Origin of the sequence: Halomonas smyrnensis AAD6 (assembly GCF_000265245.1) — a bacterium.
GTDB classification, from domain to species: domain Bacteria; phylum Pseudomonadota; class Gammaproteobacteria; order Pseudomonadales; family Halomonadaceae; genus Halomonas; species Halomonas smyrnensis.
In genome coordinates, this window is the sequence record NZ_AJKS02000009.1 from 1 (window position 1) to 57340 (window position 57340).

The following is a 57340-nucleotide window of genomic DNA, read 5'->3' on the forward strand; positions in this document are numbered from 1 at the left end:
ACTGCCGATGTCGCCCAGCGCCACGCCGACCACGCCACCGCCGGCATCCGCCCCGTCGGCGCCGAACACGTCGGCGGTGCCGTCGGTCAGCACGTTGCCGCTGACGTCCTGCTCACCCTCGTCGGCGCTGTTGGTGTCGGCGTTGGCCGTCGGCACATCGTCCACGATGTCGATGGTGATGGTGCCGGTCTCGATGTTGCCGTTGGCGTCTTCCACCTGGTAGGTGAAGCTCTCCTTGCCGACTTCCGTGCTCGGCGCCTCGCCATCCGCACTGGTGTACGGCGTGGTCAACGTATAGGTGTAGGTGCCGTCGTCATTGAGCTGGATCTGGCCGTAGCTGCCGACAGCATCGCTCACCAGGCTGTAGGTCAGCGTGCCCACCCCGCCGGTGGCGGTGACGCTGTCGCTGCCGGTCTCGGCCGTGCTGCCCGGCAGACTCCCGGTCACCTGGCTCGGTGCCAGGTCATTGTCGTCCTGGGTAGTATCCAGCGCGGCCTCGTCCACCGTGACGTCGCTATCGTTCGGCGCACTCAGGCCGCTGTCGGCCACGTCGATGGTCAGCGTGCTGTAGGCCAGGTCACCGTCACCGTCCTTGATGGTGTAGGTGAACACGTCCTGCGCCCCAACGGGGATGGTGATGTTGGCCTTGGCGTCGTAGTCGTAGCTGCCATCGGCGTTCAGCGTCAGGTAGCCGTAGGTGCCTTCCAGGGAGTAGCCCTGAMTCCCCACGTCACCCAGCGTCGCGGGATCGTCGAGTGCACTGCCGATGTCGCCCAGCGCCACGCCGACCACGCCACCGCCGGCATCCGCCCCGTCGGCGCCGAACACGTCGGCGGTGCCGTCGGTCAGCACGTTGCCGCTGACGTCCTGCTCACCCTCGTCGGCGCTGTTGGTGTCGGCGTTGGCCACCGGCCCATCGTCATTGACGTCAATGGTCAGCGTCGCGGGATCGGAGACGTCACCATCGTCGTCGGTGAAGCGTACATCGAACTGTTCCTGCACCTGATCGTTGGTGCCGACGGCATTGCTGACATCATGGTCCAGGGTGTTATCGCTCAGCACATACTGCCAGCTGCCGTCGGTGTCGACGGTCACGATGCCGTAGGTGCCCTGCACCTCGGTGCCATCCTCCTCGATCGCGATCCATTCGCCATTGACGTCCTTGACCTCGATCAGCGCCAGCTGGTCGTTACCGGTATCGATCTCCGGCGTACCGCTGATCGTCGTGGTGCCGCCACCACTGCCATCGGGCAGCGCTGATTCCCAAACCATGTTGCCTTCGGCACGAATGCCGAGCGTCACGACCTGGGGGGTGGAATCCTCGGCGATGGTCAGGTTCACCGTCGCCGTGTCGGTATCGCCATCGGCGTCGGTGATGGTGTAGGTGAAGCTGTCGGCGCCTTCGGCGCCGGGATTGGCCTGATAGGTGAAGGTGCCATCGCCGTTGTACGTTACCGTGCCCTTGCCGGGTTGCGAGGCTACGCCGACGCCGCTCTGCAGATCCACACCGTCGGCCCCGGCGGTGTCATTGGCGAAGACATCGATGTCGACGCTGCCATCCTCGGGCACCTCGTCGGTCACGGTATCGTCGACGGCCACCGGGCCGTCGTCATTGACGTCGATGGTCAGGGTCGCTTCCGGCGAGACGTCACCGTCGTCGTCAGTGACTCGTACCGCGAAGGCATCCTGCACCTGGTCGGCCGCGCCGGTCTGATCGACGCCGTCATGGTCCAGGGTGTTGTCGTCCAGCGTGTACGTCCAACTGCCGTCGGTATTCACCGTCAGCGTGCCGTAGGCACCCTGCACGTTCGTGCCATTGGCAGAGATCGGGATCCAGACGCCACTGGCATCCTGCACTTCGATCAGGTCGAGTGCATCCACGCCGGTATCGATCTGGAAGGCGCCGCTGGCCGTCAGGCTGCCGCCACCGCTGCCATCAGACAGTGCAGACTCCCAGACCACATCGCCATCGCCGTTGAGATCCTGGGTATCGACCGTCGGCGAGTCGTCCTCCTCGGCGACGAGGGCCGGGTCGAACTCGACCTGGTTCGGCCCCTCGAGTGAATTGGCGCCGTAGTTGAAGGCCAGCGGGCTGACGTTTTCGCTGATGCGCAGCAGACGCACGAAGCCGTGACCGCTGTCGCCGCCGCCCGCACCACCGGCACCGCCGGCCGCAGTGGCATCGAGCCCTTCGAGCAGATCACCCTCGCCCTCGTCGATGGCCGCCAGCAACGCGGCGATATCCCCATCCTGGGCGCTGGCCTCCTCGCTGGCCGTCGCCTGATCCGGCGCAAGGTCCGGCGTCATCACGACCTCTTCACTACCGGCGATGACGGCCGGCTCGAGACCATCGCCGAAATCCAGCACGGCTCGCCCACCATCGGACGTGACCAGGGTCTCTCCTTCCTGAAGCGCGTCGCCGACGCTGAGCTCACGGAGGTTGCCGTCGGCGTCGCGCGCCCAGGCCTGGCCGGTAATGGATACCACGGTGGCGATGGTCATCATTCATTTCCCCTGAGGAGTCACATCAACCGGCATTTGCCGCGAATACGCCGGTGGCTAATGACATCACACTAGGTCAGGGGGCAGGCCCCCGGTATTGGACCGAAGGACAGGTAACAGAAAGTAACGAGGCAGGACTGAACACCCGCCAGGGCAGGGCTCAAGTCACGCTCTGTTCCTGATGGGACAGCTTGAGCACGAGCTGCATGCGGTCGCGCACCTCGAGCTTGCGGAACACGGCACCGAGATGCGCCTTGACGGTGCGCTCGGTGATCCCCAGCAGACGGGCCACCGCCTTGTTGCTGTTGCCCTCCGCCACGGCCACCGCCACGGCACGCTCACGCTGGGTCAGGCGGTCGAGCATCTCTTCGCGTAGCCTCTCTTCCCCGCCGAGCGCGCGATAGGCTCCTCCCACCACCTGGGCCATGAGCTCGGGCCCCACCCAGATGCCCTGATGGGCCGTGACCAGGGCCATCTGGCTCAGCAGCTCGGGAGGGGACAGCGCATGAGCATAGCCCCGCGCACCGGCCTCGAGGGCCTGGGTCGCCTCGCGCGAGTCCGGCGCATAGCTCAACACACTGACGATCGCCCCCTGCTGCGCCCCCTGCTGCGCCAGCTGCCGCACCAGCACCGGCCAGGTGTCTCCCTGTATGACCACCCAGGCCTGGACCTCGGCCGATGCCATCTCCAGGGCGAAGGACTCGTCGACACAGCGCGCATCAGGAAAGGCCTCGCGCCAGCGCGGCATCAGGGCGCTCTCACGACATACGAAGATCTGCTTCATCAACGTTCTCCCAGCGCGTTCTGCCAGCCTCTCAACACCGGCTTGAGCAGATACTGCATCACCGTGCGCTTGCCGGTCAGGATGTCCACCTGCGCGGTCATCCCCGGTATCACGTCCAGTTCCTGGTGCTCGCTGCCGCCTTCCAGGGTACGGACCCGCACCAGATAGAAGGTATCACCCTCGTCATCGGTGATGGTATCGGGGCTGATGTGGACCAGCTCGGCCTCGAGCCCCCCATAGATGGCGAAGTCGTAGGCCGTCAGCTTGATGGTGGCCGGCTGCCCGGGCCTCAGGAAGGCGATATCCTGCGGCGCGATACGCGCCTCGACCAGCAGGGCATCCGCGGTGGGCACGATCTCGACCACTTCCTGTCCCGGCTGCACCACGCCACCGAGGGTATTGAGGGTCAGGCGCTGGACGATGCCATCCACCGGCGAGCGAATCTCCGCCAGCCTCACGCGATCCTGCAGGCCGGCACTGGATTCATCCAACGCCGCCAGCTCCGCCATGGTCCGGGACAACTCCCCGCGCCACTCGTTGCGCTTCTCGAGCGTGACCTCGCGCAGCTTCGACTGAGCTTCCTCGATGGAGGACTCCAGGCGCTCGACCTGAGCCGCGGCCTGGTCGCGTTGCCCCCGGGCGCGCGTGACCTCACGCTGAAGCCGGAGCACCTCGACCTCGGAGACCGCTCCGGACTCCAGCAGCGGTCGGGTCAGGTTCAGTTCGCGCCCGGCCATGCCCAGCTCCCGTGCGGCCGTGTCGCGCCGAGACCGGGCTTCATCCAGCTCCGCACGCCGCTGGGACAGTTGCTCCTCGAGGATGCTCTTCTGTTCTTCCAGCGCCTCGAGGTTGTTGCGGTACTGCTCACGCTCCTGGGCGACGATGTCAGGCGCCTCCTCGAGCAGTTCCCGCGATGGCGTGAAGGGCTCATCGGTGACCAAGGCGCGCAGGCGTTCCACTCGCGCCTCGAGCGATTCGGCCTTGGCGCGGTTCTCGCGGAAGTTGGCCACGAAACGCGTCGGATCGATGCGCATCAGCAGCTGCCCCTGGGATACCGATTCGCCCTCTTCGACCAGGATCTCCTGGACGACGCCGCCATCGAAGGACTGGACCTTCTGCAGCTGGCTGGAGGGAATCACCCGCCCGGCGCCTCGGGTCACCTCATCCAGCGGCGCGAAGGCCGCCCACACGATCAGGGCCACCACGGCCAGCACCACGGTATAAAGCATCAGGCGAGCGCGCAGCGGCTCCTGCTGGAGCCTGGCCCAGTCGGCATCGCTGGCCCAGTCGCGATCCAGGTGCGCGGACGTGACCCGCCGCGAGAACAGCCGGTCGACGAAGGGACGAAACGGCTTGCCGCCGGTCTCGGAAAAGCGGCCGACGGCCTCGAAGCCACGCTGCTCGGAGGTACGGGCGTCTTCCGTCATGCGCCGGCCCTCCCGATCTGACCCTTGCGCAGGGCCTCGATCACCTTGTCCCTGGGACCGTCGGCCACCACCTTGCCGGCATCGATGACCACGATGCGGTCCACCAGTGACAACAAGGACGTGCGGTGAGTCACGATCAGCATCGTCTTGCCCGCTCCCACTTCCTTCAATCTTGCCTTGAGCGCCTCTTCGGAGGAGTGATCCATGGCGCTGGTGGGCTCGTCGAGCAGCAGGACGCGAGGGTCGTGCACCAGCGCCCGGGCGATGGCCACCTGCTGACGTTGCCCGCCGGACAGGCGCTGGCCGCGCTCGCCCACGTCGAGATCGATGCCATCAGGGTGGCCGTCGACCAGCCCGGAGAGGCCACTGAGATGAATCACCCGCAGCAGCGACTCGTCGTCGACACCATCGCTGCCGGCGCCGGCCAGGATGTTTTCGCGCAGCGAGCCATGAAAGAGCGTGACGTCCTGGGGCACATAGCCGAAATGACGACGCAGCTGGACGGGGTCGTACTGACGCACGTCAACGCCATCCAGCCGTACCGCGCCGGCATCTGGTTCGTAGAGCCCCAGCAGCAGCTTGTGCAGCGTGGTCTTGCCGCAACCCACTCGCCCGAGCACGCCGACCTTCTCGCCGGCCTCGAGGTTCAGCGAGACCTCCCGCAGCGCATCTCGCTGCTCGTCGGGGTAGCGGAAGCCGACCTTGTCGAAGCGCAGCTCGCCTTTCACCACGGGGCGATCGATGTACGGTCGATCCTCGTGGCGCTCCACCGGCAGCGCCATCACCCCATCCAGCGAGCGCAGGGCCGTGGAGGCCTGATGATACTGGGCCAGCAGCGCGGCGGCCTGGCTGATCGGCGCCATGGCCCGCGATGACAGCAGGTAGGCAGCGATCAACCCGCCCTGGGTCAGCTCGCCAGCGATGATCAGATAGACCCCCGTGATGACGACCGCCACCGCCACGCTGTGCTGCGTCCACAGCGCCACGCTGCTCACCGAGGAGCTGATCAGGCGCAGCTGGGCGGTAGTCCGCGAGAGAAAGGCGGAGGCCCGCTCCCAGATGCCCTGCGCCCGGCTCTCCCCGCGCAGCGCCTTCAGGGTCTCGAGCTGCGAGATCGACTCGACCAGCGTGGCATTGCGCTGCGCGCTGGCCCGCCAGGTGGTCTCGGACAGCTCGTGCAGCTTGCCCTGCGCCGCCAGCGCATAAAGCAGCACGAAGACGATGCCCACCAGCACCGGAATCACCAGGGGCGGACCGATCAGGGCGATGATGGCGGCGAACAGCAGCACGAACGGTAGATCGACCAGCCCGACCACCGTGGCCGAACCGATGAAGGCGCGCACCGATTCGAAGGACTGCAGCATGGCCGCGAAGGAACCGGTGGAAGACGGCCGCGCGGCCATCTTGAGACCGAGCACCTGCGACATCAGCGACGACGAGAGCTTGACGTCGGCCCGGCTCGCGGCCAGGTCCACGAAGGCGCCGCGCATCAGCCGAAGCGCCAGATCGAAGCACAGCACCACGAAGACGCCGATCGCCAGCACCCACAGCGACTCGGTGGCGTGATTGGGCACCACGCGATCATAGATGTTAAGCACGAACAGCGGCATGGCCAGGGCGAAGAGGTTGATCACCACCGACCCGGCGATCACATCGCGATAGAGCCGGCGGTTATCGCGGATGACGCCCCAGAACCAGTGTCGGTCGCGCTTGCGCTCGACCTCGGGGCCGCGTGCATCGAAGCGAAAGCGGGGCCTGACATAGATGGCCTGGCCACTGTAGCTGGCCTGCAGGCCGTCCAGGTCAACCTCGGTTGCCGCCTCGCCGAGCTCAGGGAAGATCACCCGGGCACGGCGCGCCTTGAGATCCAGCGCCAGCAGCACGCAGGCGCGTCCCGGCTCGAGCAGCAGCACGGCGGGAAACAGCGCGGGATTGAGTTGCACCAGACGCGAACGGACGATCCGCGCCGACAGCCCGGCACGAGCGGCGGCACGCGGAAAGACGCCCGGCGTCAGGCGCCCTTCATGCAGCGGCAGGCCCGCCGTCAAGGCATCGGCACTGACGTCGTGTTCGTGGGCCAGCGCAATGTTCTGCAGGCATTCGAGCAGCTCGTCCCGAACGGCAGACCTGGCCCCGCTGCCATCATCGAGCGCTTCACGTTGTGTCAATTCTCACCCCTGCGTCGAAACGATAGAGCGACGTCGGTCGAGCCGGGCCCGACCGACACCCACCTCATGCTCTAAGGCCGATAGGCGGCCATGTCGAGATTCTCGCCGGCACGCTCCAGGGTGACCTCCACGCGGCGGTTCTGCCGACGGCCATCCACGGTGTCGTTGGACGCCACCGGCCGGCGTGAGCCGAAGCCCTCGGTCTGGATCAGCGAGGCATCCACGCCCTGCGTGACCAGATAATCACCGACGCTCCGGGCACGACGCCGAGACAGCGGGTCGTTGATGGCGTCATTGCCAGTGGCATCGGCATGACCGGCGATGTAGACACGCACCAGGTCGTTGCGGCCGCGGATCTGCTCGGCGAGCCGACGCAGCTCATCGCGCGATGCCATGCTCAGTTCGGCGCTGTTGATCTCGAACAGGGCGTCCGCCGAGAGCGTGACGTCCGGCGCGCGGGTCGGCGGCGCCGTGATGCCGCCGGTGAAGTCGGCCAGGGTGAAGCCGGTGGGCCCCGACGTCGGACAGATGGTCTCGGGATCGAGGGAGACCCCATCGCTGCCGAGCTCGGCCAGGGTCGGCATGTCGTCGCGACGCACCTCCAGGGTCTGCATCAGCTGCCCCATGGCAGCCAGGGTGCGGGCATCGGCCAGGTCGACGTCATAGCGGGCATTGGTATAGGCGCGGCTGGCCTCGAAGTATTCGTTCTCGGTATCCAGCACGTCCAGCAGGCTGCGCTGGCCGATGTCGAACTGCTGCTGGTAGGCGCCACGCACGCGGTCGGTAGAGAGCCGATGCTGATTGAGATACTCGAGCTGCTCGCGCAGCCGCTGGGTGTCGTTGTAGGCGATCTGGGTGGTCTGGCGCACGTCGACGCAGGCCTTCTCGCGCAGGTTGATGGCCTGCTCGACCCGCTCGCTGGCGGCACGGAAACTGGCCAGGTCGCTGCCACCGCGGTACAGGTTCATGCTCGCCACCAGTTCGATGCTGCTGCGGTCCTGTCGCTCGTCGACGTCGTCGAGGGAGCCGCTGTCACTGTCCTTGTAGGTGCCGCTGCGGGCGACCAGGTCGAGCGTCGGATGGAAGGCGGCGCGCTCGCCGCTCCTTGCCGCCCGAGAGGCCGCGATGTTCTCGATCGCGGCATGAAACTCCGGATTGCCCTGGAAGGCCAGATCCAGCGCCGATGCCACGTCTGCGGGCAGTCGACCGGCGAAGTCCGGCGCCGGCGCCAGCGAGGCCGCCGGCAGGCCGCCGACGATACGCTGGAAGCGAGCCGTCACGTCATGCAGGTTGGAGGCCTCGGTCATCAGGTTGGATTCGGCCAGCGCCAGGCGTCCGCTGATCTGCTCGAGATCGACCCCACGCCCCGCCCCGGAGAGCGTGCGCTCCTCGATCTGATTGAAGACCTCCAGGTGCTTGGCGTAATTTTCCTGAGCCAGGCGGACCAGTGCCCGGTAGCGCTGCACGTCCAGATAGGCCCGCACCGCCTCGAGGGAGACTTCCTCGCTGGCCCCCAGCAGCTCGTAGTAGCGCACCAGCTCGGCGCGATCGAGACGCTCCACCTCGCTGCTGGTGGCGAAGCCGTCATAGATCATCTGGGTCAGGGCCACCTCGGCGTAGTCGGTATCGTAGCTGCCACGACCATCGTGCTCGCGATCCTCCTGCCCCACTCCGGCATTGATATCCACGCTGGGCAGGTAATTCCCCCAGGCGGCACGACGATCCTGGCCCGACGCCTGCAACTCACGCCAGGCCGCCCGCACCTCGGGATTGGTGCTGATCGCCTGCTGCACGACGCGCTGCAGATCACTGGAACCCGGCGACATTAGCCCTGCCGGCAAGGACTGGGCGACGGCCGAGGCGATGGGCAGCAGGGCGAGGCCTGCCCCCACGGCAAGGCCGCGGACGATGCGGGCTCGCGCGACGCGCGAAGACAATCCGACACTAGTGCGTTTCATGACAGTTCCCACCCCTTGCTGAGCCGGCATCGATAACGCGCGGCTACTGTTCGTTATTGTGCCGACTGATGTCCTACCTGATCAGGCGGTCGCCGGCCATGGCGATCTTGATCCTTTCTTCGGCTGCAGGGCAATCAGGCGAAAAGATCAGCCACTGCGATGAACGTATTACCACAATCTCTGTAACATATAGTAACCAAAAAACCGTGATGCGCTAGTAGGTCGCCATGGTGTTTCTGTATGAATTTTGCCAACCGCCATGTAATCCATGACTTACAAGGAGTCGGTGTACCGGCCGCTCTCGCTGGCAAGCCCAAACGTGCTATCGTCAGCGCCATCAGTCACACGGCCCGCCCAAGGAGAATCGGCATGTCGTCATCGGAGATCCAGAAGACTCGTGTCATCAATGAGCTACGCAGCTTCATCAAGAAGCTGCTGCAGGACCCCAAGATCCTGGAGCAGTCGCTGACGATCGCCCGGGAACGTCTCGGCGAGGGCGACCAGACCCAGGTCATGGCCCAGATCGCCAACGAGATTTCCGACACCACCAGCGTGCACATCCCGGAAGATCCCAAGGAACACTCCGAGGCCGACCGCCTGTTCCTGGAACTGCTCAAGGAAGTGGTGCGGGAGGAACAGGCCCTCTACTGAGCCTCTACCCGCCCCCGGTCGGGGGCGGCCATTCGCTGCACCGCCTCCCTCGACCTGCGCGCGCTCCCGCTCGCTGGTACAATGCGCGCCCTTTTGCCACGCCCCGCTTCAACGCCGCCTCGCATGCTCTATCTCCTCAAGCTTCACCCCGAGATCACCATCAAGTCCCGTTCGGTCCGTCAGCAGATGACGCGCTGCCTGACGGCCAATATCCGCAATACCCTGCGCCGCCTGGATGAGCGCGTGCGGGTCAAGGACCAGTGGGACGCCATCCGCGTGCGCCTGCCGGAGGGTCTCGACGCAGACACCACGTCCGCCCTCGAGGACAGCCTGACCCGCATCCCCGGCATCCAGCAGGTGCTGGCCACCGAAGAACGCCGGTTCGACTCGCTGGAGCAGGCCGCCGACCATATCGTGCCACTGTGGGGCCCGCTGATCGCCGGTCGCAGCTTCCGGGTCCAGGCCAAGCGGCGCGGGGAACACGATTTCACCTCGGCGGACATGGAGCGTTATCTCGGCGGTCGCCTGCTGGAAGCCACCCCCAATGCCCGCGTCGACCTCAAGCATCCCGAGGTGGTCGTGCCGGTGGAGCTCGCCGACCAGCGCCTGCAGGTGATCCGCGCCCGCTGGAAGGGGCTCGGCGGCTATCCCCTGGGCGTACAGGGCCAGGCCCTGGCGCTGATGTCCGGCGGCTTCGATTCGCCGGTGGCGGCCTGGAAGATGATCCGCCGCGGCGTGAAGACCCACTTCCTGTTCTTCAATCTGGGCGGTCCGGCCCACGAGGCCGGCGTGCGCGAGGTCAGCCACCACCTGTGGGAGCGCTATGGCGTCTCCCACAAGGTGAAGTTCATCTCGGTGCCCTTCGACGGCGTGGTGGGCGAGATCCTGCGCACCATCCCGGATGGCCTGATGGGGGTGGTACTCAAGCGCCTGATGATCCGCGCCGCCAATCGCATGGCCCAGCGGCTGCGCATCCCGGCGCTGGTCACCGGCGAGGCCATCGCCCAGGTCTCCAGCCAGACCCTGGCCAACCTGGCGGTGATCGACGACGTCAGCGAACGCCCGATCCTGCGCCCGGTACTCACCGACGACAAGCAGGACATCATCGACCGGGCCCGGCAGATAGACACCGCCCGCATCGCCGAATCGATGCCCGAATACTGCGGCGTGATCTCGCGGCGCCCGCATAACAAAGCACCGCTGGACGACGTGCTGGCCGCCGAGCGCGCATTCGATGACCGGGTACTGGACGACGCCATCGAGGCCGCCATCATCAAGCGCATCGATGAGGTGCTGGAACGCGAAACGGCGCCGGCCGAGGTCGCGATGGTGCAGACGCCCGAGGAGCTCGCCTCGCTCGACACGCCCTGCATCATCGACATTCGCCGCGCCGACGAGCGCGAGGCCGCGCCCCTGGCGCTGCCCGAGGCCGTCGCTCGGGTGCCGCTGATCGAGATTCCCTTCTACGAGCTGCAGGACCGGGCCCCCGAGCTCGATGCGGGCCGGCACTATCTGCTGTACTGCGACCAGGGCGTGATGAGCCGCATGCAGGCGCTTCACCTCGCCGACCGCGGCCTGCATCACTTCGGCGTCTATCAGGACCGTCCCGACGCCTGAGGCCCCGGTTTCCGCGGGCGTTAGCCCTATTTTCCTAGTCGTCGATGGAGCAATCTCCTACCCGAGACTCAGGCAGCCCCCGCGGTGTCCCACTATAGTGAGGACACTTCACTCCGTGGGTTGCCTGATATGGATATGGGTTCCAATCCGCCGTCCAGACGTCACCCGCTCGCTCGCCTTGCCGATAGCCTCGAAGCGCTCGAGGCATCCGCGGGGCCGGACGAATGGCGAGACGACATACTGGCACTGGTCGAGCGACTGTTCGGTCATGCCCCGATCATGATCGACGGGTTCGATGAACAGGGGCACTGTATCCTCTGGAACCATCAGTGCGAACGGGTCTTCGGCTGGACGGCCGATGAGGTAATGAAACACCCCGACCCCCTGGCACTGTTCTATCCCGATCCGGCGGAATACCAGGCGGTCGTGGCCGGCCTGTCGTCCAGTGACGGCTCGCAGTTTCAGGAGTGGACACCGACGACCCGTGAAGGACAACGGCTCACCACCCTGTGGGCCAACGTCGCCCTGCCATGCGGCGGCATGATCTGCATCGGCCACGACATCACCGAACAGCGCCAGGCGGAGAACCAGCGGCGTCTCGCCGCCAGCGTCTTCGCCTCAAGCTCCGACGCCATCATGATCACCGATGCCGAACGGCGCATCTGCGACACCAACGCCGCCTTCACGCGCATCACCGGCTATGCCAGGCAAGACGTGCTGGGCCTGACCCCCGCCATGCTGGGCACCGCTCAGCACAACCCGGAAACCTACGAGGCGATCTGCCGCCACCTGGACACGGAAGGCTGCTGGAAGGGCGAGATCCTCGGCTACCGGCGCAACGGCGAGGCCTACCCGCTGATGCTCTCTGCCTCGGTGGTACGCGACGACCAGGGCCGGGCACTCCACTACGTCGCCACCTTCTCCGACATCACCCACCTCAAGCGCCACCAGGACGAACTGCATCACCTGGCACGACACGACGTGCTGACCGAGCTGCCCAATCGCCGCCACTTCGCCGAGCACCTCACGGACGCGCTGCCACGGGCCCGTCGTGACGACACGCTGCTGGCGGTGTGCTTCCTCGATCTGGACGGTTTCAAGCCGATCAATGACCGGCTGGGCCATGCGGCTGGCGATCAGGTGCTGATCACGATCAGCCAGCGGCTTCGCGAGGCCATTCGCGCCGGCGATGTGCTCGCCCGGCTGGGCGGCGACGAGTTCGCCCTGCTGCTGACCGACCTGGAAGACCGCGAGGAGTGCCTGCGGATCGTCGAGCGAGTCCGCTACCTCATCGCCAGGCCCATCCCCCTGGACGACGCACTGGTACGCATCTCCACCAGCATCGGCATCACCCTGTTCCCACAGGACAATGCGGAGGCGGGCATCCTGCTGCGTCACGCCGATCAGGCCATGTATTGCGCCAAGCGCGGTGGCAAGAACCGCTATGCCCTGTTCGACCCCGAAGAGCGCGAGGATTCGTTACCCGGCCGTCGACGCCTGGATCGCCTCGAGCAGGCCTTACGCGACGACGAGTTTCGGCTTCACTATCAGCCCAGGGTCGATCTGCACAGCGGTGAGGTCTGTGGCCTCGAGGCCCTGATTCGCTGGGAGCATCCCGAGCATGGCCTCCTGGCCCCCGATGAGTTCCTGCCCCAACTGCTCGGCAGTCGTCTCGAGGCGCCCCTCGGCGAATGGGTGATCGAACGGGTCCTGCATCAGCTCGCGGACTGGCAGCACCAGGGGCTCGCCCTGCGCATCAGCTTCAATGCCAGCGCCAACGACCTGGCCCTGCCCGAGTTCTGCGATCGGCTGACGGCGGCCCTGGCGCGCTACCCCGGGCTGGACCGGCGCCTGCTGGAGGTCGAGTTCCAGGAAAGCGCCGCGGTGGCGGATATCGATGCCATCACCCATACGCTCCAGCATTGCCGCCACTCGGGCCTGCGCATCGCCCTGGACGACTTCGGCACCGGCTACTCGTCGCTCGCTCATCTGCGCGAGCTGCCCATCGACACCCTCAAGATCGACAAGCGCTTCGTCGGTGCCATCCTGGAGGACGAGCGCGACGCCGCCCTGGTCCAGGGCATCATCCAGATCGGCGCACGGCTCGGGCTCGACGTGATCGCCGAAGGCGCCGAGTCGCCCGCACACTGCCAGCGGCTGCTCGCACTGGGCGCCTCACAGGCCCAGGGCTACGCCATCGCCCACCCCATGCCCGCCGAACGCATCCCGCCTTGGCTCGCGAGCCGGGCCAAGGGGCCTCACTGACCGCCCCGCTCGCGTTCGTCGCGCACGCCGCGCGGGGCGGCGACGCCCCATTCGCCGACCGCCCGAGGCACGGCCCGGGCCCGAGCCGGGAAGGGCCCGGGCGGATGCAGCCAGCGAGGAAAATGCTACAATCCGGAGCCTGATTTCACGGATATCCGCATGACGGCCTCGACTTCGCCCAGGCGTCGAGTCGGCCGCCGTGCTCCACGTCTACGGGAACCTCTGAGCCACCATGTCGAACACCGCCCCGCGCAAGATCCTGGTCACCAGCGCCCTGCCCTACGCCAACGGCGCCATCCACCTGGGCCACCTGCTGGAATACATCCAGACCGACATCTGGGTGCGCTTCCAGAAGAGTCGCGGCCATGACTGCCACTACGTCTGCGCCGACGATGCCCACGGTACCGCCATCATGCTGCGCGCCGAGCAGGAGGGCATCACCTCCCAGGCGCTGATCGATCGCGTCAGCCAGGAGCATCAGACCGACTTCTCGCGCTTCGGGGTCGCGTTCGACAACTATCACTCGACCCACTCCGAGGAAAATCGCCACTTCAGCGAGCTGATCTACACTCGCCTGCGCGACCAGGGCCACATCGCCACCCGCGACATCGAGCAGATGTACGATCCGGAAAAGGGCCTGTTCCTGGCCGACCGCTTCATCAAGGGCACCTGCCCGAAGTGCAAGGCCGAGGATCAGTACGGCGACAACTGCGAGGCCTGCGGTGCCACCTACACCCCGGCCGAGCTGATCGACCCGGTCTCGGCGATCTCCGGCGCCACCCCGGAAGTCCGCAGCTCCACGCACTACTTCTTCAAGCTGCCCGACTTCGCGGCCTTCCTGCAGGGCTGGATCAACGACGACCACGTCCAACCGCAGATCCGCAACAAGCTGATGGAGTGGTTCGAGTCAGGCTTCAACGAGTGGGACATCTCCCGCGATGCCCCCTACTTCGGCTTCGAGATCCCCGATGCCCCGGGCAAGTACTTCTATGTCTGGCTGGATGCCCCGATCGGCTACCTGGCCAGCTTCAAGAACCTCTGCGAGCGCGAGGGCCTCGACTTCGATGCCTACTGGCGCGAGGACTCCGACGCCGAGGTCTATCACTTCATCGGCAAGGACATCGTCTACTTCCACGCCCTGTTCTGGCCGGCCATGCTGCACGGCGCCGGCATGCGCACGCCGACCGCGGTGAACTGCCACGGCTTCGTCACCGTCAATGGCGCCAAGATGTCCAAGTCGCGCGGCACCTTCATCAAGGCCGCGACCTATGCCGAGCACCTGAACCCCGAGTACCTGCGCTACTACTTCGCCGCCAAGCTGACCGCCGGCGTCGATGACCTGGACCTCAACCTCGAGGACTTCGCCCAGCGCGTGAACTCGGACCTGGTCGGCAAGGTCGTCAACATCGCCAGCCGCTGCGCCGGTTTCGTCAAGAAGCTCGGCGGCGGCAAGCTCTCGGCCCACTGCGCCGAGCCCCAGCGCGTCGCCCGCTTCGTCGCCGCCGGCGACGAGATCGCCGAGTCCTTCGAGGCCCGCGAGTTCGGCCGCGCCATGCGCAAGGTGATGGAACTCGCCGACGAGGCCAATACCTACATCGCCGAGGCCGAGCCCTGGGTGCTGGCCAAGCAGGAAGGCCGCGAGCAGGAAGTGCTCGATATCTGCTCGGTGGGCATCAACCTGTTCCGCCAGCTGATGGTCTACCTGGCCCCGGTGCTGCCCGAGATGGCCGAAGGCGCCCGCGCCTTCCTGAAGCTCGATGCCCTGGACTGGGACAGCCGACAGGAACTGCTGGTCGATCATGAGATCGCCAAGTTCAAGCCGCTGATGACCCGGGTCGAACGTGACCGCATCGACGCCATGATCGAAGCGTCCAAGGAGGATCTGGTGGAAGAACAGAAGCTCAAGGAAACCCCCAAGGGTCCGCTGGCCGACAACCCCATCGCCGAGACGATCGACTTCGGCGACTTCGCCAAGGTCGACCTGCGCATCGCGCGCATCGCCAAGGCGGAATACGTCGAAGGCGCCGACAAGCTGCTGCAGCTGACCCTGGACCTGGGCGGCGAGACCCGCAACGTCTTCGCCGGCATCCGCAAGGCCTACGCCCCGGAGGCCCTGGAGGGCCACCTGACGGTGATGGTCGCCAACCTCGCGCCGCGCAAGATGCGCTTCGGCGTCTCCGAAGGCATGGTACTGGCCGCCGGCGACGACGACGGCATCTACCTGCTGGAGCCTCACTCCGGCGCCCAGCCCGGCCAGCGCGTGAGCTGATCCGGGCATGACGCAGCCCGCCCTGATCGAGGCCGTCGACGCCGCCTTGCCGCAGACCCAGTGCGGCAAGTGCGGCCACGACGGCTGCCGTCCCTACGCCGAGGCCATCGCGGAAGGCGAGGCGATCAACCGCTGTCCGCCCGGCGGCCAGGCCACCGTGGTGCGGCTGGCCGAACTGACCGGCCGCGCCGAGGTGCCGCTGGAGCAGCCCGCCCAGTCGCCGCTGGTGGCGCGGATTCGCGAGGCCGAGTGCATCGGCTGCACCAAGTGCATCCAGGCCTGCCCGGTGGACGCCATCCTCGGCGCCGCCAAGCACATGCACACGGTGATCGAGGCCGAGTGCACCGGCTGCGAACTCTGCGTGGCCCCCTGCCCGGTCGACTGCATCGACCTGCTGCCGCATCCGGACTGGCAGGCAGCCGACAGCGAGGCCGAGCAGGACGCCTACCTGGCCCGACGCGCCGAGCGCGGCCGTCGCCGCTTCGAGGCGCGCAACGCGCGTCTCGTCCGCGAGGAAGACGCCCGGCGTGAGCGTCGTCGCCAGCGCAGCGCCAGGCAGGCCGCGCCGTCCCGGTCGCCCCATCAGGCCCAGCCACAGGCGCCCACGGCGACGTCGCCCCAGGCGCCGGCGGCGTCGTCCAGTGCCCTGCGCGCCAGTCGGGTCAGCCTGGTCGCCAGCCTCAAGCGACTGGATCGCCAGCGCCAGGCGAGCGATCTCGCGCCCGACAAGCGCGACGAGCTCGAGCGTCGCGATGCGGAGCTTCGCGAGCGCCTGGCCGACATCGATCGCCAGCTCGCGGGGGCCGACGGCCCCCAGGCATCGAACGACGATGCGGACAAGCGCGCCCGGCAGGCCGAGCGTCAGCGTCGCTTCGCCGTCAATGCCGCCGAACAGGCCAGGCGTCGCGCCCGCCAGCAGCTGGCTCATGCCGAACGCCAGCGCGACGACGAGGCCATCGCCGCCGCCCACGAGCAGATCGAGCGCGCCGAGCACATGCTCGCTGAGGCGCGAGCCGCCCTCGCGCCCGCCTCCCACTGATCCCAAGCGGCCATCCCATGAACGCCCAGAAACGCCACCAGATCTTCACTCGCCTGCGCGAGCACAATCCCGAACCCACCACCGAGCTGAACTGGTCGACGCCCTTCGAGCTGCTCGCCGCGGTGCTGATGTCGGCCCAGGCCACCGACGTGGGCGTCAACAAGGCCACCGACCGACTGTTTCCGGTGGCCAACACCCCGGCCGCCATCCTCGAGCTGGGGCTGGACGGCCTGAAGGAACACATCAAGACCATCGGCCTGTACAACACCAAGGCCGAGAACCTGATGAAGACCTGCCGCATCCTGATGGATCGGCACGGTGGCGAGGTCCCGCGCACCCGCAAGGCGCTCGAGGCGCTGCCCGGCGTCGGCCGCAAGACCGCCAACGTCATCCTCAACACCGCCTTCGGTGAGCCGACCATCGCCGTGGACACCCATATCTTCCGGGTCTCCAACCGCACCGGCATCGCCAAGGGCAAGGACGTGGTCGAGGTGGAGCAGAAGCTGCTTCGCCACGTGCCCAGGGAATTCCGCCAGGACGCCCACCACTGGCTGATCCTGCACGGTCGCTACACCTGCGTGGCGCGCAAACCGCGCTGCGGCAGCTGCGTGATCGAGGATCTGTGCGAATTCCCGGACAAGGTGGACCTGTAGGCGCTCTTCACCCACCGCCCAACGCGCCGGACATGACCGGCCAGGGAGACGCTGGATGGCCCTGCTCCAATCGCTGCTGTTGCCCCCGCTGCTCAACGCCTGGCTGATCCTGATCGGGGGCCTGCTATGGATGCGCCTGCAGGTGATCGGCGGGGCGATGGTCGCGCTGGGCCTGGGCAGCCTGGTCGTGCTCGCCACCCCGACGGCCAGTCATGCCCTGCGCCAGGGGCTGGAACCCCCGCCGCTCGCCGCCGGCGCCCTCATGGATGGCGCCCAGGGGGAACGAGCAAGCGCCATCGTGATTCTCGGCGGCGGCCGTGACCATGACGCCCCCGAATTCGGCTGGGGCGATGCCCCCGCCAACGCCAGCTGGCGACGCCTGGCCTACGGCGCCTGGCTGCATCGTCAGAGCGACCTGCCGATCCTGGTCAGCGGCGGCCGGGTCCATGACGAACACAGCGCCGAGGCCAGCCTAATGGCCGCCGCCCTGCGTGAGGTGTTCGACGTCCCGGTCCGCTGGCGGGAAGGCGGCAGCGCCAATACGGCGGACAACGCGCGGCGAAGCGCCGAGATGCTCACCGCCGAAGGCATCGACCATGTAGCGCTGGTGTCTCAGGCCTGGCACCTCCCGCGCGCCACGGCCGAGTTCGAGCGCGCGGGCCTTGCCGTCACGCCGGCCCCCACCGAGTTCGCCAGCCCTCCTCCCGATGGCCCCCTGGCCTGGCGCCCCAGCGCCTATCACCTGCATCAGAGCACCCGCGCCCTGCATGAATGGCTGGGGCGCGGTGCGCAATGGCTGAAAGCCACCCTGTTACCGCCCTGACACGACAACGCCGCGGCTCGGCCGCGGCGTTGTTCCTCCTGGGAGCCGGGGCTCGTCGACGGTCTTGCCTAATCTCGCGTCGACGGACACGGCGCCCCGCACGGCGCACAGGCACTGGCGTCACGCTGCACCAGCGCAGACTGAGCCCGCCCATCCCCCATGTTGAAGGCGAAGGTGGGGCTATTCAGGTGATCGACCAGGATCAGCACCAGGATGGCCAGCAGGATGCCGACGATGCGGTGACGTTGGTAAGCAGCGGTCATGGCGTCTTCCTTCGATCAGTTGGGCAGGCGGAACCAGGGCCGCAGGCGAACGCCGATCAGCGAGCCGGCGAAGGCGCAGGCGAACCAGACCCAGGCGTGCACGCTGGCCGAGGCCAGGCCGGAGAACAGCGCGCCGATGTTGCAGCCGAACCCCAGCCGCGCGCCATAGCCCAGCAGCAGGCCACCCACCACCGCCGCCAGGAAGGGCCGCCCCCGAGGCGTCTGCCGGCTGGCCTCGTTGAAGCGGCGGGCCATGCCCGCGGCCAGCATCGCGCCCAGCAGCAGCCCGAAGTTCATCACCGAGGGGATGTTGACCAGCACCGAGTCGGCCAGCGCCTGGGCGGGATAGGCCCAGTTCCAGAACTCGAACTGCCCCATGTCCACCCCGAGCCCCTGCAACGCCTTGGCGCCCCACAGGTTGAAGGCGAAGGTGATGCCCCAGGGCGAGCCGCCGATCACCAGCGTCAGCGCGTTGCCGACGGCCAGCACGATGATCGCCCACAGGAACGGCCAGCGGCCGGTGAAAAGGGCCTTCGCCATGCTGCCCTCGATCGGCCGCAGGCGCAGCTCGGTGCGCTCCAGGTCGCCATGCGCCCGCCGCTCGATGCGGTTGACCCACAGCGTCACGGCGCCGAGGCCCAGCCACTGGACGGCAATCGCTCCCGGCACGCCGACCCAGTCGATCAGGCTGATCGGATCCACCGCCGGCAGATCGAGCCACCAGGGCAGATGGATGGAGCCGAGTACCGCACCGACGATGAAGAACAGCAGCGTCACCATCATCCGCAGGTTGCCGGCACCGACAGTAAACAGAGTGCCGGAGCCACAGCCCCCGCCCAGCTGCATGCCGATGCCGAAGAGGAAGGAGCCCACCACCAGTGAGGTCCCCACCGGCGCCACCGCGCCGATCACGTCGTCGCGGCCGCTGCCCAGGATCGGGATCATGATCAGCGCGGCCAGGGCGAACAGCAACAGCTGGGCACGCATCCCGGCGCCGCGCTTCTTGGTCACCAGATTGCGCCAGCCGGCGGTGAAGCCGAAGGCACCGTGATACAGGGCCACGCCCAGCACGGCGCCGATGGCGAACAGCGCCAGCAGAAACGGTGCCGTCTCGAGCCACACCAGCCCGCCCAGCACCACCAGGCCGGCCAGCGCCAGCCCCACCACAAAACGATCGGGCCCCGGTCGGATCGCCGCCGGGGCCATGGTATTCGCTTGAGTCATCGTGTCTTCGCTCTACTCAATAAAAGCCTCCCGGACACACGGCCTCGGGAGGCACGATCGCGCCTCAGTCCTCGACGCCGAAGAACTCGAGCACCTTGCCGAGGCCGCGCTTGGCCACCGTGACCGGGCGACCGTCATCCTGCGACCACTCGGCCATCGAGCCGTCGTAGAGGGCCACGTCGTCTAGCCCCATCACCTCGCTGAGCACGAACCAGTCGGTCGCCGCCCAGTGCCCGGTGTTGCAGAACGATACCGTCGGCTTGCCGGCCTCGATGCCCGCCGCCTCGGCGCGCGACTGCAGCACCTCCTGGTCGAGATACCAGGCCTGCTGACGCTCGACCAGCAGCGTCTGCTGAGGCAGGTTGAGCGCGCCGGGAATGGTGCCCGGGACCTTGGCCGCAGGCGACTGGTTCTCGCCGCGGAAATAGTCCTCGGGGCGGGCGTCGACCAGCTGGGCCTGCCCCGCCTCGCGGGCGGCCTGCACGTCCTCGGTCGTCGCGATCAGCTCAGGCTGCAGCTCGCCCTCGAAGTCGGCGAATTCGCCGCGCTCGGGCGCGCCGCTGGCCACGTCCATGCCCTGGGCCTGCCAGCCGGCGAAGCCACCGTCGAGGATCGCGACCTCCTCGTGCCCCAGCACCTTGAAGGTCCAGTAGACCCGGGCCGCGCTGCCGAAGTCCGTGGCACCGGTACCGGCAGGCACGACGACCACGGTGTCGTCATTGTCGATGCCGAGGCCGCCGATCAGGCGCTCGAGGCTGGAAACGGGCGGCAACAGGCCGGTCACGCCGTCGCGAGACTCGCGCCAGCCGTCATCGGTGTAGCTGCTGTATACGCTGCCAGGAATATGCGCCGCCTCGAAGGTGCCACGATCGCCGCCGCCGTCGATGCCGGAGCGCACGTCGAGCACCACCAGATCGTCATCGTCGAGGCGATCGCTTAGCCAGTCGGCCTCCACCAGCGGCGAGACGTCGGCGGCCAGCGCCGAGGAAGCCGCCATCATCAATCCAGCGCCTGTCAGAAGGGGTTTCCACATATACCTGACCTCTCTCATCGGGATTAAGGAGCCCCATTATCCGGGTCGGCGTCACCACTGCAATATACGCCAAACGCATCAATCAGAATTATTTAAGCGTATAAAGTTATTACGCCCCTCACCCGGTGGGGTATCAGCCCAGCGAAAACTCCCCGCCGCGCTCGATCGCCTTTCGATACCCCGGCCGCTCGCGGCAGCGGGCCAGGAAGTCCTGCAGCCGGGGCGCCGACTCGAGCCCGCCGCGCCCCTCGAGCGCCAGCACCGGGAAGCTCATCTGGATGTCCGCCGCCGAGAAGGCCTCTCCGGCGAACCAGGTCGCGCCCTCGAGCTCGGCCTCCCAGAAGTCGCGCAGCTCGGTGATGCGCGGCCCCAGGAAGTTCTGCTCCACGCCCTTGGCGAACTGCCGCCCCAGCGGCCGCGCCAGGGCCGGCACCGGCGGCTTGCCGAGGCGCGAGAACACTAGCCGCATCACCAGCGGCGGCATCGCCGACCCCTCGGCGTGGTGCAGCCAGAAGCGATAACGCTCGCGCTCATCGCTGCCGACGGGCGGCGCCAACCGGCCGTCGGCATCGAGATGCTCGAGCAGGTATTCGATGATCGCCCCGGACTCGGCGATGGCCCGCCCACCCCGCGCTTCGTCGGTGATCACCGGCGACTTGCCCAGCGGATGCACCTCTTTCAACGAGGCCGGGGCCAGCATGGTCTCGGGATCACGCCGATAAACGACCAGCTCATACTCGACACCCAGCTCCTCCAGCAGCCACAGCACGCGCTGGGAACGCGAGTTCTCCAGATGATGTACGCGAATCATGAGACGCTCTCCCTGTCCTTTCGTGAGTCGCCAGTGTAACGGCTTGGCCCAAGGTCGTCTTTGCCACCTCACAAGCCCTCTCTAGACTTGGAGAAACAGGGATTTAATGCGTCGTGCAACGGGCGTCACGGGGAGGACGGCATGCGCAAGGTGCTGATAGTGGACGACGAGCCCAATATCGTCCTGTCGCTGGAGTTTCTGATGCAGCAGGCCGGCTTCGAGGTGGTGACCGCGGAGGACGGCGAGACGGCGCTGGCCCGTGTGTCCGAGACGCGACCGGATCTGATGCTGCTCGACATCAGCCTGCCGGGCATCGGCGGCTTCGATGTGCTGGAACGGCTGCGCGCCGATCCCGACGTCGCCCGCCTCCCGATCATCATGCTCACCGCCCACGGGCGTGAGGTGGAACGCGAGAAGGGCCTGGCCCTGGGCGCCGACGACTACATCACCAAGCCCTTCTCGACCCGCGAGCTGGTCGAGCGCGTCAAAAGGCTGCTCGGCGACGCCGGACGGGAGGGCGAACCATGACCCGCCGCCGTCCCGGTCCGCCTCGCCGCCAGACCCTGATCGGGCTGTGGCTGCTGCTCAGCGGCGTGAGCCTGCTGGGCGGCGCACTCTTCGCCCTGTGGCTCGACGGCCTGCTGGCCCCCGAGGGCCTGGCCCGCGGGGCCCTGTGGGCCGGCAGCTTCTCCGGCGGCGGCACCATCTTCCTGGTCGGCCTGATCCTCGAACGGCGGCTGTTCATGCCGCTGCGGCATCTGCAGGTGCAGCTGGCACGCCTGGTGGCCAACCCCGATGCCGTAGACGACTATCCCCCGGAGGGCTGGCTGCGCGGCCTGGGGCCCGACCTGGTGCGCATCCGCGAGGCCTGGCGCGACGATCGTGCCCGGCTGGGCAACGCCCGCGCCGAAGGGGCGCGCAGCGCCGCCCGCATTCGCCAGGAGCTCGAGGCCCTGCTGCAGGTGCTGGACACGCCGCTGCTGCTCTGCGATCGCCATCGCCGGCTCCTGCTGTTCAACCCCGCCGCCGAGGCCCTGTTCGCCGATGCCCCCGGGCTGGGGCTCGGCAAGCGACTCGACACCCTGCTGCCCGCCGCCAGCCTGCAGGAGGCCCTGCGCCAGCTGCCCGAGGACGCGACGCCCAGGGACGTGCTGGTCCCCTGCGGCGAGCGCTGGCTGCGCGCGACCCTCAGACGGATCCCCGAGAGCCAGGGCGAGACCCTGCTGACGCTGGTGGATGCCACGGCCAGCTGGCACAACGAGCTGGGCGCCGGTGTGGCCCTGGCCGAGCTGCTGCCCGCCCTGCGCCGCCATGGCGCCGGTCTGACCAGCGCCGCCGATGCCCTGGGGCACCTGTCGGGCACCGATAACGACGCCCTGCGCCGGCGCCTGTCGGGGGTGGTCGAGGAGGAAGGGCGCGGGCTGGCCGATGGCCTGGAGCGGCTGGGCGAGACGCTCGATGCCCAGCAGTGCCAGGCCGAGCGCCTGTCCCCGCTGTGGTCCAACGATCTCTGGGCCGGCCTCGTCGAACGCCTGCCTGCCGGCGGCCCGACCCTCACGCCCATCGGCATGCCGGCCTGGCTCAAGGGCGATGCCCCGGTGCTGCTCGAGGCCCTGCACAGGCTGCTGACCCGGCTGGCCGAGCGCACCGGCGAGCCCCGCTTCGACGGCGAGGTCTGCCTGGGCAACCAGCGCGCCTACCTCGACCTGTGCTGGCAGGGGGCAGCGCTCAGCGAACGCGAGCTGTCGGCCTGGCGAGGCGAACGCCTCGAGGCCCTGCCGCTGGCCCCGACCCTCGGCGAGGTGCTCCGCCAGCATGCCAGCGACGCCTGGAGCCTGGCCGATGAAGACGGCGCTCACGCCCGCCTGCGGCTGCCCCTGCCGGCGCTGAAGCGAGTGGGCGCCCCTCGTCCGGCTCCACCGCCACGCCCCGAGTTTCATGACTTCGGCATCGCCGAGCTGCCACCGCCGGACGCCGAGCTCGCCGCCCGGCCGCTGCGGGCGCTGGAAATCGTGGCCTGCGATACCGAGACCACCGGCCTGGAGCTGCGCCGCGGCGACCGGGTGATCAGCATCGGGGCCTGCCGCATCGTCAACGCCCGGCTGCTGGCCAGCGAGACCTTCGACCTGCTCATCGATCCCGGCCGGCCGATTCCGCCGGCCAGCACCGCCATCCATGGGCTCACCGACGCCGACGTCGCCGGTGCCCCGCCCGCCGCCGTCGCCCTGCCGCGCTTTCGCGACTACGTCGGCGACGCCGTGCTGCTGGCCCACAACGCCGCCTTCGACCTGCTGGCCCTGCAGCCATCGGACGGCGGCGTCTCCCTCGACATGCCGGTGCTGGACAGCCTGCTGATCTCCCGCGGCCTGGACCCCAGCCTCGACGGCCATGACCTGGATTCCCTGGCCGAACGCTACGGACTCGCCTTCCCGCCGGGCAGCCGCCACACCGCCCTGGGGGATGCCCGGGTCACCGCCGAGCTGTGGCTGGCCCTGCTGCCGCGCCTCGAGGCCCGGGGCATCGACACCCTGGCGGCGGTACTGGCCCTGCAGGCGAGCGCCTTCGACCGGGAGGACGCCAGCGCCTCATGATGACGTCACGCCGCAAGGAGCGCCTGGTCGCCCTGATCGTTCTGGCGACGCTGCTGTTCACGCCGCCGCTGCTGCTGGTCACCGAGCGCCTGGGGCCCGGCGCCCTGACGCTGTATGTCTTCCTGGTCTGGGCCGCGGTGATCGGGCTGGCCGCCTGGCTGCTGGAAGGCGGGCGCCGGGAATGAGCCTGCGCGGCGAGTGGACCGTGCTGGCCGTGGCCTTCGGCTACCTGGCCCTGCTGTTCCTGATCGCCGCCTGGGGCGACCGGCGCGCCACACGAGGCCGATCGATCATCGGCTCCCCCACCATCTACGCGCTGTCGATCGCCGTCTACTGCACCGCCTGGACCTTCTACGGCAGCGTCGGGCGCGCCGCCGAGACCGGCCCCAGCTTCCTGCTGATCTATCTCGGCCCGACGCTGGCCATGCTGCTGGCCCCCTTCGTGACGCGCAAGATGGTGCGCATCGCCCGCGCCCAGCGCCTCACGTCGATCGCCGATTTCATCAGCGCCCGCTACGGCAAGAGTACCGGGCTGGGCGCCCTGGTGGCGCTGATCGCCCTGATCGGCATCACGCCCTACATCGCCCTGCAGCTCAAGGCCATCACGCTGAGTCACGCGGTACTGGTCGACTACCCCGTAACGGCCGGCCAGGCCCTGGAGACCACCGCCTTCTGGGCCGATAAGTCGTTCTGGGTGGCGCTGGTGCTGGCGGTGTTCATCATCCTGTTCGGCACCCGCCACCTGGACGCCAGCGAACGCCACGAGGGCATGGTCGCCGCCATTGCCTTCGAGTCGCTGGTCAAGCTGGCGGCCTTCCTGGCGGTCGGCGCGTTCACGGTCTTCGTGCTCTACCGCGGCCCCGGCGAGCTGTTCACCCGGGTCGCCGAGACCCCGAACCTGCTCGGGGTGCTGGGCCTGGCCGCGGTACCGGGCGGCGCCCTGGGCTGGGTGGGCACCCTCGCCCTGGCCTTTTTGGCCTTCCTCGGCCTGCCACGCCAGTTCCAGGTGATGGTGGTCGAGAACGTCGACGAGCGACACATCATCCGGGCGGCCTGGCTGTTTCCGCTGTATCTGCTGGCGATCAACCTGTTCGTGCTGCCCATCGCCCTGGCCGGCCTGCTGGGCGATGCCGGGGGCGATCCGGACAGCTTCGTGCTGACGCTGCCGCTGGCCACCGGCGCCGAGGGGCTGCCGCTGCTGGTCTTCATCGGCGGCCTGTCGGCGGCCACGGGCATGATGATCGTCGAGACCATCGCGCTGTCCACCATGGTCAGCAACCAGCTGGTGATGCCGCTGCTGCTGCGCGCCCGGCTGCTGCCCCGCGGCGGCCAGGGCGCGCTGGCCGGCTGGATGCTCGGCGTGCGGCGTCTGGCGATACTGGCCATCCTGCTGCTGGGCTACGGCTACCATGCGCTGGTGGGTGACGCCTACAGCCTGGTCACCATCGGCCTGGTGTCCTTCGCCGCGGCGGCCCAGTTCACCCCCGCACTGCTGATCGGCCTCTACTGGCGCGGCGCCAATCGGCTCGGCGCCGGACTCGGCCTCACGGCCGGCTTCATCGTCTGGGCCTGGACGCTGCTGATCCCGGGCTTCGCCCAGTCCGGCTGGCTCGACGCCGGCTTCCTGACCCAGGGCCCGTTCGGCATCGCCTGGCTCCGGCCCTATGCGCTGTTCGGCCTGGAAGGCTGGGATATCTACACCCATGCGCTGCTGTGGAGCCTGGTGGCCAATGTCGGCCTGCTGGTCGGCGTCTCGCTGTTTACGCGGCCGTCGGCGCTGGAACAGACCCAGGCCGCGCTGTTCACCGAGGCGCTGCATCCGCGCCTCGACCAGGCCTCGCTGGGGCATGCCGGCCACACGCCGCGCGGCGAGCTACGCGCCCTGCTCGACCGCTATCTGGGCGCGGCCACCACCGCCAGAGTCTTCGCCGAGGAACCCGATCAGGACGACCGGCACCCCGCGTCGCCGGCGCTGGTGGCGCGGGGCGAACGGGCGCTGGCCGGGGCGCTGGGCAGCGCCTCGGCCCGGGTGCTGATCGACTCGGTGGTGCGCGGAGAAGCCCTCGACCTGCCGGCGCTGCTGAGCGTGCTCGATACCACCTCCGAGACGCTGGAGATGAACCGCCGCCTCGAGCAGAAGTCCCGCGAGCTCGAGCGCACCGGCGAGGCGCTGCGCGAGGCCAATGAACGGCTGCGCGAACTCGACCGCCTCAAGGACGAGTTCGTGGCCATGGTCAGCCACGAGCTGAGGACGCCCTTGACCTCGATCCGCGCCTTCGCCGAGATCCTGCGCGATCATCGCGACCTGCCCGACGACAAGCGCGAGCACTTCCTCGAGGTGGTGGTACGCGAGAGCCAGCGGCTGTCTCGACTGATCGAGGAGATTCTCGACCTGGCCCGCCTCGAGAGCGGCCGCCTGACGCTGCATCCCGAGCGGCTCGATCTCGCCGAGCTGGCCCGACACGGCGTCGAGGCGGTGCAGCGCCCCCTGGAGGAGCGCGGCATCACGCTGGAGGTGGCCCTCGAGGTGGACGCCGCGCCGGTGATCGGCGACCCCGACCGGCTGGAACAGGTGATCATCAACCTGCTCGACAACGCCGGCAAGTTCGCCGACGGCGCGGCCCCGCGCGTGCGCCTGGCGCTGACCCGCCACAAGCGCGGTTTTCGGCTGGCCGTGGAGGACAACGGCCCCGGCATCGCCGAGGCCGAGCGCGAGCGGGTGTTCGAGAAGTTCCACCAGATCCAGCACCAGGACGACGGCGCGCCCCGCGCCCGCCCCCGGGGCACCGGGCTGGGCCTGCCGATCTCGCGCGGTATCGTCGCCCATCTCGGCGGCCGGCTGTGGGTGGAAGACGCCCCGACGCTGGGCGGCGCCTGTCTGGTGATGGAGCTGCCGGCGGCCCCCGACGATTCGGCTAGCTCGACGCCTGTGCCCGCTTCACCAGCCGCCTAATAAGAGCCAGGTCATGGCGCAGCAGCAGGCGCTGATCCTCGCCGAGCGCGTCGAGGTCGATCCAGCCATCGGCGGCGCGGCCCTGACGCAGGGCATCCCGCTGAGCCGTCAGCATCAGCGCCTGCAACCGCTCCAGCGCCCGTCGCAGTTCGGCCGCATGCGACGCGTCCAGCGCCCCCGCCAGCACCAGCGCGGCCAGGCGTTCGCGGGTGGCCATCGCCCGCACGCGATGTCGCACGCTCAGCAGGCGCACGGCGCCGACCAGCGGCAACAGTCCACAATGCTTGAGATCCAGCGCCGACTCGGCCGGTGCCCCCTCGCCCCCGCCGGCCAGTCGCCCGAAGCGATCGAGCGCCACCGGACACTCGTTCAACAGCGCCGCCATCTCGTCGAGAAACAGTCCGGCCACGGGCACGTGACGCATCACCCCATCGATCAGCCCGCTCGCCAGCGTGGCATCGCCGTACACCGGTGAAGCATCGAGCAGGATATTGGCCTGCTGCACGCGCTTGACCCGCCGCTCGGCGGTCCAGATGGCCAGCTGGGCCCGCCACTCCGAAAGGCGCTTGCGCCACATCGGCCAGCGCGCCATGACGTGCCCCGGACAGAGCGGGATGCCGGCGGCGTCGAGACGCGCGGTGAAGCGCTCGCCCAGCGCCTGAAAGTACCCATCGATCTGGGTATGACGGGCGTCCGGATAGTCGGCGATGACCATGGCATTGTCCTGGTCCGGCACCAGCAGGCTCTCATGGCGAGCCGCCGACCCCAGCGTCATCACGCAGAACGCCAGCGGCGGCGCGCCCCAGCCCTGCTCCTGCATGGCGTCGAGTGACGCCTCGATGGCCCGACGATAGAGCGCATCATTGTGGTCGCTGATCAGCTGGCTGATGCGCCAGGCGGGCAGATCGAGGCGCACCAGCGCCTCCACCAGATGCCGCTGCCAGGCATGCGCCTCGGCCAGGCCCGGCGTCGGCCCCAGACGCTCGATGGCCTCGGCCAGCGGCGCGAGCAGCGCCGGCAGCCGTCCGACATCGGGCACGATGTCGTCGGCAAACAGCGAGCGCCAGGCAGAAGGACGGTGAAGCAGATGCATGACAGCTCTCGATGGGGGGATCGCCTCCAGCGTAGCAAGCGCCTCGTGCTTTCCGATTGACCGGGAACAGTCATCCGGTGCCCTGTCCGGATGCCCGACCAAAAAAAGACGGCGCCCCTGGGGGGCGCCGTCGCTCGGAAGCCTGTGGCCGGACCGGAGATCGGCTCAGCGATCGTCGAACAGGGCGTCGCCCACCTCGTCGATCATCCGCTCGGCCTTGCTGACCATCAGCGCATCGCAGGCCTCGCGCCCGGGCACCACGTCGGAGCGCTCGAAGCGATGCTCGAGCATCTCCTCCCCTTCGCCGCGGGGCTTGCGGATCCAGCCGCTGACGCGATACTGGCCGCCCACCTCCTCGGACTGAGGCACGATCAGGTAGCCCTGATAGGACACCGGCTCGCCCTCTGGCGCGGCGGCAGGCGACGTGTCTCCCTGGCCGAACAGACCGGATAGCAGTTTCTTCAGCATCGAAGCCTCCTGGATCAAAAACGCCGACCCGATCGTCGGCGCTTTCTGGATCAGTCCTGCTGACGACCCTTACCCGCCGCAATGCGCAGACGCAGCGCGTTGAGCTTGATGAAGCCTTCGGCATCCTTCTGGTCGTAGGCGCCGGCGTCGTCCTCGAAGGTGGCGATGGACTCATCGAACAGCGAGGCGTCGGACTTGCGGCCGGCCACGGTGGCGTTGCCCTTGTAGAGCTTCATGCGCACCACGCCGGAGACGTTCTTCTGGGTCTCGTCGATGGCGGCCTGCAGGGCACGACGCTCCGGGCTCCACCAGTAGCCGTTGTAGATCACCTCGGCGTACTTCGGCATCAGCTGGTCCTTGAGGTGGGCTTCCTCGCGGTCCAGGGTCAGCGACTCGATGGCGCGGTGGGCGCGCAGCATGATGGTGCCCCCCGGGGTCTCGTAGCAGCCGCGGGACTTCATGCCCACGTAGCGGTTCTCGACGATGTCGAGACGGCCGATGCCGTTGTCGCCGCCCAGCTGGTTGAGCTTGGAGATGACCTCGTGGGGACGCATCGGTTCGCCGTCGATGGCCACGATGTCGCCGTTCTCGTAGGTCAGCTCGACGTAGGTCGGGGTGTCCGGGGCGGCCTCGGGGGAGACGCTCCAGCGCCACATGTCTTCCTCGGCCTCGGTCCAGGGGTCCTCGAGGTTGCCGCCCTCATAGGAGATGTGCAGCAGGTTGGCATCCATGGAGTACGGCGACTTCTTCTTCTGGCTGGTGAAGTCGACCGGGATGTCGTGCTGCTGGCAGTAGGCCATCAGCTTCTCGCGGGAGTTGAGATCCCACTCGCGCCACGGGGCGATCACCTTGACGCCCGGCTTCAGCGCGTAGGCGCCGAGCTCGAAGCGCACCTGATCGTTGCCCTTGCCGGTGGCGCCGTGGGAGATGGCGTCGGCGCCGGTCTGGTTGGCGATCTCGATCAGGCGCTTGGCGATCAGCGGGCGCGCGATGGAGGTGCCGAGCAGGTACTCGCCTTCGTAGATGGTGTTGGCGCGGAACATCGGATAGACGTAGTCGCGGGCGAATTCCTCGCGCAGGTCCTCGATGTAGATTTCCTTGACGCCCAGTGCCTCCGCCTTGGCACGAGCCGGCTCGACTTCCTCGCCCTGACCGATGTCGGCGGTGAAGGTCACCACTTCGCAGTCGTAGGTTTCCTGCAACCACTTGACGATGACGGACGTGTCCAGGCCGCCGGAATAGGCAAGCACGACCTTCTTGACATCGGACATGCTGAGGCTCCTTTTAGCTATTCGGTGTAGAGGGGCGATTATAGCGCGACGAGCCTGGCGCGAATACCGGCGCGGCGGGACGCATCGCGGTGAAACTGCTAGACTGCCGCGTTTCGAGACAACCCGACCCCAAGTCAAGGAGAGGTGCATGAGCGAGGTGGCCGCCCGCGAACTCATGGCACAACGCTTCCGCAGTTTCCTGCCCGTGGTGGTGGACCTGGAAACCGGCGGCTTCAATGCCCAAGGCGACGCAATCCTGGAGATCGCCGCCGTAACCCTGACCATGGACCCCGAGGGCAACCTGATGCCCGACGCCACCTATGCCTATCACGTCAATCCCTTCGAGGGGGCCAACGTCGAGCAGTCCGCCCTGGACTTCACCGGCATCCGCCTCGACGACCCGCTGCGCCAGCAGGTGGCGGTCAGCGAGTCCGAGGCGCTGGGCGAGATCTTCCGGCCGGTGCGCAAGGCGATCAAGGCCAGCGGCTGCACCCGCGCCGTGCTGGTGGGCCACAACGCCGCCTTCGACCACGGCTTCCTGAACGCCGCGGTGGAGCGCTGCGGGGTCAAGCGCAATCCCTTCCACCCCTTCTCGAGCTTCGACACCGCCTCGCTGGCCGGCCTGGTCTACGGCCAGACCGTGCTGGCCCGCGCCTGCCGCGCCGCCGGCATCGAGTTCGACAACAGCGAAGCCCACTCGGCGCGCTACGACACCGAACGCACCGCCGAGCTGTTCTGCGCCATGGTCAACCGCTACAAGGACCTGGGCGGCTGGCAGCTGGCCCAGCGCGAACAGGGCATCGAAGAGCCGTAAGCGGCAAGCGGCAAATTGCCCATAGAAAAAAAGAAACCCCCGAAGGCTGAACACCTTCGGGGGTTTCTTGTGGCTCGGCGCTTGTCGCTCGGCGCTTACTGCTCGGCGTCGTCCTGATGCTTGGCGGCGGTTTCCTTGATCAGCGGCTCGAGCTCGCCGTTCTGGTACATCTCGACGACGATGTCGCAGCCGCCGACCAGCTCGCCCTCGACCCACAGCTGCGGGAAGGTCGGCCAGTTGGCGACCTTGGGCAGCTCGGCGCGGATGTCCGGGTTGTCCAGCACGTTGACGAAGGCGAAGCGCTCGCCGCAGGCCATCAGGGCCTGGACGGTCTGGGCCGAGAAGCCGCACTGCGGCAGCTGGGGGGTGCCCTTCATGTAGATCAGGATCGGATTTTCGCTGATCTGGCGCTGGATGTTCTCGACGGTGGTACTCATCTGCATTCCCTCTGGATCGGTGGTGGCCGCCGCGCCAAGGATAATACCCGAGTGCGCAGGTGGGCCTTCGATGCCGACATTGTACGGATGCCAGCCGCGTTGCGCATCCCCCGCCGGCTGGCTAGGATGGTCGTTTTTTCCCGTGGAGTGACGCCATGGCCACCCGCCATTTCCTGACCCTGCTCGACCTGAGTCCGGAAGAGCTGCGCTACCTGATTCAGCGCGGCATCACGATCAAGAACGGCCTGAAGACCCACGGCCCAACCTACACCCCGTTCGCCAACCGCACCCTGGCGATGATCTTCGAGAAGTCGTCGACGCGCACGCGAGTGTCGTTCGAGACCGCCATGGCCCAGTTCGGCGGCCACGCCCTGTTCCTGTCGCCGCGCGACACCCAGCTGGGCCGCGGCGAGCCGATCGGCGACACCGCCCGCGTGCTCTCGGAGATGGTCGATGCGGTGATGATCCGCACCTTCTCCCACGAGGGCCTCGAGGAGTTCGCCGGCGCCAGCGACGTACCGGTGATCAACGCGCTGACCGATGATTACCACCCGTGCCAGCTGCTGGCCGACGTCATGACCTGGACCGAGCTGCGCGGCAGCGTGCGCGGCCGCACGGCGGTATGGATCGGCGACGGCAACAACATGTGTCACTCCTGGATCAACGCCGCTCGCCAGTTCGAGTTCGACCTTCGCGTGGTCTGCCCCGAAGGCTACGAGCCGCGTCAGGACATCCTCGACGCCGCCGGCGACCGGGTGAGCATCCACCGCGACCCCATGGCCGCCGTGGAAGGCGCCGATCTGGTCACCACCGACGTCTGGGCCTCCATGGGCCAGGAAGAAGAGCAGGCCAAGCGCGAGGCCGACTTCGCCGGCTTCCAGGTCAGCGAGGCCATGCTCGACCGCGCCGCCGACGACGTGCTGTTCCTGCACTGCCTGCCGGCCCACCGCGGCGAGGAGATCAGCGAGACCCTGCTCGAGGACCCGCGTGCCGTGGTCTGGCAGGAAGCCGGCAACCGCCTGCATGCCCAGAAGGCGCTGATCGAGTTCCTGCTGCTGGGCCGCGTCGAGAACTGATCGACACCGCTCTCCCCGCGCTCACGACGCCCCGGCCATGCCGGGGCGTCGTCCTTCCAGGGCTATCGCGACAGCCGTCCAATACTCTCGCCTAAAGCCGCAGACTCACTGGCAGCCTCGGACGCGAGCACACCGCCTGTCCCAGTAATTGGACATGTTGAGCAGAAAGGAAAACACCCTGCAAACGAGACAGCTTCCCATCATCATCAACAAATGATAAATTTTCTCACCCATACGTAAAGTCTTCTTCTTGGAGAGAAAAGCTGCCAATACAAGGGGCCTTGTCTCTCCACTCTTCATGGAATCGCGACCTATGCATCACGCCCCCCTTGTCTTGGCCATCAGCGTGACCCTGCTATCGACATCTGCCATGGGTGATGATGCCACCTATCATGCCGAACGAGGGCTGGCGGCTGCCACACAATGGCCCGGCTACGCATCTCTCTGCGATCTCGATAGCCACATGCGTAACGTCAATGTGCCTCGCACGTCTTCCCAGCGGCAGCGCTCTGCCGGGGATGAGCATCATCACCATGGCTCGCGCCAGACAAGCGATGTCGACCCGCTGCCTCCCATGCAGGTCTTCGACAATCTCTTCTTCCTGGGAAACCATTCGGTATCGGCCTGGCTCTACGGCGACGAAGACGGCTACCTGCTCATCGATGGCCTCAACACCGATGAGGAAGCACGAGAAGACATCCTCGGCGGCATGGACACGCTGGGCCTGGATCCCTCCGCCATAGAAGCGGTCCTGGTCACTCACGGCCATGGTGATCACTACGGCGGAGCCGATTACATTGCCGAGAAACTCGATGTCGAGGTCTTGATGACCCAGGCCGACTGGGATCTGGTCGAGACACTGGGCGAACACCCCCGCTTCGGCCCTCCCCCGTCACCCGGCCGGGTCGTCTCGGATGGAGAGACGCTCCAGGTCGGCGACTACCACCTGGACGTGCATGTCACTCCGGGACATACGCCAGGCACCATCTCACCGATTTTCACCGTCTATGACCATGGCGAACCTCACGTCGCCATGTTGTGGGGTGGCACTGGTTTCAACTTCGGCCCTGACGTTGACACCTTTGAAGCCTATGCCGCCTCTGCCGCGAAGATGCGACGCCTGTCCACCGCGGCGGATGTCGACGTCTTTATTTCCAACCATGCCAAGCGCGACGGCTCGATCGAAATGATGGAGGCCCTCGCGCAACGTCAACCCGAAGCGCCCCATCCGTTTGTCCGAGAAAACGACGGCGAGGCCCTGTTCACCGTACTGGAACAGTGCGCCCTGGCACAGGCCGCGCGCTTCCGCACAGACCTCTCACGGTAGGCTGGACACGCGCCTTGCCGACACGGTGAGGCGCGCCATTCGCCATAACAAAATAATGGCCTGACGACATCGGCCACGACGATACCTCCCTACCACCTTCACTTTACCTCGGGACTCGTTCGAAGATGTTCAAACCGTCTTGCTCTCCCCCCTTCAAACGCCTTCCCTTGCTGCTCTCCGCCGCCGCGTTAAGCGGAGGAGTACAAGCTGACGAAGATGTCACCAGCAGGCAGCTCGATCCCATGATCGTGACCGCCGCCGGGGTGGAAACCGATCCGCTGACGGCGCCGGCTAGCGTCACGGTCATCTCCGGCGAAGAACTCGAAAAAGGTAACTTCGTTGACCTCACCGATGCACTCCGCAACGTGCCAGGGGTCGCCGTGTCAGGCGGCGCGGATGCCGAGAACATCTACCTGCGTGGCCTACCGGCGGAATACACCCTCATCCTGATCGATGGCAAGCGCCTCAACTCCCGTGCTGCGCGCACCAACGGGTCTGGCGGCGTCGACCAATATTTCATGCCACCCGCCTCGGCCATCGAACGCATCGAGATCGTTCGCGGTCCGATGTCGTCTCTCTATGGCTCGGATGCAATGGGAGGCGTGATCAACATCATCACCAAGCCCTCTTCCGGCCAGTGGACGGGATCACTGACCGTCGAGGCCACCGTGCCAGAACACGACGAAGACAGTTCCCAGCGGCAGCAATCGTTCTACCTGAACGGCGCGCTGATCGACAACACACTGGGGCTACAAGTGTGGGGCCGCCACTTGGACCGCAGCCCCTCTGAGCGTGAAGAAGATGGCCGCAGCGTCGGGCAGGACGAGCGGAATATCGAAGACCTCAACGCTCGACTGACCTGGACCCCCTCCCTCAACCACGAGCTCACGCTCGAAGTCGCCAAGAACGACATGGAGACCGATTCGGGCAATGACACGATCACCGAAAACCCGCGGCGCTCGGCTTCATTGGGTTACGACGGTCAGCTGGGGCGTTGGCACGTGGTCGGCTCGGCCTATCAAGAACAAGCACGACAACGCATCAGCAGCTCGCGCACCAATCGCGAGCCGGAAATTACCACTTCAATTCTGGATGCCAAGGCATCGACCGATTATGCCTGGCTTGGAGCGCATGAGCTGACACTGGGCAGCCAATGGAAGGAAGACGAACTCAAGGACCAGAACCTAGGGCTTGGGTCTACACGTCAGGACGCTTTCAGCAACGTTCAATGGGCGCTGTTTGCCGAGGATATCTGGACACTGGCTCCCTCTTTCGACCTCACCACCGGGGCCCGTTATACCCATGACGAAAGGTTTGGTGGCGAGGTGACACCGCGGCTCTACGGCCTCTGGGCGTTGTCCGACCGCCTGTATCTAAACGGCGGCGTCTCTGCCGGTTATCGAACTCCAGAACTGCGGGAATCGAGCGCCGGCTACTTCTCCTGTACCGGTGGGAGCTGCCGTAATGCCGTCGCTCCGGGCAACCCCGATCTCCAGCCAGAGAAAAGCACCAGCTATGAACTGGGCGTACGCTACGAGACGCTGAACGGCACCCTGACCGCCACGGCCTTCCATACGGACTATCGCGATCGCATCACGACGCGCGACACAGGCTTGCAGCTGGATGGTGATCCGAGCGGGCCCGACCTCTATGAGTGGTACAACGTCGATGAGGCTCGTGTGCAGGGTATCGAACTCAGCACGGAACATACCATCAATGCGACGCTGTCCATGACCGCCAGCTATACGTGGACGGATGCTGAATTCCAATCGGGAGAATTCGCGGGCCAGCCGCTCTCACGCACGCCGGAGCATGTCGCCGGCCTGCGTGCCGATTGGCAGACGCCCTGGAATCGACTGGATCTCTGGGCCTCGACGCAATACAACGGTGAAAGCGCGATCGTAAGGCGTGACGAGCTGGTGGAGTACGACCCTTACACGACTCTGAATCTCGGGGCGACGTACGCCCTCAATCGGCATATCACCCTGAAAAGCGCTATCTACAATGCGGGCGATGCCAGCATCGATGACAATGACAATGGGCGGCTGGAAAACGGCCGGACCTGGTGGATGGGCATGACAACGCGTTTCTGACCCCCCCCTCTTTCCGGCAGCAACGACGCATGGATCGCGCGCTGAGAAGGGGGCCTGGCGGCCGGCATCGATGAGCCGACTGCGGGATGTTCTCACCGATATTCCTCCACTGCCGGTCCCGATGATCGCCCCACCCCGTTCAGGGGTAGGGGCTGTTATTCATCACCCCTCTAGCTCGCCTCGCCCCGGAAGAGCAGTGTCAAAGGCCGCCTGACAGGACATCGCTCACGCTTCAATTTGATGGTCACTCAGCGCCTCCAGGGCGCGGGCGATGCCGGCGTGGTCCCAGTCGGCGCCGCCGTGGGCGACGCAGGCCTGGAACAGCTGCTGGGCGTTGGCGGTGCCGGGCAGCGCGAGATCGAGGCTGCGCGCGCCTTCCAGCGCCAGGTTGAGGTCCTTCTGGTGCAGCTTGATCTTGAAGCCGGGATCGAAGCTGCGGTCGATCATGCGCTGGCCGTGCACGTCGAGGATCTTCGACTGGGCCAGGCCGCCGAGCAGCGACTCGCGGACCTTCGACACGTCGGCGCCGGCCCTGGAGGCGAACAGCAGGCCCTCGGAGACGGCCTCGATGGTCAGCGCGACGACGATCTGGTTGGCCACCTTGCAGGTCTGGCCGGCGCCGTGGCCGCCGATATGGGTGATGGTCTTGCCCATCACCTCGAGCAGCGGCTCGGCGCGGGTGAAGCCTTCCTCGGTGGCGCCGACCATGATGGTCAGGGCGGCGTTGATGGCGCCGCCCTCGCCGCCGGAGACCGGGGCGTCGACGTATTCGCCGCCGGCCTCATGGATGCGCCTGGCGAACTCCTGGGTGCCCAGCGGGGCGATCGAGCTCATGTCGATCACCAGGGTGCCGGGCTTCAGCCCCTCGATGACGCCGCCCTCACCGAACAGCACCTCCTCGACGTCGGGGGTGTCCGGGACGATGGTGATGATCACCTCGGAGGCCTCGGCGACCGCCCTGGGATTCTCGAGCGCCTGCATGCCCTTGCCGGCCAGGGTCTCGTCCAGGGGGCCGCGCTTGACGGTGGTCAGTGTGTGGCCGGCGTCCAGCAGGTGGCCCGCCATGGGACGGCCCATGATGCCCAGCCCGATAAAACCGATCTTGCTCATGATGCGTTCCCGTTGGGTGAATCATTGACGGTCAGGAGTTTCAGGGTGTTAGTACCGCCGTGGGCGTTCATGTGATCGCCGCGGGTGAGGATGACGTGATCACCCGGCTCGGCCACGCCCTGCCCCACCAGCAGCGCCATGGCGCGGTCGTTGAGCTCGGCGGCCGACATCTCGCTGGTGTCGAAGGGCAGCGAGATCACCCCGCGATACAGCGCCATGCGCCGCTGGGCGACCGGATTGTGTGCCAGCCCGACGATCGGCAGCCCGGAACGAATGCGCGAGGCGATCAGCGGGGTGTAGCCGGTGGCGGTCATGCAGGCGATGGCGGCCACGCCCGACAGGTGGTTGGCGGCGTACATCGCCGACAGCGCGATGGTCTCGTCGATCTTCGAGAAGCCCTCGTGGATGCGGTGGCCGGAGGACTGGGCGATGCGCTCGCGCTCGGCGCCCAGGCACACCCGGGCCATGGCCTCCACGGTCTCGACCGGGAAGTCGCCGGCGGCGGTCTCGGCCGAGAGCATCACCGCGTCGGTGGCGTCGAGCACCGCGTTGGCCACGTCGAACACCTCGGCGCGGGTCGGCAAGGGCGACTCGATCATCGACTCCATCATCTGGGTGGCGGTGATCACCGCGCGGTTGTGGCTGCGGGCGTGCTTGATGATGCGCTTCTGGGTGCCGATCAGCGCCTCGTCGCCGATCTCCACGCCGAGATCGCCGCGGGCCACCATCACCGCCTCGCTGGCCTCGATGATGCCGTCGAGCGTGGCGTCGTCGGCCACCGCCTCGGCGCGCTCGAGCTTGGCCACCAGGCCGATCTCCCGACCTGCGTCTCCCAGAAGGGTTCTGGCTTCCTGCATGTCGGCGGCGCTGCGCGGGAAGGACACGGCCAGATAGTCGACGCCGATGGCGATGGCGGTCTCGAGGTCGGCCTTGTCCTTGTCGGTCAGCGCCGGGGCGGAGAGGCCACCGCCCTGCTTGTTGATGCCCTTGTTGTTGGACAGCTCGCCGCCCACCACCACCGTGGTGTGGATGGCGCTGCCGTCGACGCGGTCGACGTCGAGCACCACCCGGCCGTCGTCGAGCAGCAGGCGGTCGCCGGCGCTCACGTCGTCGGCCAGCTCGCGATAGTCGCAGCCGACGCGGCTGGCGTCGCCGGCCTGGCCGTCGAGGGCCACGTCGATGACGAAGGGCGCGCCTTCCTCGAGCACGACCTTGCCCTCGGTGAAGCGGGCGATGCGGATCTTCGGCCCCTGCAGGTCGCCCAGGGCGGCGACGCTGCGACCCTGTCGGGCGGCGATCTCGCGCACCGCGCTTAGCCGGCGGCGATGGTCGTCCGCCGAGCCGTGGGAGAAGTTGAGGCGCACCACGTCGACGCCGGCGGCGATCATCTGCTCCAGCACGCCCTCCCGGTCGCTGGCGGGGCCGAGAGTGGCGACGATCTTGGTGCGGCGAAACCGGGAGCGCAATAATCGTGTCATAGCATGCCCATTAGAGGGGAGTGAAAAAGGGCGGGAGTCCTGTCGCTCCACCGAGACGCTGTTCCCGACTGTGCCAACTCGCTTTCGATTATTAGAAGGCGGTTGTACTTGGCGACGCGATCGGAGCGGCACAGCGAGCCGGTCTTGATCTGGCCGGCGGCGGTGCCCACGGCCAGGTCGGCGATGGTGGTGTCCTCGGTCTCGCCGCTGCGGTGGGAGATCACCGCGGTGAAGCCGGCGTCCTGGGCCATCCTGATCGCGTCCAGGGTCTCGGACAGCGAACCGATCTGGTTGAACTTGATCAGGATCGAGTTGCCGATCTGCTCGTCGATGCCGCGCTTGAGGATGCGGGTGTTGGTAACGAAGAGATCGTCGCCGACCAGCTGGACCTTGTCGCCGATCTTGTCGGTCAGCGCCTTCCAGCCCGCCCAGTCGGACTCGTCCATGCCGTCCTCGATGGAGACGATCGGGTACTGCTCGCTGAGGTCGGCCAGGTAGTCGGCGAAGCCGGCGGCGTCGTACTGCTTGCCCTCGCCGGAGAGGTCGTAGACGCCGTCCTTGTAGAACTCGGAGGAGGCGCAGTCCAGCGCCAGAGTGATGTCACGACCCAGCTCGTAGCCGGCGTCGGACACCGCCTGCTTGATCACCGCCAGGGCCTCGGCGTTGGACGCCAGGTTCGGCGCGAAGCCGCCCTCGTCGCCCACGGAGGTGGACAGGCCGCGGCCGGCGAGGACCTTCTTCAGGGCGTGGAAGATCTCGGCGCCCATGCGCAGGCCTTCACGGAAGCTCGGCGCGCCCACCGGCTGGATCATGAACTCCTGGATGTCGACGTTGTTGTCGGCATGCTCGCCGCCGTTGAGGATGTTCATCATCGGCACCGGCATGCGAAACCGGCTCGGCTGACCGTAGAGCTCGGCGATGTGGGCGTAGAGCGGCGTGCCCTTGGCGTTGGCCGCGGCCTTGGCGGCGGCCAGCGACACCGCGAGGATGGCGTTGGCGCCCAGGGTGGCCTTGTTGTCGGTGCCGTCGAGCTCGAGCATGGCCTCGTCCAGGGCACGCTGGTCACGCGCGTCCATGCCGACCAGACGCTCGCGGATGACGCCGTTGGCGGCCTCCACGGCCTTCAACACGCCCTTGCCCAGATAGCGGGACTTGTCGCCATCACGCAGCTCGAGGGCCTCGCGGGAACCGGTGGAGGCTCCGCTGGGGGCACAGGCCGTGCCCACGGCACCGCTCTCCAGCCGCACCTCGGCCTGAACGGTGGGATTGCCGCGGGAATCGAGCACCTCGAGGGCGCGAATATCAGCAATGGCTGTCATGCAAAGTTCCTCCATCAGGTCGATGGAGAAGGACAGGCAGAAAAATGATCGATCCGCGCCCTTCTCCTCCAGGTTCATGCCGGAACCTTGTCCTTGCCTTTCAACAACATGGCTTGCCAGGCAAACACCAGCCCACCGAGGGCCATGCCCAGAAGGTCGGTTATCCACCCGCCCGCGATCATGGACAGCGCTGCCGCCAGCAATATGGCGCGCTGTGCCCAGGTCACCCGACCATTGAGGAACCAGGCCTGAACGGCGGCAGCCAGGAGATAGATACCGATAGCGGCCGTCAGGGCAACACGTAAGATCTCGAGGCCGCTGCCATCCATCAACAATGCCGGACTGTAGAAGAACATGAACGGCACAATGAAGGCAGCCAAACCAAACTTGAAGGAGGTCGCCGCCGTTTTCAGCGGATTGGTGCCGGAGATGGCGGCCGCCGCATAGCCGGCCAGCGCCACCGGGGGAGTGATCGCCGACAAGACGGCGTAATAAAACACGAAGAAATGCGACACCAGCGGCGAGATGCCGATGTCCTGCAGGCCCGGCGCGACCACCGAGGCTGCCACGGCATAGGCCGCGGTGGTCGGCATGCCCATGCCGAGCAGGATCGAGATGCACATGGCAAAGAACAGCGCCAGCAGGTGGCTGGCATCGGCGATACCCAGCAGCATGGAGGCGAAACGGGCCCCGATACCGGTCAGCGAGATGACCCCGACGATGATGCCCGCACAGGCACACACGGCAATCAGCGGGATGGCCATGCGCGCCCCGAGTGAGAGTGCATGGAGCAAGGCCCGAGGCCCCATCCAGTGCGGTGTGAACCAGGAGACCACGGCGGCGCTGAGCATGGCCAGGGTGCCGGCGCGAATGACCGAATAGCCCTGAAAGAGCGTCACGATCAGGATGATGATTGGCAGGAACAGATAGACCTGCTTGAGCAGCTGGCCGAAGACCGGCAGCTGTGCCTTGGGCAGCCCTTGCATGCCGTCACGACGCGCCTCCAGATCGACCATCAGGAAGATCGAGAGGAAGTACAAGGCCGCCGGAATCAGCGCGGCAATGGCGATATCGGTGTAGGGAATGCCGGTCACCTCGGCCATGATGAAGGCGCCCGCCCCCATGATCGGCGGCACGATCTGTCCGCCGGTGGATGCCGCAGCCTCGATGCCGCCCGCACTCCTCGGGTGATAGCCGACCTTCTTCATCAGCGGGATGGTCAGCGACCCCGTGGCCACTACGTTGCCGGCCGAGGTACCGTTGATCATGCCCATCAGCCCGGAGGCAAAGACCGCGACCTTCGCCGGCCCACCCCGGGCGCGACCGGCAGCCGCGAAGGCGAAGTTGACGAAGTAGTCTCCTACCCGCGAGGCCTGCAGGAAGGCGGCGAAGGTGATGAACAGAATGATGTAGGTGGAGGATACCGCAGTGGTCGGCCCCAGCACGCCATTGTCGGTATAGAGATAGGTAAAGAAGCGCGCGGCCGAATAGCCACGATGCTCCAGGAGGCCCGGCAGATAAGGGCCGGCAAAAGCGTAGGCGAGAAACACGCCGGTGATGATGATCAGGGCCAGCCCTGCCACGCGGCGCGTGAGCTCCATGATCAGCACCACTCCGGTGGCGGCCACCAGCATGTCGACCGGGTTCGCCATCGGCATGCCGGCCGTCATGCGCCATCGTCCAAGCACCATCACCAGATAGGCGGCGACCAGTGTCGAGACAACGATCAGCACCAGATCGGCCCAGTTGATCGAACGACTCGGGCTGCGCCAGAACCAGCCAGCGATGAGGGCGAGCGTCGCGGCCACTCCCAGCGAGGTGCTGAAATGGGTAAGCACCCAGCCCGCGGGAGGGGTGCCCTCCACGCTAGCAAGAAACCAGGCGTACAGCATGCAGAAGGTAGCATAACCGGCGGCCAGCACGGCAGGCACCAACGCCAGCCACTCGGCACCGGCCACCTTTCGTGTGGTGTCGTGTCGATCGAGGCTCATGGCCGCCGTGATCGCGAACCCAATGACCAGGCCCCCTGCCACGTGAATGATCCGGAAGGTCCAGGTCTCGATCGGCTCAATGTTGAGCGCATAGAGGTGCAGGGCGGTGAAGAACACACAGGCGAGAAACACCGTCTTGCCAAGCGTGCCGGTAAGCACGCGTTCGTTATGAGCCAACGGCGCGTCGGCGACACCTTCGTTGCCGATCTTCGCCGCGGCTGCTTCGCTTCGAGTATCTTGAGTCATGCCAGGTCACCATGAGGGTTACGAATGCCCGGTGGCTTCACAACGCGCAGGACGCCGGCCAGTCGGCCGGCGCTCCCATCACGTGAGGTTCATCAGCCGCGGAGATCTTCCGGGACGTCGTAGCCATTTTCCTCGAACCAGCGCACTGCCCCCGGGTGCCAGGGAATGAGCGCGTTATGCTCAAGGTTCTGCGGCAGGGTCTCCTTGGCAGAGCCATGCACCTGCTGCATCCGTTCCTGGTTTTCCATGACGGTCTTGGTCACCTCATAGACCAGCGACTCTGGCATGTCCTTGTGAGTGATCGCGAAGTTCCACAGGGAAATGGCCGGCACGGCCTCGTCCAGGGAGCTGTAGGCCGAGGCCGGGATGGCCGACTGGCTGAGCTCGGGATAATCGCCGAGCACCCGGGACATCTCCTCTTCGGAGAAGGAGAAAATGTTCACATCGGCCTGGGCTTCCAGCTGGCTGAAGGCCGAAACGGGAATCCCCGAGGCAAAGGCGAAGGCGTCGATCAAGCCATCCTGAACCTGACCGGCCTGATCGGCGGCACCACCATTCTGGGCTTCGACGGAGATGTCCAGCTGATCGAACAGCTGCGGGAAGTACAGGTCACCGGTACCGCCGGCAGGCCCGATGCCGACCGTCTTGCCGTCCAGGTCCTCAATCGAATCGATGCCGGAGCCTTCCAGGGCAATCACCTGCAGAGCAGTCTGATACATCGGAAAGACCGCACGCACATCGGTGTGCTCGACACCCGGTGCGAGTTGACTGTTGCCATTCCAGGCCTGATAGGCAGGCCCCGTGGTCACCATGCCGAAGTCACTCTCCCCCATCTGCACCAGGGTGACGTTCTGCACCGGTCCCCCGGTGACCTCAGCACCAAAGGAGGCACCGGTCTTTTCGCCGACCAGATTGCCCCACCCAGAGCCATAGATGTAATAGGTGGCGCCCTGACTGCCCGTGGCGATAGACAGACTCTGCGGCCAGTCTTGCTGATTGACATTGTCTTGCGCGAAGCTGGTGCTGGCGAACGTGGCACACAGGGCGGCGGTAGCAACTTTATAGAAATTCATGGCGCGTACTCCAGTTATCGAAAATCTTGTGGTTGTTGGAGATGTCTTGGATATCGCTTTTTCCTTCAGGACATGTTTCCCCTCGATCCTGTCGATGTATTTGCGTTCAGACTGCTAATAGCCTGACGACCGCTTCACACCGATCGCTCAACAGCGAAGGTGTCTGCCGAATGGCCGTGGCCAGTGGCATCGGGCCATCCGTCAATGAAAATGCCGCAGTGACCCCTTGCTCATAAGCCTCTCGCCACCCACCAGCCAATTGACCGGCCAGTACGATGGCCGGCACGCCCTGACTCTTTGCCAAGCGAGCAACACCGATAGGCGTCTTGCCTGACAGGCTCTGACCATCGAGACGCCCCTCCCCGGTGATCACCAGATCCGCCCCTTCCAGCTTGTCCGCCAAGGCGGCCTGTTCGATGACCACCTGGATACCCGGCTTGAGCGTGGCACCCAGAAACGCCATGGCGGCATAGCCCATGCCACCCGCGGCACCGGCGCCGGGGGCCTCACGAACATCTTGTCCGGTGGCTTGCGATACCCGCTCGGCGAAAACCTGGAGGGCCGCTTCCAGCGCCTCGACATCCTCGGTCGATGCACCTTTCTGGGGGCCATAGACCACGGTGGCCCCGTAGTCGCCGAGCAAGGGATTGTCGACGTCGACAGCCGCCATCACGGACAGGTCTTTCAACCGGGGGTCCAGCCCCGAGAGGTCGACGCGATCGAGGTGTGCGAGCCTTCCAGCTCCCAGCGGCAACGCCTCCCCCTCCACATTCAGCAGCCGCCCCCCCAAAGCCATCAGCAGGCCGGCACCGGCATCGTTGGTAGCACTGCCTCCGAGGGTCAGCACCAGGGAACGGGCGCCGGCATCCAGCGCCTCGACGACCAGCTGCCCGACGCCATAGGTGGTGCTGTCACGAAGCGCGTGTCGGCTGAGGTCCACGGATGGCAGCCCACAGGCTTCAGCGAGCTCGACGAAGGCCGTGCCCGACGCCGCATGCCAACCCCAGGCGGCCCGCACCGGCCGTGCATAGGCATCGAGCACCTCGGCGTGGCGAAGCTCGGCATCCGTGGCCGCCAGCAATGCCGACAGGGTACCCTCCCCGCCATCGCCCATCGGGCAGGTCAGGATGTCCGCCTCGGGCATCGCACGCTGAACGCCCACCGCCATCGCGTCGGCGGCCTCACGGGCGGACAGCGCCCCCTTGTAACTGTCCGGTGCAATGACAATCTTCATTGACGAGGCTCCCATCGAAGTGGTGACACACCGCTCGCCGGATGACGCCAACCGCCGGCCAGAGATGCCGCAAGCAACACTGGCCGACCGGCGCCCGCCGGCATCGAGCTCAAGTGTTATTGCTGTTCGATGTCGTCACAGATCGCCTGGGTCACGTCCCGTGTGGTCGCCGTACCGCCCAGATCCTTGGTCTGCAAGCCGGAGGCGGTGAGTCGCTCGATGGCGGCCATCAGCCGCTCGCAGGCGGTGGTTTCGCCGAGATTCTCGAGCATCATGGCCGCGGTCCAGAACGACCCGACCGGGTTGGCGATGCCCTTGCCGGCGATGTCGAACGCCGAGCCGTGAATCGGCTCGAACATGGAGGGAAAGGTCTTCTCCGGGTTGAGGTTGGCCGTCGGCGCGATGCCGAGACTGCCGGAGAGCGCGGCTGCCAGATCGGAGATGATGTCGGCATGCAGGTTGGTGGCCACGATCGTGTCCATGGTCTCGGGCTTGAGCACCATGCGCGTCGTCACCGCGTCGACCAGCTCGCGATCATGCTCGACGTCCGGAAAGTCCTTGGCGACCTCGAAGAAGACCTCGTCCCAGAGCACCATGCCGTGACGCTGGGCATTTGACTTGGTCACCAGAGTCAGTTTCTTGCGCGGACGGCTTTGCGCCATCTCGAAGGCGAAGCGGTGGATACGCTCGATACCCTTGCGCGTGAAGAGGGAGACCTCGGTACCGACCTCTTCGGGGTGCCCCTGGTGGACACGACCGCCATTGCCGGAGTACTCGCCTTCGCTGTTCTCGCGGACGATGACCCAGTCGATGGCATCGGCGCCCTTCAGGCGGCTGTCGACGCCGGGCAGAACGCGGGCCGGGCGCACGTTCGCGTACTGGTCGAAGCCCTGACAGATGGCCAGGCGCAGATCCCATAGCGAGACGTGATCGGGGACGTCCTCGCTGCCCACGGCCCCGAAGTAGATGGCATCGAACGTCGCTAGCCGAGCCAGGCCGCCTTCGGGGATGTACTCGCCTTGCTCGAGGTAGCGGCGCGAACTCCAGTCGAAGTCTTCGAAATCAAAGGTAAAATCACCACTTTTCTTCGCCAGTGTCTCCAGCACTTGTTTTCCGGCCTCGATGACCTCCAGACCGATACCGTCGCCCGGAATGACAGCAACACGATGACTACGCATACGAAAGGCTCCAAACTGAAACGTTGTGGAATGTGATGACACCTGACCGAAAAGTCACATCACATCTGCCTTCCAGACACTAGATGACCCTCTAATCCGCATGCAATATACTGAAAGTTAATTCACAGACAACCTAAAGGTTAATAGCCGTGTCGAATACAGATTTCGAATTCTTCATTTTGCTGTGCCAAACAGGAAGTCTTGCGAAAGCCGCCCGTGACATGGACGTGACACCCGCAGCGGCAAGCAAAAGGCTGGCGAATATCGAAAAGCATGCAGGTTGCCAGCTGGTCACACGCTCCACACGCGCCATGAGCCTCACTTCCAGTGGCAGGCTTTACCTGGAGTATGCAGAGAAAGTAAGCTCGACCATCCAGGAAATGAATGATGCCCTGCGCAAGAAAAACGATGAGGCAGAGGGGCTCATACGCATCAATGCTCCCTTCGGTTTTGGACGCAAATATGTGTCCCGCTTCGTCTCTGAATTCATCCAGGAAAACCCCAGAACGGAATGCCAACTTCAGCTTTCCGACCACCCACTCAACCTGGTTGCCAATTCCTTTGATGTCGGCATTCGTTTTGGCTCACTCCCTGATTCCGGGCTTCATGCGAGAAAGATCGCGTCACATCAACGCATCTTGTGCGCCTCTCCTACCTATCTGGAAAACCATGGAGAGCCAGTAACCCCGAATGATTTAACACGTCACAACTGCCTTGTATTGCGGCAAAACGAAGATACCTACGGAAACTGGAGGTTTTCCAAAGAAGAGAAGATGCACCATGTTCAGGTCCGCGGAAACATGAGTGCCAATGATGGAGAAAGTGTACTCGCCTGGGTTCTGGGCGGTCATGGCATTGCCATTCGCGCGGAATGGGACGTATATCATCACTTGAAGAGCGGAGCACTAAAGAGACTACTTCCAACATTTTCGCTACCAAATGCAGATATATATGCCGTTCATCCCTACCATTTGAATGTACCAAAGCGCATACGTCATTTCGTTGATTTTCTTTCAAACAAGATGAACACTCCCCCCTTCATTCAAGCCAATGCCGCCGCCCGGCATGACAACCGCTAGGCATGCCGACGATTGATACATTTCAAGGTGAGTGAGTGGAGATCACATCATCGGTGATGCTGGCATCATACAATGGGCGGTCGGCGCACCTTGCCGATATCAGCGTGCTGCGGACAAGAAACTGAGACACCATATTAGACCTTGGTCTAAAAAACCTCCCTCGGTATAATGTGCATCAACCTGAGATACCGAAGGCCCTCGACTCGATGACCATGCCTGATGCTATCCCCCAGCGCAGCCTCCGCCAGTGCCTCTGCAACATGGCGGTCCTGCTCTATCGCCAGGGCCACGTCCTGGAAATCGTCTCCAGCCCGCATCGTGGCCTCGATCGCCGCAGCCTGAACGCGCTGGCCGAAGCCGAGCCCGACTGGCCGAGCCATCAGCGCACCCTGGAGCGCAGCGAGGCCGCCACCCTCAATGCCCAGCGTCGCTTCGTGCTCACCGACCTGGGCCGCGAGCTGCTGTTCGAGATGTTTGGCGAAGGCGCCGCCGATATCGCCTGATCTCGGTGCCCTTCCCTTCCACCACTCGGGCGACTTTTGTTAACTCAATGTCGCCTAGCGTCAACTTACTCCCGGCGCCATGACGGACACTCCCTGCAGTTCACGCAAGGAGGTCCCCATGAACCGCAATGTCATCATGACCTGCGCCATCACCGGCGCCGGCGACACCGCCGACAAGAACCCCAACGTTCCGGTCACGCCCAAGCAGATCGCCGACGACTGCATCGCCGCCGCCAAGGCCGGCGCCAGCGTCGCTCATATCCACGTGCGCGACCCCGAGACCGGAGGCATCAGCCACTCCACCGAGCACTTCCGCGAAGTGATGGATCGGGTACGCGAGGCGGATACCGACATCGTCATGAACATCACCGCCGGCGGCGGCGGCGACTGGATCCCGGATGCCACGGACCCGACCCGCGGCGGCCCGGGCACCGACATCCAGACCCCGGCCGAGCGTCACGCCCCGGTGGGCGAGCTGCTGCCGGAGCTGTGCACCCTGGATTGCGGCAGCCTCAACTTCGGCGACATGGTCTACGTCAACACCGCCGACTGGCTGCGCGAGCATGCCCGCCTGGTGCAGGCCGCCGGCGTCAAGCCCGAGCTCGAGTGCTTCGACCTGGGCCACGTCTGGTTCGCCCGCCAGCTGCAGCAGGAAGGCCTGCTCGACGGCGACCCGCTGTTCCAGCTGTGCCTGGGCATCCCCTGGGGCGCCGAGGCGGACACCGAGACCATGCTGGCGATGCGCAACAAGCTGCCGGAGAACGCCAACTGGGCCGCCTTCGGCATCGGCCGCCATCAGATGCCGATGGTCGCCCAGGCGATGCTGCTCGGCGGCCACGCGCGCGTCGGTCTGGAGGACAACCTCTACCTGAGCAAGGGCGTGCCGGCCACCAATGCCAGCCTGGTCGAGAAGGCCACCGGCATCATCGACAATCTCGGCGGTCGCGTCATGACCCCGGCCGAGACCCGCGCCCACCTCAAGCTGCGCGACCCCAAGACCGGTCAGATCGCCGGAGGTGACGCATGAGCCAGCTCTCTATCATCGGTACCGGCGTCATCGGCAACGGCTGGATCGCCCGCGCGCTCGCCAACGGCTGGGACGTGGTCGCCTTCGACCCGGCCGAGGGCGCCGAGACCCGCACCCGCGCCTTCGTCGACAACGCCTGGGCATCGCTCGAGAAGGACGGCCTGGCCGAGGGCGCCTCACAAGAGCGCCTGCGCTTCGCGCCGAGCCTCGAGGAAGCCGTCGCGGGCGCCGACCTGATCCAGGAAAACGTGCCGGAGCGTCTGCCGCTCAAGCAGGAGATCCTGGCCGCCATCGATGCCGCCGCCGAGGCGCACGTGGTGATCGGCTCCTCGACTTCCGGCTTCAAGCCGACCGACCTGCAACAGGACTGCCGGAAGGCCCCGGGCCGCGTGATCGTCGCCCACCCCTTCAATCCGGTCTATCTGCTGCCGCTGGTCGAGCTGGTGGGGGGCGAGCACACCTCGCCGGCGCTGCTGGAAGGCGCCCGTGACGACTATCAGCGCCTGGCCATGCGCCCGCTGATCGTGCGTCGCGAAATCGAGGGACACATCGCCGACCGCCTGATGGAGGCGCTGTGGCGCGAGGCCCTGCACCTGGTCAACGACGGCGTCGCCACCACCGAGGAGATCGACGCCGCCGTGGTCTATGGCTGTGGTCTGCGCTGGTCGCTGATGGGCACCTTCCTGACCTTCCACCTGGCCGGCGGCGAGCAGGGCATGCGCCACATGCTCGAGCAGTTCGGCCCGGCGCTGAAGCTGCCGTGGACCAAGCTCGAGGCCCCGGAGCTCACCGACGAGCTGATCGACAAGGTCGTCGAGGGCTGCGAATTCCAGGCTGCCGGTCGCCCGGTCGCCGAGCTGGACCGCCGCCGCGACGACTTCCTGGTCGAGCTGCTGGCCCTGACCCGCAAGTACTGGCCGGAAGCCGAGGGCCTGGAGGGCCGCATCTGATGCAGCTGCTCGAGCTCACGGTGCCTAACGAGTGGGTCGACTACAACGGCCACATGAACGACGCCGAGTACGCCCGCGCCTTCTCGATGGGGGTCGAAGCGCTGATGGCTCACATCGGGCTGGACGGCGCGGGTCGCGAGGCTCACGACCTGACCATCTACACCCTGGAGACGCACCTCTGCTATCGGGCCGAGGCACACGAGGGCCAGGCACTGACGGTCGAGGTGCTGCTGCTGGACCACGACGCCAAGCGCCAGCACGTGCTGTTCACGCTGAGCGACGCCGAGGGCAACACCGTCGCCACCAGCGAGCAGATGCTGATGGCGATGAGCATCAGCGGCGGTCGCCCGACGCCCTGCCCGGCGGCCGTCGCCGAGCGCATCGCCGCGCTGCCGCAGCCGGCCAGTCGCGAGGACTGGCCCAAGGCCGCCGGCCGCCGCATCGGGCTGCCACCGCGACGTTGATTGCCCCAACCCCGGTGCCAAGGTGCCGGGGTCAGGCCAGGGAGGCACAGGCATGACCATCGACGACTTCGCCAGACGCTTTCAGGCCGGCCTCGAGGCCATGGCGCATCTCCCGCTGCCAAGGGCACGTCCCCATTACGATGCGCTCTGCGCGAGCTTCGCCCCGCCGCATCCCGCGGACATGACGATCCGCCAGGCGCGCCTGGCCGGCGTGCCGATCCGTCGCTATCGCCCGCGCGATCATCGCGCCGGCGTGGTCGTCTACGTCCACGGCGGCGGCTTCACCCTGGGCTCCCTGGACAGCCATGACGGGGTCGCCGCGGGGCTCGCCGAGGCCCTGGGCCGGGAAGTGGTCAGCGTCGGCTACCGGCGTCTGCCCGAGGCCCGCTACGGCGAGGCCCTCGACGACTGCCATGCCGTGGCGGAGGCACTCGATCCCGTGGCCCTGACCGGCGACAGCGCCGGCGGGCGACTGGTGCTGGACCTGGCCGTGCGCACCTCCGCCCGATGTCCGCTGGGGGTGATCTACCCCGTGATCGGCCGCCCTACTCGGGAGGCCCTGGGGCCGGACGCTCCGCTGCTCAGTCGCCGAGATGTCATGGACGCCTGGGAGCTGATCGCGGCAGAGGCATCGCACGATCGGGATCTCGCGCCGCCCACGGCGTGCGTCGAAGCGCTGGCGGTATCGCGAGATCCACTCACTCGGCCGCTGGAAATGGCGCTCGCCCGCTGGCGCGGCGCGGGTGCGCAGGTGGGCTACCACCAGGCAGAAAACATGCTGCACGGCTGCCTGCATGGGCGCGAGGCGCTGCCGGAGATGCAGCGTGCCTGGCAGGGATTCTGCGCGGGGCTGCGACGGCGTCTGCCCTGACGCCGCCACGCCCCCTCGTGTGGGCGAGACACCGCCACAGGCGGTGTTTCTCGACGAGGAGGCAAGCCCCTGTCGGCAGACCCGCCGCCCTCCCTTCCACCATAAATATAAAGAGCTTCTTATGAATAAGAACCTTACGACCTCCGTGGCGACCGTCGTCACGGTGATTGCCCTGATCACCTTTGCCGCCCTGGCACCCGGCCCCTTCCAGGCCCTGTTGACCACCATCAAGGTCAAGGTGATCGGCCATTTTGGCTTCCTCTTCACCTATCCGGCGTTCCTCGCCTCGCTCATCTTCATTGGCCTCGCCCTGTCGCCACTGGGCCGGCTGCGCTTCGGCAGCGAGCCGCCCGAGTTCTCCACCCTTGCCTGGCTCGGCATGCTGTTCGCCACCGGCATGGGCATCGGTCTGGTCACCTGGGGCGTCCTGGAGCCCCGCTACCACGTCGAGGCCGGCCTCGACAGGGACCAGGCGCTGCTGCATGCCTTCAACCACTGGGGCCTGCTGGCCTGGGCCGGCTATCTGGCCATTGGCGTGATCTTCGCCCACGCCCTGTACAACATGCGGCTCGACAAGCCGGCCGAATCCCTGCTGGGCGGGGGGGTTATGAGCAAGCTCAACCTGGTCAGCCTGGTCGTCTCCACGGTGATCGGCCTCTCGCTGACCTTCTCCTACGCCGCCGAACCACTGCAGAAGAGCGCCGCCCAATACCTGGGCCTCGACGTCAGCACCACCTGGGTGATCGTCGTGCTCTCGCTGTTCGCCATCGTCTCCAGCGCCTCCGGGCTCAAGCGCGGCATCAAGTGGCTGAGCAACTACAATGCGCTGATCGCGCTGATCCTGATGGCGGCCACCTTCCTGCTGACCGCGCCGCTCGATATCCTCGGCACCTTCGCTCGGCTCTTGCCTGACTACGTGCTGCAGTACCCGGCGCTGGCCCTGGACATCGGCTTCAACGACCCCGAGCGCAAGGCCTGGCTGGCCGATTGGCTGTATGCCTTCGAGGCTGCCTGGTACGGCTGGTTTATCTTCACCGGGGTGTTTATCGCCCGCATCTCCAAGGGCCGCACCCTCCGCCAGCTGGTGCTCGGCGTGATGCTGGTACCGAGCCTGGTCTCCTGCCTGTGGTTCACCACCTTCGGCATTGGCGGATTGAGCACCGGCGCCGAGGACGTCTTCGCCTTGATGGCTACCCTGGATGAGCACGGCATCCTGTCGGCGATCCTGGCGCTGAATATCCTGCTGTTCTTCGTCACCAGCGCCGACTCCGCGGGGCTAGTCTGCGAGATGCTCACCGTCCAGCGCTCGCGCGCCTTCTGGATCGTCGCCATGGCGGCCCTGGCCGTGGTCATCAACTGGCTCGACGGCGACATCTTCAAGGTCATCCTGACGCTGATCTCGGTGGCGGCCATCCCGGTCGCCTTCGGCATCTTTGCCCTGGTGACCGCCTTCTTGCTGCGTCTGAGGCAGCAGCGAGCCACACCTGCTACCATCGCGCCCGCCGATCCCTAGCACCCCTGAACGGCGCCCCCGGGCGCCTCGACACTAGCGGCGGCCTGCGGGCCGCCTCGGGAACGCCGGCCCGACGCCCGGCTCAAGAGGATGACGCTATCGCTACCCCAACTCCCCCCACTCCACCAACACGCCGTGCCAGCCACGAGGTCGAGACCTCGACCGACTACATGGTCACCGAGCTGTCCCAGGACGGTTTCTTCAGTGGCATGCACAAGGGCATGACCATCACCGCCGCACTGCTGGTGCTCGGCTTCGTGCTGTTCACCGGTGTGATGCCGGAGCTGGCCGGCAACCTGTTCGGCGCCACCCGCACCTGGATCGAGACCACCTTCAGCCGCTACTACCTGATCACCGTGGTGATACTGCTGGCGGTCTGCGCCTACATCGTCGTCAGCCGCCATGGCAGCGTCCGCCTGGGCCCCGACGACAGCCGCCCCGACTTCAGCAACTTCGCCTGGTTCTCGATGCTGTTCTCGGCCGGCATCGGCATCGGCATCCTGTTCTTCGGCGTCGCCGAACCGATCTTCTACTTCGACAACACCGGCGCCTTCGGCTACCCGAACAACCCCCATGCCGACATGGCCGGCGCCACCGCCATGAACCATGAGCGGGCCATCGACGCGCTGCGCGTCTCGGTCTTCCATTGGGGCCTGCACGGCTGGGCGATCTACGTGATCGTCGGCATGTCACTGGCCTACTTCGCCTACCGCAAGGGCCTGCCGCTGGCGCTGCGCTCGGCGCTCTATCCCTTCATCGGCGAGCGCATCTTCGGCCCCATCGGCCATATCGTGGACATTCTCGGCGTGCTCGGTTGCGTGTTCGGTGTCGCCACCTCGCTGGGCCTCGGCGTCAGCCAGATGGCCGTGGGCCTGGACCGCCTGGTCGGCCTCGACCCGGGGCTCAACACTCAGCTGGTGCTGATCGGCGTGATCTCCCTGGTGTCGGTGCTCTCGGCGGTCTCGGGGGTCCAACGAGGCATCAAGATCATCTCCGAGATGAACATCTGGATCTCGGTGGCCGTGGTCGGCACCTTCCTGATCGGTGGCCCCACCCTGTGGCTGGTGATGACCTTCGGCGAGACCGTGCTGGACTACGCCCTCAACTTCATCCCCATGGGCCTGTGGTTCGCCGACGATGACGGCACGGCCCAGTGGCAGCAGGGCTGGACCATCTTCTACTGGGGCTGGTGGCTGGCCTGGGCGCCGTTCGTCGGCATCTTCATCGCCCGCATCTCCCGCGGTCGCACTCTGCGCGAGTTCGTGCTCGGCGTGCTGCTGGTGCCGACCCTGATCATCTTCGTATGGCTGGTGATCTTCGGCGGCAACGCCCTGCACCAGGAACTGACCGCCGCGGGCGGGCCGGGCAGCGCCGGCATCACCGAGCTGGTCAATGCCTGGAACCTGCCGGCCGCACTGTTCGCCACCGCCGACGGCATCGCCGGCACCGGTACCTTCGGCTGGGTGCTGTCGGCACTGATGGTGTTCCTGCTGATGAGCTGGTTCGTGACCTCATCGGACTCCGGCACCCTGGTGCTGACCACCATCCTGTCGCTGGGCAACGAGGACCCGCCGAAGCGTTTCCGGGTCTTCTGGGGAACGTCGATCGGCCTGGTGGCCGCCGTGCTGCTGGTGGCCGGGGGCCTCAAGGCACTGCAGACCGCGCTGATCGCCGCGGCCCTGCCGCTGAGCGTGGTGATCCTGTTGATGACCTCCGGCGTGCTGGTCTCGCTGGTACGGGAAACGCGCAAGAGCCCTGCCGTGGCTCGACGCCAGTAACGCGACACGGTTGAACGCCACAACGTCAAGAGGCCCGATCCGGCGATGCCGGATCGGGCCTCTTGTCTCAGGGCATGTGCCCGCTCGGGCTCGGCTCAGTACTCGCCGAGCGTGGCCTCCAGCTTGAAGAGGCTTGCCGACAGCTCGCCCGGCGTCATCACCGGCGTCTCAGGCGCCACGGCAGACGGCCAGGCCGTCAGCGTCTGATCGTAGGCGTCCAGCAGCGTCTCGCGGGTCTCATCGTCATACAGGTCAGCATGCTGCTCGAGCAGTTCCTTGGCGGTCTGTACGAAGCCGAAGCTGTCCTGGTATTCCAGCACGTTGACGAACTTGCCGTCCTCGCCGATGGCTTCATCGTACTCGGCCATCGCCTGACGCAGCAGCGCCAGCTGAACGCGGCTCTGGAAGCGAACGTCGCCGAGCAGGTCGGCGTCCACCGTCTGCAGGGCGCCGTCGATGGCATCGAATGCCGCTTCATAGGCCCCGGTGTGGCTGCCCCACTCACCACCCTCTCGGGTCTCGGCGATCAGTGCTTCGAGAGCAGGCTCGACATCATCGACGCCGCGCGCCTCGAAGGCCGGCTCCATGGGCTCATAGATCTCATGGATGGGATGGCCGAAGTGCGGCTGGGCAGCCGTCTGCTCACCTTCCTCATAGAGCTCACGGGCCACGGTGAGGTGGCCTTTCATCATGGCCAGATTGGTGGCATAGACGCCAGGGTTGGTGACGTCGATGGCATGGCCGGCTTCGCCGCCTTCACCACCTTCGCCGCCTTCACCGCCTTCACCGCCTTCGCCACCTTCGCCACCGGCAGAAGCGTTCAGATAAGAGAAGACCGCATAAGGATCGGCGCCGCCTTCGCCGCCTTCGCCGCCTTCGCCGCCGTCATGGTGACCATGTTCACCGCCTTCACCACCTTCGCCGCCGTCATGGTGACCCATGTTCGCCGCCTTCACCACCTTCGCCGCCGTCATGGTGACCATGTTCGCCGCCTTCACCACCTTCGCCGCCGTCATGGTGACCATGTTCGCCGCCTTCACCACCTTCGCCGCCGTCATGGTGACCATGTTCGCCGCCTTCACCACCTTCGCCGCCGTCATGGTGACCATGTTCGCCGCCTTCACCACCTTCGCCGCCGTCATGGTGACCATATTCGCCACCTTCACCACCTTCGCCGCCCTCGCCACCGTGATCGGCGTGGGCCAGCATCGGCTCGTCGGGTCCTTGGGTGAACTCGGCGGAGGCATCGACCGCGGCCCAGCTGGCGGTACTGGCGCCCAGCAGAACGGTGGTACCGACGCCAACCCAAAGCTTGGTACGGGAGTTGTGAGACATGCGGGATTCCTTTGAATGTTGTGATTGCCGGGACACACGGCCCTGGGACCGACTCGAACCGCCATAGAGTGCCGCCGCAGCAAGAGCAATGCAAACGATTCACAGTCGTTTATAATCGTCGCACACACTCGACCCGCCGGAGCTCCGACCGTGATTCTCTGCATCGACCAGGCCATCCCTTCCGAGCTGCTGACCCGCGTGCGCGCCACCCTGGCCGACAGCGAATTCCGCGACGGGCGCGAGACGGCCGGCTGGCACGCGCGCACGGTCAAGCAGAACGAACAGGCCGACGGGCGTCGCCCCGATATCGCCGAGCTGCGCCAGGAGATCGCCAGGGTGCTCCAGGCCCATTCGCTGTTCCAGATGGCCGCACGCCCGAAGCGCATCAAGCCGCTGATGTTCAGCCGCTATCAGCCGGGCATGTCCTACGGCAACCACGTCGACGACGCGGTGATGGCCACGCCCCAGGGCGCCATGCGCACCGATCTGTCGTTCACGCTGTTCCTCAATGACCCGGACAGCTACGACGGCGGCGAGCTGCTGATGGACACCACGGCGGGCGAGCAGACCTACAAGCTGCCGGCCGGCGGACTGATCCTCTACCCCTCCTCGACCCTGCATCGCGTCGAGCCGGTCACCCGCGGCGAGCGTCTCGCCGCCGTCGGCTGGGCCCAGAGCCAGGTCCGCGATCCACAGCAGCGCGAGATTCTCTTCGACCTGGATACCACCCGCCGCCAGGAGTTCGATGCCAACGGCAAGACCCGCACCTTCGACATGCTGTCGAAGAGCCTGGCCAACCTGCTGCGGATGTGGGCGGAGGTGTGATGCATGGCCTCAGCCTCGCCGCACCTCCCGCGGCGAGGCACCGAAGTGCTGTCGAAAGGCCCGGGCGAAGCTGGAGGCCGAGGTGAAGCCACAGGCCAGGCCTACGCTCAGTACTTCGAGGTCGGTCTCCTCCAGCAGCTGGCGGGCTCGCGTCAGGCGCAGCGCCAGGTACCAGTCGCGGGGCGAGCGTCCCAGCTCGCGCTCGAACAACCGCTGCAGCTGACGCAGCGAGACGCCGCTGCGTCTCGCCACCTCGTCCAGGGTCAGCGGCGTCTCCAGGTGTCGCTCCATCACATCGACGGCCTCCGCCAGCCGCGGGCTATGGGTCTCCAGGCGCCGCGCCTGGGTCATCCGCTGGGCGTCGTGGCGGGTACGCATGCGCTCGTGAATCAGCTGCTCGGACACGTCGATGGCCAGCCGCTGGCCATGGCGCCGGGCGATCACGTCCAGCGCCATGTCCATGGCGGCCGCACCACCGGCGCAGGAGAAGCGCCGCTTGCCCACCTCGAACAGCTCGTCGGAGGTTTCGATGGCCGGAAAGCGCTCGCGGAAGGCCGGCAGGCTCTCCCAGTGAAGGGTCACGCGCTCGCCCTCCAGCAGCCCCGCCGCGGCCAGCAGGAAACCGCCGGTATCGAGGCCGCCCAATGCGCAGCCGGCCCCGTCCAGCCGATGCAGCCAGCGCATCAGCCCACGGCTCAGGTAACGCTCGGGGTCGAAACCGCTGCAGACCGCCACCGACGCGGGATGATAACGCGCCTCGATATCCTGATCGGCCAGCAGCGTCATCCCGTTGGAGGCCGTGACCGGACCACCGTCCTCGCTGATCAGCCGCCATTCGAACAGCGGCCGACCGCTGATGCGGTTGGCGATGCGCAGCGGCTCCACGGCCGAGAAGAAGGCCATCATCGAGAAACGGGGCAGCAGCAAGAACCCGATCGGCTCGGGCAAGGGGCCGGCATAGTCGAGACGCATGGACATCTAGGGGGTAACGAAAGGTTGGCTCATCATGACCGGCCGGGCTCCGAGTCACAAGCCGCCACGACCGCGGTGGCCACGCCACGACCGCGATTGCATCGACCCGCACGCGCTCTACAATCGGGGATCCCATTCTGCCGCCGCGACGAGGCCCATGAGACTGACGCCCGACGTCCCCGCCCCGGAGCGGATCGACTTCCTGCTGTTGCCGCGCTTCGCCATGGTGGCGTTCTTCTCGGCCGTGGAGCCGCTGCGCATCGCCAATCGTATCCAGGGCGAGACGCTGTTCGAATGGCGGCTGATCGGCCGCGACGGCGAACCGGTGGTCGCCTCCAACGGCATGACCCTGGCGGTCGATCACGCCCTGTCCGATGCACCGCTCGCCCCCAGCCTGGCGGTATGCGCCAGCTTCGAGCCGGAGGCCACCATCGACCAGACGCTGGTCGACTGGCTGCGCGAGCGTGCCGCGGCGGGCTGCCGGCTGGGCGGCATGGACACGGGCTGCTTCGTGCTGGCTACCGCCGGGCTGCTCGACGATCAGACGGTGACGCTGCATTGGGAATCACTGCCCGAGTTCCGTGCCCGCTTTCCAGGCATCGACGCGGTGGAGTCGCTCTACGAGGTGACACCGGAGGGGTTTTCCTGCGCCGGCGGCAGCTCGGCCATCGACATGAGCCTCGACCTGATCCAACGCCGCCACGGGCTGCCGCTGGCGGAGCAGGTCCGCGACCAGCTGCTGCACGACCAGGGGCGTCGCCCGGCCAGTCGACAGCGTGACCCC

Annotated in this window: 49 protein-coding genes (1 of these 49 cut by a window edge); 26 read left to right on the forward strand and 23 right to left on the reverse strand. The window is 66.6% G+C overall.

Annotated elements, in window-relative coordinates; all coding sequences use genetic code 11:
* From UYS_RS17315 to UYS_RS17320, 5 genes are all read right to left on the reverse strand, one after another.
* Nucleotides 1–2505 (reverse strand): retention module-containing protein (locus UYS_RS17315; protein ID WP_156821606.1); only part of this gene is annotated, 2505 nt, incomplete at its 3' end.
* A 157-nt stretch (nucleotides 2506–2662) separates the two neighbouring features.
* Nucleotides 2663–3286 (reverse strand): response regulator transcription factor, encoded by a 624-nt coding sequence (locus tag UYS_RS0210980; protein ID WP_016855557.1) that lies wholly within the window; start codon nucleotides 3284–3286, stop codon nucleotides 2663–2665.
* Nucleotides 3286–4713: an HlyD family type I secretion periplasmic adaptor subunit gene (locus UYS_RS0210985; RefSeq protein WP_016855558.1), complete on the reverse strand. Its 1428-nt coding sequence runs from the start codon at nucleotides 4711–4713 to the stop codon at nucleotides 3286–3288. Before UYS_RS0210985 ends, UYS_RS0210980 begins: the two co-directional genes overlap by 1 nt.
* Entirely contained in the window at nucleotides 4710–6881 is a 2172-nt protein-coding gene (locus UYS_RS0210990) for a type I secretion system permease/ATPase (RefSeq protein WP_026068498.1), read from the reverse strand. Before UYS_RS0210990 ends, UYS_RS0210985 begins: the two co-directional genes overlap by 4 nt.
* A 71-nt stretch (nucleotides 6882–6952) precedes the next feature.
* A complete protein-coding gene (locus UYS_RS17320) occupies nucleotides 6953–8839 on the reverse strand; it encodes a TolC family outer membrane protein (protein ID WP_156821607.1) in 1887 nt (628 codons plus the stop codon).
* A gap of 369 nt (nucleotides 8840–9208) precedes the next feature.
* On the opposite strand from UYS_RS17320, the gene UYS_RS0211000 reads away from it, so the two are divergent.
* Both UYS_RS0211000 and thiI read left to right on the forward strand, forming a co-directional pair.
* Nucleotides 9209–9490, forward strand: coding sequence for a hypothetical protein (locus UYS_RS0211000; RefSeq protein WP_016855562.1), 282 nt, complete (start codon nucleotides 9209–9211; stop codon nucleotides 9488–9490).
* 123 nt (nucleotides 9491–9613) lie between these two features.
* Nucleotides 9614–11107, forward strand: coding sequence for a tRNA uracil 4-sulfurtransferase ThiI (gene thiI, locus UYS_RS0211005; protein WP_016855563.1), 1494 nt, complete (start codon nucleotides 9614–9616; stop codon nucleotides 11105–11107).
* Between the two features lie 108 nt (nucleotides 11108–11215).
* Here thiI and UYS_RS18865 read toward each other — a convergent pair whose 3' ends face one another.
* Nucleotides 11216–11482, reverse strand: a complete 267-nt coding sequence (locus tag UYS_RS18865; RefSeq protein ID WP_237738462.1) for a hypothetical protein — start codon at nucleotides 11480–11482, stop codon at nucleotides 11216–11218.
* Here UYS_RS18865 and UYS_RS17325 point away from each other — a divergent pair.
* The 5 genes from UYS_RS17325 to UYS_RS0211030 all read left to right on the forward strand — a co-directional run bounded on the left by UYS_RS17325 (nucleotide 11387) and on the right by UYS_RS0211030 (nucleotide 18156).
* A complete protein-coding gene (locus tag UYS_RS17325) occupies nucleotides 11387–13372 on the forward strand; it encodes a sensor domain-containing protein (RefSeq protein ID WP_237738460.1) in 1986 nt (661 codons plus the stop codon). The genes UYS_RS18865 and UYS_RS17325 overlap by 96 nt on opposite strands.
* 232 nt (nucleotides 13373–13604) lie before the next feature.
* Nucleotides 13605–15641, forward strand: coding sequence for a methionine--tRNA ligase (gene metG, locus UYS_RS0211015; RefSeq protein ID WP_016855565.1), 2037 nt, complete (start codon nucleotides 13605–13607; stop codon nucleotides 15639–15641).
* Between the two features lie 7 nt (nucleotides 15642–15648).
* Complete coding sequence (locus tag UYS_RS0211020) at nucleotides 15649–16680, forward strand: RnfABCDGE type electron transport complex subunit B (RefSeq protein WP_016855566.1); 1032 nt, start codon at nucleotides 15649–15651, stop codon at nucleotides 16678–16680.
* A gap of 17 nt (nucleotides 16681–16697) precedes the next feature.
* Nucleotides 16698–17333 (forward strand): endonuclease III, encoded by a 636-nt coding sequence (gene nth / locus UYS_RS0211025; RefSeq protein ID WP_016855567.1) that lies wholly within the window; start codon nucleotides 16698–16700, stop codon nucleotides 17331–17333.
* Between the two features lie 55 nt (nucleotides 17334–17388).
* A complete protein-coding gene (locus UYS_RS0211030; RefSeq protein WP_016855568.1) occupies nucleotides 17389–18156 on the forward strand; it encodes a YdcF family protein in 768 nt (255 codons plus the stop codon).
* A 68-nt stretch (nucleotides 18157–18224) separates the two neighbouring features.
* Here UYS_RS0211030 and UYS_RS0211035 read toward each other — a convergent pair whose 3' ends face one another.
* The 4 genes from UYS_RS0211035 to UYS_RS0211050 form a co-directional block, all read right to left on the reverse strand.
* Nucleotides 18225–18419, reverse strand: a complete 195-nt coding sequence (locus UYS_RS0211035) for a hypothetical protein (protein WP_016855569.1) — start codon at nucleotides 18417–18419, stop codon at nucleotides 18225–18227.
* Between the two features lie 15 nt (nucleotides 18420–18434).
* Nucleotides 18435–19643 (reverse strand): YeeE/YedE family protein, encoded by a 1209-nt coding sequence (locus UYS_RS0211040; RefSeq protein ID WP_051008829.1) that lies wholly within the window; start codon nucleotides 19641–19643, stop codon nucleotides 18435–18437.
* A 64-nt stretch (nucleotides 19644–19707) separates the two neighbouring features.
* Nucleotides 19708–20643, reverse strand: a complete 936-nt coding sequence (locus UYS_RS0211045; protein ID WP_237738457.1) for a sulfurtransferase — start codon at nucleotides 20641–20643, stop codon at nucleotides 19708–19710.
* A gap of 166 nt (nucleotides 20644–20809) precedes the next feature.
* The gene (locus UYS_RS0211050) at nucleotides 20810–21487 is read right to left on the reverse strand and encodes a glutathione S-transferase family protein (protein ID WP_016855572.1); all 678 of its coding nucleotides are present in this window, start codon (nucleotides 21485–21487) and stop codon (nucleotides 20810–20812) included.
* Nucleotides 21488–21628: 141 nt separating this feature from the next.
* On the opposite strand from UYS_RS0211050, the gene UYS_RS0211055 reads away from it, so the two are divergent.
* The 4 genes from UYS_RS0211055 to UYS_RS0211070 are packed head-to-tail and all read left to right on the forward strand — an operon-like array spanning nucleotide 21629 to nucleotide 27031.
* Nucleotides 21629–22015 carry a response regulator transcription factor gene (locus UYS_RS0211055; RefSeq protein WP_016855573.1) on the forward strand — a complete coding sequence of 129 codons (387 nt, stop codon included), beginning with the start codon at nucleotides 21629–21631 and terminating at the stop codon, nucleotides 22013–22015.
* On the forward strand, nucleotides 22012–24078 hold the full coding sequence (locus UYS_RS0211060) for a 3'-5' exonuclease (RefSeq protein ID WP_016855574.1): 2067 nt from the start codon (nucleotides 22012–22014) through the stop codon (nucleotides 24076–24078). Before UYS_RS0211055 ends, UYS_RS0211060 begins: the two co-directional genes overlap by 4 nt.
* A complete protein-coding gene (locus UYS_RS0211065; protein ID WP_016855575.1) occupies nucleotides 24075–24263 on the forward strand; it encodes a hypothetical protein in 189 nt (62 codons plus the stop codon). Before UYS_RS0211060 ends, UYS_RS0211065 begins: the two co-directional genes overlap by 4 nt.
* Complete coding sequence (locus UYS_RS0211070) at nucleotides 24260–27031, forward strand: ATP-binding protein (RefSeq protein ID WP_016855576.1); 2772 nt, start codon at nucleotides 24260–24262, stop codon at nucleotides 27029–27031. The genes UYS_RS0211065 and UYS_RS0211070 overlap by 4 nt, the downstream gene beginning before the upstream one ends.
* Here UYS_RS0211070 and UYS_RS0211075 read toward each other — a convergent pair.
* The 3 genes from UYS_RS0211075 to UYS_RS0211085 all read right to left on the reverse strand — a co-directional run bounded on the left by UYS_RS0211075 (nucleotide 26994) and on the right by UYS_RS0211085 (nucleotide 29863).
* Nucleotides 26994–28124, reverse strand: coding sequence for a DUF294 nucleotidyltransferase-like domain-containing protein (locus UYS_RS0211075; protein WP_016855577.1), 1131 nt, complete (start codon nucleotides 28122–28124; stop codon nucleotides 26994–26996). The two genes, UYS_RS0211070 and UYS_RS0211075, sit on opposite strands and share 38 nt — an antisense overlap.
* A 165-nt stretch (nucleotides 28125–28289) precedes the next feature.
* On the reverse strand, nucleotides 28290–28592 hold the full coding sequence (locus UYS_RS0211080) for an HlyU family transcriptional regulator (RefSeq protein WP_016855578.1): 303 nt from the start codon (nucleotides 28590–28592) through the stop codon (nucleotides 28290–28292).
* Nucleotides 28593–28642: 50 nt separating this feature from the next.
* Complete coding sequence (locus UYS_RS0211085) at nucleotides 28643–29863, reverse strand: argininosuccinate synthase (RefSeq protein WP_016855579.1); 1221 nt, start codon at nucleotides 29861–29863, stop codon at nucleotides 28643–28645.
* Nucleotides 29864–30011: 148 nt separating this feature from the next.
* Between UYS_RS0211085 and rnt the strand changes: the two genes are divergently transcribed.
* Entirely contained in the window at nucleotides 30012–30677 is a 666-nt protein-coding gene (gene rnt, locus UYS_RS0211090) for a ribonuclease T (protein ID WP_016855580.1), read from the forward strand.
* 95 nt (nucleotides 30678–30772) lie between these two features.
* Here rnt and UYS_RS0211095 read toward each other — a convergent pair whose 3' ends face one another.
* Nucleotides 30773–31114 (reverse strand): Grx4 family monothiol glutaredoxin, encoded by a 342-nt coding sequence (locus tag UYS_RS0211095; RefSeq protein WP_016855581.1) that lies wholly within the window; start codon nucleotides 31112–31114, stop codon nucleotides 30773–30775.
* Nucleotides 31115–31269: 155 nt separating this feature from the next.
* Between UYS_RS0211095 and argF the strand changes: the two genes are divergently transcribed.
* The 3 genes from argF to UYS_RS0211110 all read left to right on the forward strand — a co-directional run bounded on the left by argF (nucleotide 31270) and on the right by UYS_RS0211110 (nucleotide 35610).
* Nucleotides 31270–32190, forward strand: a complete 921-nt coding sequence (gene argF / locus UYS_RS0211100) for an ornithine carbamoyltransferase (protein WP_016855582.1) — start codon at nucleotides 31270–31272, stop codon at nucleotides 32188–32190.
* Between the two features lie 370 nt (nucleotides 32191–32560).
* Nucleotides 32561–33517 (forward strand): MBL fold metallo-hydrolase, encoded by a 957-nt coding sequence (locus UYS_RS17330; RefSeq protein ID WP_192813931.1) that lies wholly within the window; start codon nucleotides 32561–32563, stop codon nucleotides 33515–33517.
* A 125-nt stretch (nucleotides 33518–33642) separates the two neighbouring features.
* A complete protein-coding gene (locus UYS_RS0211110; RefSeq protein WP_026068500.1) occupies nucleotides 33643–35610 on the forward strand; it encodes a TonB-dependent receptor domain-containing protein in 1968 nt (655 codons plus the stop codon).
* A 225-nt stretch (nucleotides 35611–35835) separates the two neighbouring features.
* Here UYS_RS0211110 and UYS_RS0211115 read toward each other — a convergent pair whose 3' ends face one another.
* The 7 genes from UYS_RS0211115 to UYS_RS0211145 form a co-directional block, all read right to left on the reverse strand.
* Nucleotides 35836–36720, reverse strand: coding sequence for a 2-hydroxy-3-oxopropionate reductase (locus tag UYS_RS0211115; protein WP_016855585.1), 885 nt, complete (start codon nucleotides 36718–36720; stop codon nucleotides 35836–35838).
* A complete protein-coding gene (pyk, locus tag UYS_RS0211120; protein ID WP_040478316.1) occupies nucleotides 36717–38198 on the reverse strand; it encodes a pyruvate kinase in 1482 nt (493 codons plus the stop codon). Before pyk ends, UYS_RS0211115 begins: the two co-directional genes overlap by 4 nt.
* Nucleotides 38195–39517 carry a phosphopyruvate hydratase gene (gene eno, locus UYS_RS17335; protein ID WP_083868130.1) on the reverse strand — a complete coding sequence of 441 codons (1323 nt, stop codon included), beginning with the start codon at nucleotides 39515–39517 and terminating at the stop codon, nucleotides 38195–38197. Before eno ends, pyk begins: the two co-directional genes overlap by 4 nt.
* Before the next feature lie 74 nt (nucleotides 39518–39591).
* The gene (locus tag UYS_RS0211130; RefSeq protein WP_026068501.1) at nucleotides 39592–41754 is read right to left on the reverse strand and encodes a TRAP transporter permease; all 2163 of its coding nucleotides are present in this window, start codon (nucleotides 41752–41754) and stop codon (nucleotides 39592–39594) included.
* 92 nt (nucleotides 41755–41846) lie between these two features.
* A complete protein-coding gene (locus UYS_RS0211135) occupies nucleotides 41847–42827 on the reverse strand; it encodes a TAXI family TRAP transporter solute-binding subunit (protein WP_016855589.1) in 981 nt (326 codons plus the stop codon).
* Between the two features lie 106 nt (nucleotides 42828–42933).
* Entirely contained in the window at nucleotides 42934–44061 is a 1128-nt protein-coding gene (locus UYS_RS0211140) for a glycerate kinase (RefSeq protein ID WP_016855590.1), read from the reverse strand.
* Nucleotides 44062–44177: 116 nt separating this feature from the next.
* Entirely contained in the window at nucleotides 44178–45239 is a 1062-nt protein-coding gene (locus UYS_RS0211145) for a tartrate dehydrogenase (RefSeq protein ID WP_026068502.1), read from the reverse strand.
* A gap of 149 nt (nucleotides 45240–45388) precedes the next feature.
* On the opposite strand from UYS_RS0211145, the gene UYS_RS18090 reads away from it, so the two are divergent.
* From UYS_RS18090 to UYS_RS0211185, 8 genes are all read left to right on the forward strand, one after another.
* Nucleotides 45389–46318 (forward strand): LysR family transcriptional regulator, encoded by a 930-nt coding sequence (locus tag UYS_RS18090; RefSeq protein ID WP_083868127.1) that lies wholly within the window; start codon nucleotides 45389–45391, stop codon nucleotides 46316–46318.
* 212 nt (nucleotides 46319–46530) lie between these two features.
* On the forward strand, nucleotides 46531–46821 hold the full coding sequence (locus UYS_RS0211155) for a hypothetical protein (RefSeq protein WP_237738458.1): 291 nt from the start codon (nucleotides 46531–46533) through the stop codon (nucleotides 46819–46821).
* A gap of 118 nt (nucleotides 46822–46939) precedes the next feature.
* On the forward strand, nucleotides 46940–47848 hold the full coding sequence (locus UYS_RS0211160) for a beta-keto acid cleavage family enzyme (protein ID WP_016855593.1): 909 nt from the start codon (nucleotides 46940–46942) through the stop codon (nucleotides 47846–47848).
* On the forward strand, nucleotides 47845–48798 hold the full coding sequence (locus tag UYS_RS0211165; protein ID WP_016855594.1) for an L-carnitine dehydrogenase: 954 nt from the start codon (nucleotides 47845–47847) through the stop codon (nucleotides 48796–48798). The genes UYS_RS0211160 and UYS_RS0211165 overlap by 4 nt, the downstream gene beginning before the upstream one ends.
* Nucleotides 48798–49262: a thioesterase family protein gene (locus UYS_RS0211170; RefSeq protein ID WP_016855595.1), complete on the forward strand. Its 465-nt coding sequence runs from the start codon at nucleotides 48798–48800 to the stop codon at nucleotides 49260–49262. Before UYS_RS0211165 ends, UYS_RS0211170 begins: the two co-directional genes overlap by 1 nt.
* 52 nt (nucleotides 49263–49314) lie before the next feature.
* On the forward strand, nucleotides 49315–50133 hold the full coding sequence (locus UYS_RS0211175) for an alpha/beta hydrolase fold domain-containing protein (RefSeq protein WP_016855596.1): 819 nt from the start codon (nucleotides 49315–49317) through the stop codon (nucleotides 50131–50133).
* A 121-nt stretch (nucleotides 50134–50254) separates the two neighbouring features.
* Nucleotides 50255–51646 (forward strand): BCCT family transporter, encoded by a 1392-nt coding sequence (locus UYS_RS0211180; protein ID WP_016855597.1) that lies wholly within the window; start codon nucleotides 50255–50257, stop codon nucleotides 51644–51646.
* A 170-nt stretch (nucleotides 51647–51816) separates the two neighbouring features.
* Nucleotides 51817–53424, forward strand: a complete 1608-nt coding sequence (locus UYS_RS0211185; RefSeq protein ID WP_016855598.1) for a BCCT family transporter — start codon at nucleotides 51817–51819, stop codon at nucleotides 53422–53424.
* A 95-nt stretch (nucleotides 53425–53519) separates the two neighbouring features.
* Here the strand turns inward: UYS_RS0211185 and UYS_RS18510 are convergent, their stop codons facing one another.
* Nucleotides 53520–54449, reverse strand: a complete 930-nt coding sequence (locus UYS_RS18510) for a hypothetical protein (protein ID WP_156821608.1) — start codon at nucleotides 54447–54449, stop codon at nucleotides 53520–53522.
* Here UYS_RS18510 and UYS_RS0211195 point away from each other — a divergent pair.
* Both UYS_RS0211195 and UYS_RS0211200 read left to right on the forward strand, forming a co-directional pair.
* Nucleotides 54406–54774 carry a hypothetical protein gene (locus UYS_RS0211195; protein WP_156821609.1) on the forward strand — a complete coding sequence of 123 codons (369 nt, stop codon included), beginning with the start codon at nucleotides 54406–54408 and terminating at the stop codon, nucleotides 54772–54774. The two genes, UYS_RS18510 and UYS_RS0211195, sit on opposite strands and share 44 nt — an antisense overlap.
* Before the next feature lie 135 nt (nucleotides 54775–54909).
* Nucleotides 54910–55584, forward strand: a complete 675-nt coding sequence (locus tag UYS_RS0211200; RefSeq protein ID WP_016855600.1) for a Fe2+-dependent dioxygenase — start codon at nucleotides 54910–54912, stop codon at nucleotides 55582–55584.
* 9 nt (nucleotides 55585–55593) lie between these two features.
* On the opposite strand, the gene UYS_RS0211205 is transcribed toward UYS_RS0211200, so the two are convergent.
* On the reverse strand, nucleotides 55594–56556 hold the full coding sequence (locus tag UYS_RS0211205) for a GlxA family transcriptional regulator (protein WP_026068504.1): 963 nt from the start codon (nucleotides 56554–56556) through the stop codon (nucleotides 55594–55596).
* A gap of 157 nt (nucleotides 56557–56713) precedes the next feature.
* Between UYS_RS0211205 and UYS_RS0211210 the strand changes: the two genes are divergently transcribed.
* Nucleotides 56714–57340, forward strand: the 5' portion of a protein-coding gene (locus tag UYS_RS0211210; protein ID WP_016855602.1) for a GlxA family transcriptional regulator. It continues 324 nt past the right edge of the window; only the first 627 of its 951 coding nucleotides appear in the window; the start codon lies at nucleotides 56714–56716; its stop codon lies off the right edge, out of view.

What these genes read in the sequence shown, in the direction of transcription:
- UYS_RS0211075 (WP_016855577.1), bottom strand. Translation starts at nt 28,124, where the DNA reads ATGCATCTGCTTCACCGTCCTTCTGCCTGGCGCTCGCTGTTTGCCGAC.
- UYS_RS17330 (WP_192813931.1), top strand. Translation starts at nt 32,561, where the DNA reads ATGGGTGATGATGCCACCTATCATGCCGAACGAGGGCTGGCGGCTGCC.
- UYS_RS0211115 (WP_016855585.1), bottom strand. Translation starts at nt 36,720, where the DNA reads ATGAGCAAGATCGGTTTTATCGGGCTGGGCATCATGGGCCGTCCCATG.
- UYS_RS0211185 (WP_016855598.1), top strand. Translation starts at nt 51,817, where the DNA reads ATGGTCACCGAGCTGTCCCAGGACGGTTTCTTCAGTGGCATGCACAAG.
- rnt (WP_016855580.1), top strand. Translation starts at nt 30,012, where the DNA reads ATGAGCGAGGTGGCCGCCCGCGAACTCATGGCACAACGCTTCCGCAGT.
- UYS_RS0211000 (WP_016855562.1), top strand. Translation starts at nt 9,209, where the DNA reads ATGTCGTCATCGGAGATCCAGAAGACTCGTGTCATCAATGAGCTACGC.
- UYS_RS0211095 (WP_016855581.1), bottom strand. Translation starts at nt 31,114, where the DNA reads ATGAGTACCACCGTCGAGAACATCCAGCGCCAGATCAGCGAAAATCCG.
- UYS_RS0211055 (WP_016855573.1), top strand. Translation starts at nt 21,629, where the DNA reads ATGCGCAAGGTGCTGATAGTGGACGACGAGCCCAATATCGTCCTGTCG.
- UYS_RS0211110 (WP_026068500.1), top strand. Translation starts at nt 33,643, where the DNA reads ATGTTCAAACCGTCTTGCTCTCCCCCCTTCAAACGCCTTCCCTTGCTG.
- UYS_RS0211180 (WP_016855597.1), top strand. Translation starts at nt 50,255, where the DNA reads ATGAATAAGAACCTTACGACCTCCGTGGCGACCGTCGTCACGGTGATT.
- UYS_RS0211145 (WP_026068502.1), bottom strand. Translation starts at nt 45,239, where the DNA reads ATGCGTAGTCATCGTGTTGCTGTCATTCCGGGCGACGGTATCGGTCTG.
- UYS_RS0211070 (WP_016855576.1), top strand. Translation starts at nt 24,260, where the DNA reads ATGAGCCTGCGCGGCGAGTGGACCGTGCTGGCCGTGGCCTTCGGCTAC.
- eno (WP_083868130.1), bottom strand. Translation starts at nt 39,517, where the DNA reads ATGACAGCCATTGCTGATATTCGCGCCCTCGAGGTGCTCGATTCCCGC.
- UYS_RS0210980 (WP_016855557.1), bottom strand. Translation starts at nt 3,286, where the DNA reads ATGAAGCAGATCTTCGTATGTCGTGAGAGCGCCCTGATGCCGCGCTGG.
- UYS_RS0211045 (WP_237738457.1), bottom strand. Translation starts at nt 20,643, where the DNA reads ATGATGGCGGCTTCCTCGGCGCTGGCCGCCGACGTCTCGCCGCTGGTG.
- pyk (WP_040478316.1), bottom strand. Translation starts at nt 38,198, where the DNA reads ATGACACGATTATTGCGCTCCCGGTTTCGCCGCACCAAGATCGTCGCC.
- UYS_RS0210985 (WP_016855558.1), bottom strand. Translation starts at nt 4,713, where the DNA reads ATGACGGAAGACGCCCGTACCTCCGAGCAGCGTGGCTTCGAGGCCGTC.
- UYS_RS17325 (WP_237738460.1), top strand. Translation starts at nt 11,387, where the DNA reads ATGATCGACGGGTTCGATGAACAGGGGCACTGTATCCTCTGGAACCAT.
- UYS_RS0211040 (WP_051008829.1), bottom strand. Translation starts at nt 19,643, where the DNA reads ATGACTCAAGCGAATACCATGGCCCCGGCGGCGATCCGACCGGGGCCC.
- UYS_RS0211140 (WP_016855590.1), bottom strand. Translation starts at nt 44,061, where the DNA reads ATGAAGATTGTCATTGCACCGGACAGTTACAAGGGGGCGCTGTCCGCC.
- UYS_RS18510 (WP_156821608.1), bottom strand. Translation starts at nt 54,449, where the DNA reads ATGGTCACCATGACGGCGGCGAAGGTGGTGAAGGCGGCGAACATGGTC.
- thiI (WP_016855563.1), top strand. Translation starts at nt 9,614, where the DNA reads ATGCTCTATCTCCTCAAGCTTCACCCCGAGATCACCATCAAGTCCCGT.
- nth (WP_016855567.1), top strand. Translation starts at nt 16,698, where the DNA reads ATGAACGCCCAGAAACGCCACCAGATCTTCACTCGCCTGCGCGAGCAC.
- UYS_RS0211205 (WP_026068504.1), bottom strand. Translation starts at nt 56,556, where the DNA reads ATGCGTCTCGACTATGCCGGCCCCTTGCCCGAGCCGATCGGGTTCTTG.
- UYS_RS0211155 (WP_237738458.1), top strand. Translation starts at nt 46,531, where the DNA reads ATGCCTGATGCTATCCCCCAGCGCAGCCTCCGCCAGTGCCTCTGCAAC.
- UYS_RS0211175 (WP_016855596.1), top strand. Translation starts at nt 49,315, where the DNA reads ATGACCATCGACGACTTCGCCAGACGCTTTCAGGCCGGCCTCGAGGCC.
- UYS_RS0211160 (WP_016855593.1), top strand. Translation starts at nt 46,940, where the DNA reads ATGAACCGCAATGTCATCATGACCTGCGCCATCACCGGCGCCGGCGAC.
- UYS_RS0211130 (WP_026068501.1), bottom strand. Translation starts at nt 41,754, where the DNA reads ATGACTCAAGATACTCGAAGCGAAGCAGCCGCGGCGAAGATCGGCAAC.
- UYS_RS0211080 (WP_016855578.1), bottom strand. Translation starts at nt 28,592, where the DNA reads ATGCTGAAGAAACTGCTATCCGGTCTGTTCGGCCAGGGAGACACGTCG.
- UYS_RS0211085 (WP_016855579.1), bottom strand. Translation starts at nt 29,863, where the DNA reads ATGTCCGATGTCAAGAAGGTCGTGCTTGCCTATTCCGGCGGCCTGGAC.
- UYS_RS0211195 (WP_156821609.1), top strand. Translation starts at nt 54,406, where the DNA reads ATGTTCGCCGCCTTCACCACCTTCGCCGCCGTCATGGTGACCATGTTC.
- UYS_RS17320 (WP_156821607.1), bottom strand. Translation starts at nt 8,839, where the DNA reads ATGAAACGCACTAGTGTCGGATTGTCTTCGCGCGTCGCGCGAGCCCGC.
- UYS_RS0211035 (WP_016855569.1), bottom strand. Translation starts at nt 18,419, where the DNA reads ATGACCGCTGCTTACCAACGTCACCGCATCGTCGGCATCCTGCTGGCC.
- UYS_RS0211135 (WP_016855589.1), bottom strand. Translation starts at nt 42,827, where the DNA reads ATGAATTTCTATAAAGTTGCTACCGCCGCCCTGTGTGCCACGTTCGCC.
- UYS_RS0211020 (WP_016855566.1), top strand. Translation starts at nt 15,649, where the DNA reads ATGACGCAGCCCGCCCTGATCGAGGCCGTCGACGCCGCCTTGCCGCAG.
- metG (WP_016855565.1), top strand. Translation starts at nt 13,605, where the DNA reads ATGTCGAACACCGCCCCGCGCAAGATCCTGGTCACCAGCGCCCTGCCC.
- UYS_RS0211165 (WP_016855594.1), top strand. Translation starts at nt 47,845, where the DNA reads ATGAGCCAGCTCTCTATCATCGGTACCGGCGTCATCGGCAACGGCTGG.
- UYS_RS0211050 (WP_016855572.1), bottom strand. Translation starts at nt 21,487, where the DNA reads ATGATTCGCGTACATCATCTGGAGAACTCGCGTTCCCAGCGCGTGCTG.
- UYS_RS0211030 (WP_016855568.1), top strand. Translation starts at nt 17,389, where the DNA reads ATGGCCCTGCTCCAATCGCTGCTGTTGCCCCCGCTGCTCAACGCCTGG.
- UYS_RS0211060 (WP_016855574.1), top strand. Translation starts at nt 22,012, where the DNA reads ATGACCCGCCGCCGTCCCGGTCCGCCTCGCCGCCAGACCCTGATCGGG.
- UYS_RS0211170 (WP_016855595.1), top strand. Translation starts at nt 48,798, where the DNA reads ATGCAGCTGCTCGAGCTCACGGTGCCTAACGAGTGGGTCGACTACAAC.
- UYS_RS0211065 (WP_016855575.1), top strand. Translation starts at nt 24,075, where the DNA reads ATGATGACGTCACGCCGCAAGGAGCGCCTGGTCGCCCTGATCGTTCTG.
- argF (WP_016855582.1), top strand. Translation starts at nt 31,270, where the DNA reads ATGGCCACCCGCCATTTCCTGACCCTGCTCGACCTGAGTCCGGAAGAG.